Genomic DNA, 55,327 nt, shown 5'->3' with positions numbered 1-55,327 from the left:
GAGTTTCCCTTGCTCCAGGCCGTCTTCCCGCAGCCACGTGAGCAGCGCTCCCTCGACCACCACGGTCCAGCAGCGGAGCGTGGTGAGCAGCATCGGTGACGGGTCGGTGATCCCCGCGTCGGCGAGGATCACCCCCACCGCGGCCTCCCTGACCTCGTCGACGATGGCATTGGTCTCCGAGGTCGCGATCGCGGAACCGCTGCGCACGAGCGCGACGTAGCCCGCTCGGTGCTCGGCGGCCACCTCGGCGAGCGCGCGCACGGCGGCACGCAGCCGATCGTACGGCGTGCCCTCCGCGCGCGCGGCGAGCCGGGCGAGCAGCCCGTCCACCACCGACCGCAACGCGGCGACCCGCAGCTCGCGCACGCTCGCGAAGTACCGGTAGAACAGCGCCCGCGACACGTCGGCGCGCGCCGTGACGTCCTCGACGGAGACGTCCTCGGGGGCGCGGGTGCTGAACAGCTCCAGTGCCGCGGCGATGAGGTCGTCCCTGCGCGCCGCGCGGGTCATGCGGCGCGGCTTGCGCTCGGTCACCGCGCGATCGCCCGCAACAGGCCAGGGGTGAGCCGGGACAGGGTCAGCGTCACCGAGGCCTCCGGAGTGGACGGTGCGAGCGCCACGTCCCGCTCGACGGCGCGCAGGATGTCGGCGGCCACGCGCTCGGGCCCGAACCCCCTCCTGGCGAACAGCTTGGCGCCGTTGCGCCTGCGCCGCGCCTGTTCTTGCTCGCTCGCCCCGGCGAACACGGTGCGTTCGGCGATCGGGGTGCGCACGATGCCGGGGCACACCGCGGTGACGCCGACGCGGTGGCTCGCGAGCTCCGCGCGCAGGCACTCGCTCAGCATCAGCACCGCGGCCTTCGTCGTGGAGTAGGCGGGCAACACCTTGTTCGGCAGGTACGCCGCCATCGACGCGAGGTTGACGATATGCCCGCCCTCGGCCCGCTCGGTGAGCATCGGCACGAACGCCCGGCAGCCGTGGATCACGCCCCACAGGTTCACGTCGATCACGCGCTCCCAGTCGCCGACGCCGGTGTCGGCGAAGGAGCCCGCCACACCGATTCCGGCGTTGTTCACGACGATGTCGGGCACCCCGTGCTCGGCCCGCACGGCGGCGGCGAACGCGTCGACCCGCGCACCGTCGCTGACGTCCACTGTGTACTCGGCGGCGGCCGAGCCCGTTGCCCTCACCAGCTCGGCCGTGCGGGCGGCGGCCTGGCCGTCGATGTCGGCGACCACCACGTCCGCGCCCTCTTCGGCGAACGCGAGCGCCGTGGCCTGCCCGATGCCGCTGCCGCCACCTGTCACCACCACAAGCCTGCCGGGGAACCGCCGGGGTGAGGGCGGGTTCACGCGCGCGCGGCGCAGGCCCCTCGCCTCCGGCCCGCCCTCGACGTGGTCCACGAGCTCGGCGACGGCGTCGGCGACGACGCCGGGACGCTGCCTCGGCAGCCAGTGCCTGCCCGCGACGTGCCGGACGCGCAGGTCGGGCACCCAGTCGAGCTCGGTCTGCAGCGGCGCCGTGACGTAGGCGTCGCCGGTCGGCGCGAGCACCTGCACCGGCACGTCGGCGTGCGGGCGGGCCGGCCTGCCGAGCCGGGTGAGCATGTTGGCGCGGTACAGCTCGAGGCCGTACCGGCCGTCGGACGAGTTCGGCCTGCCGACGCCGGGTTCGAGCCTGCGCAGGGCCCACGGCAGCAGGCCGGTGCGCCAGACCAGTTCGGGTACGCGGGGCAGCTGGAAGAACGCGATGTAGGTGGAGTGCAGCAGCTGACGCAGCGCGTTGCGCAGGCGGCGCGGCGTGGGCTTGCGCAACTGTGCGCGCAGCCAGCGGGCCGCGTGGTCGAGGCTCGGCCCGGAGATCGAGGTGTACGACGCGATGCGCCCGTCCAGCCATCCGCCGGTGACGGCGTGCCAGGTCTGGATGGAGCCCCAGTCGTGGGCGAGCAGGTGAACCTTGCCCTCTGGCCGCACCGCGCCAACGACGGCCGCGAGGTCGGCGGCGAGCCGGTCGAGCCGGTAGGCGGCGCGCTCGGCCGGTTTGTCCGAGGCGCCCGCTCCCCGCACGTCGTAGGTGACCACGCGGAAGCGCTCGCCGAGGCGCGCCGCGACGTCGTCCCAGAGCGCCGAGTCGTCGGGGTAGCCGTGCACGCAGACGAGCGTGGGCCCGTCCGCCCTGCCGCTGCTGCGCACGGAGAGGCGGACACCGTCATCGGCCGTCACCCACTGATGAGACATCTCGTCATGGTAGACAATTTGTCAATAGCGGCGTCGCCTCCACAGCACGCTGCCCCAGGTCCACACGGTGTCGACCACGAAGACGTAGCACCAGATCCGGCTCACATCCCGCAGCCAGTGCCCGGTGGAGTTCACGAACCAGCCGGGGTCGTGCGGGCCGCCGAACACCGCCTCGATCGGCCAGCCGTAGCCGAGCACCGCGAACACCGTCTGCGCGAGCACGAACACGCCGGCGTGCACGTACCAGTTGCGCAGACCGGACCCCTCGGACTCCCTGGGTTCCTTCGGTTTCCCGGGCTCCGGTTCCGGTTCGGGCTCGGGTTCCGGCTCGGGCGAGGGCTCCGCCGGGTACTCCGCCACGCCGAGCGCGCGCACCGCGGGCCGCACGAGCACCGCACCCGCCAGCAGCAGCGCCCCCGCACCGAGACACGCGGCCTGCCACCCGTTGCCGGCCGAGTAGAGCAGCCCGGCCGCGAACGTGCCGACGGTCGCACCCAGCAGCGTCGCGCTCTCGTAGATGCCCATCCCCCGGCCCAGGCTCACCCCCGCCGCCTCGGCCACGATCGACTGCTGCACCGGGATCGCCGCCGCGAACGCCACCGCCGAGAGCACCCATATCCCCGCGAGCACGAACGGGTTCGGCGCGAACGACAGGCCCGCCGCGAACCCCGCGCTGCACACCAGCGCCGCCGACAGCACCAGCGTCCTGCCCATCCGGCGCACGATGCGGTGCAGGTAGTCCGGCAGCGTGCTGTAGACGATGAACCCCGGCAGGAACACCGCCGCGATCTCGCTCAGCTCCAGTTCGTGCCCGCGTTGCAGGTGCAGCAGCAACAGCAACGCGACGCCCGCCTCGGCCAGCGCCGTCAGCGCCACGAGCCCGAGCACCGGCCGCATGCGCCTGCCGAGGTCGGCCAGCTTCGGCGCCTGCTCCGCGGTGACCGCGCGCTGCCCCGACGGCACCAGCAGCACCGCGGCCGCCATCCCGCACGCGGCCGCGCCGAGCCAGAACACACCCCGGTAGTCGATGCGCGACACGAGCGTCATCGCGACGACGAACGCGATCCACGTCCCCGCGCCCTCCGCGGCGAACAGTTTGCTGAACACGCCGCTGTCATCGGCGAGGCCCTCGCCGACCCGCGCCCGCAGCGCGACCCAGAACAGCGCCCCGCCCGCACCGCCGAGCACGGCCGCCCCGAAAGCCGGCCCGATCCCCGGCGTCACCGCGTACCCGGCGAACGACAGTCCATAGAGGACGGCGCCGAGCGCGGCGAGCCTGCCCCGGTCGAACCGGTCGGCCAGCACCCCCGACACCGGCCGCACCAGCAGCGACACGAGCGTCTCCAGCGCGGTCAGCGCACCGACCTGCGCGGGCGTGGCCCCGAGCGCGCTACCCGCCCACAGCGGCAGGAAGAAGTCGAGCACCTCCACCGGCCCGCGTGCGAGCGCCGCCGCGAGCTCGTTCCGTTCCCTGCGCCGCTTCGCGGCTCCTGTCGCCACCATCGGACCCCCGTTTCCCCGACAGCGAGCGTAGGAAGGGCCACGGCGCGAGACGTCATCCTTTCGACGGACACCCGGTTCCACCCACCCGACCGCAGTGAAGGCCACCTTCACTGCGTTGAACGCAGTGAAGGTGGCCTTCACTGCGGGCTGGCTAACATGGCCGCCATGCTCCCTACCACCGAACTCGTCCTCCTCCGCCGGATCGCCACCGAGCAGGTGAGCGGTCGCGCACCGTCGCTGGCCGCCGCGGTGGTGCGCGACGGCGAGATCGTGTGGTCGGGAGCGCGGGGCACCGTCGACGGCACCCCTCCCGACAACGCCACGCAGTACCGCATCGGCTCGATCACCAAGTCGCTCGTCGCCACCGTGGTGCTGCGGCTGCGCGACGAGGGCAGGCTCGACCTCGCCGACCCGCTCGACAAGCACGTGCCCGGCACGAGCTTCGGCGGCTCCACGATCGCGCAGCTGCTGTCCCACACCAGCGGGCTGACGTCCGAGTCGCCCGGCGCGTGGTGGGAGCGCTCGCCCGGCGGCACGTGGACCGACCTGAGCGCGAGCCTCACCGCTGACGAGGTCAAGCACCGCCCCGGCCGCCGGTTCCACTACTCCAACGTCGGGTACGGCACGCTCGGCGAGCTGGTCGCCCGGGTGCGCGGCACGAGCTGGCTCGACGCGCTGCGCGCCGAGGTGCTCGAACCGCTCGGGATGACCAACACGACCGCGGCACCCGAGGGCAGGCACGCGCGGGGCTGCGCGGTGCACCCCTTCGCCGACGTGGTGCTGCCCGAGCCCGCGTACGACGCCGGGGCGATGGCACCGGCCGGGCAGCTCTGGTCGTGCCTCGACGACCTCGCGAGGTTCACGGCGTTCGTCGGCGGGCGCACCGGCGACGTGCTGAGCCAGGACACCGTGGCTGAGATGCGCGAGGTGGCCACGGTCGACGACGGCGACGTGTGGAACGCGGGCTACGGACTCGGCCTGCAGCTCATCCGCGTCAACGGCAAGCGGCTGGCCGGGCACACCGGGTCGATGCCCGGCTTCCTCGCGTGCACGCTGATCGACCCGGCGACCCAGACCGGCGCGGTCGCCTTCGCCAACACCACCTCGGGCGTCGGAATCCTCTCGCTCGTCACCGACCTCATCTCGATCGCCGACGACTACGAGCCGCCGCTGCCCGCCGAGTGGACGCCCGCCGACATCGACCGCTCGCTGCTCCCGCTCACCGGACTCTGGCACTGGGGCCCGACGCCGTACCACCTGCGGGTGCTAGGCAACGGCTGGCTCGACCTCGTCCCGGCGACCGGCGCGGGCCGCGCCTCGCGGTTCCGCCCGCTCGGCGACGACCGCTGGCTCGGGCTCGACGGCTACTACGCGGGCGAGACCCTCGTGGTCGGCAGGGCCTCCGACGGCACGCCGACCCACCTCGACCTGGCGACGTTCGTGTTCACGCGCACCCCATACGACCCAGCCGCACCGGTGCCCGGCGGCGTGGACGAGGCCGGCTGGCGGGCGTGACAGACTACGGGCATGACCGAAGCCGCTGAGTTGACCCTTCCCGCAGAGCTCAAGCCCTCCGACGGCCGGTTCGGGTGCGGACCGTCCAAGGTCCGCCAGGAGCAGCTCGCCAACCTCGCCAAAGAGGGCGCGAACGTCCTCGGCACGTCCCATCGGCAGAAGCCGGTCAAGTCCCTCGTCGGCAGAGTGCGCGCCGGCCTGACGGACCTGTTCGGCCTGCCCGAGGGCTACGAGGTGGTGCTCGGCAACGGCGGCACGACGGCGTTCTGGGACGCGGCCGCCTTCGGTCTCGTGCGTGAGCGTGCGCAGCACTTCACCTACGGCGAGTTCTCCTCGAAGTTCGCGACCGTGACGAACAAGGCGCCGTTCCTCGGCGAGTCGATCGTCGTGAAGGGCGAGCCCGGCAGCGCGCCCGAGATCGCCTACCAGCAGGGCGCGGACCTCGTCGGCTGGGCGCACAACGAGACCTCGACCGGTGTGGCCGTTCCGGTGCGGCGGCCCGAGGGGAGCGAGGGCGCGCTCGTCGCCATCGACGCGACGTCGGGTGCTGGCGGCCTGCCGGTGAAGGCCGAGGACTTCGACGTCTACTACTTCGCGCCGCAGAAGTCGTTCGCCTCGGACGGCGGGCTGTGGATCGCGCTCATGTCGCCTGCCGCGATCGAGCGCGTCGGCGAGATCGGCTCGTCCGACCGCTGGGTGCCGGAGTTCCTCTCACTCCCCACCGCCCTGGACAACTCGCGCAAGGACCAGACATACAACACGCCGGCCGTCGCGACGCTGTTCCTCCTCGTCGACCAGATCGAGTGGATGCTGGCGAACGGCGGGCTCGACTGGACCACCTCGCGCACAAGGGAATCGTCCAGCCGACTGTACGAGTGGGCCGAGAAGACGAGCTACACCACGCCGTTCGTGACCGACCCCTCGCTGCGCTCGCAGGTCGTCGGCACCGTCGACTTCTCTGACGACATCGACGCGGCCGCCGTGGCGAAGACGTTGCGCGCCAACGGGATCGTCGACGTGGAGCCGTACCGCAAGCTGGGCCGCAACCAGCTGCGCGTCGGCATGTTCCCCGCCATCGAGCCGGACGACATCACCGCGTTGACCAAGTGCGTCGACTGGGTCGTGGAGCACCTCGCCAAGTAGGCGATTCCCTTGCAGTGAAGGCCACCATGCCTGCGCCCAAACGGAGACGCTGCGCGCCGCTGTGTTGATTCAACGCAGTGAAGGTGGCCTTCACTGCGTCTGTGGGGCGCTTGTGGCGGCGAGAATCACTGAGATGGATGTGCTCGGGACTCGGCGCGCCTCGCCGGTCAAGGCGACGCGCCGTTCTACCGTGGACACCTATCACGGTGAACGCGCTATGGGAGGCGGGAATGCGAACGCTACGGGTGGTGGGGCTGCACGAGGACGGTAAGTCCATCGTGTGCGAAGACCCGGCCCGCCGCGAGCGTTTCCTCCTGCCTGCGGACGAACGGCTGCGCGCGGCCGCCCGCGGCGACATCACCCGCCTCGGCCAGATCGAGATCGAGCTGGAGAGCCACATGCGACCACGCGAAATTCAGGCCCGGATCAGGGCAGGCGAGTCGGTGGAGCAGGTCGCCAATGCCGCCGGAGTGCCGCTCCAGCGCGTCGAGCGCTTCGCCTACCCGGTGCTGCTGGAGCGGTCCCGCACCGCCGAACTCGCCCAGCAGGCACACCCGGTGCGCGAGGACGGCCCCGACGTGCAGACGCTCGGCGAGGTCGTCGCGTACTCGTTCGGCGTGCGCGGGCAGGACTACTCGCAGTCGACGTGGGACTCGTGGCGCGGCGAGGACGGCCGCTGGATCGTCGGCCTGCACTGGATGGCGGGCCGGTCGGAGAACCGTGCGCACTGGGCGTTCTCGCCCGGCGCGCACGGCGGCACGGTGACCGCGATCGACGAGCTCGCCGAGGCACTGCTGGACCCGAACTCCTACCGCGTGCCGAGGGCCGTGGAGCGCCCCGACGACGAGCAGCCCATGTTCGACTACCGCGAGGACACCGGGGCGAAGGTCATCGAGGCGCCGATTCCGGAGCCCAGCGACGACGACACCACGGAGATGCCGAGGGTTCAGGCCGGGGAAGAGCCGGACGCGCTGCTGCCGGAGCCCGCGCCCCAGGCCCGCCAAAAGCCCAAGCGGAAAAAGAATCACCCCGCGGTGCCGGCCTGGGAGGACGTCCTGCTGGGCGTCCGCAGCCAGCGGGGATAACGACGCCAGAAACACCCAAGGCCACCTTTGTTGCGTTGAACGCGACAAAGGTGGCCTTGGGGAGCGTCAGGCGATCAGCTGTTCTTCGGGCTGGCCCACTTGACCTTGGGCAGCATGTTCTCCATGTTCACCCGGTGCTTGTTCTCCTCGACGATGGGGAACAGCGACTCGATGAGGGTGTCGGAGAGCAGGTGCGGCTTGAGGCCCAGCTCGATCAGACCGGTGTGCTTGACGTTGTAGTAGTGCTCCGCCAGCTCCCAGCGCGGGTTCTCCAGGTAGTCGATCTGGACCGGACCGGGGAAGGTCTCGGCCACCAGCTCGGCCACGCCCTTGACCGAGAAGCTCTCCGTCATCTGGTTGAACACGCGGAACTCACCGCGGTCGGCCGGGTTCTCCACCGCGAGGCGCAGGCACTCGACCGTGTCGCGGATGTCCAGCATGCCGCGAGTCTGACCGCCCTTGCCGTACACGGTGAGCGGCTGGCCGAGCACGGCCTGAATCACGAAGCGGTTCAGCACGGTGCCGAACACGGCGTCGTAGTCGAGGCGGGTCGCCAGGCGCGGGTCGCGCAGCGTCTGCTCGGTCTGCTGCCCGTACACCACACCCTGGTTCAGGTCGGTGGCGCGCATGCCCCAGATCCGGCAGCCGAACTCGATGTTGTGCGAGTCGTGAACCTTGGACAGGTGGTAGAACGAGCCCGGCTTCTTCGGGTAGAGCATCCGGTCCTTGCGACCGTTGTGCTCGATCTCGATCCAACCCTCTTCAATGTCGATGTTCGGCGTGCCGTACTCACCCATCGTCCCGAGCTTCACCAGGTGAATCTCGGGGTTGATCTCGGCGATGGCGTACATGACGTTGAGGTTGCCGACAACGTTGTTGTACTGCGTGTAGACCGCGTGCTCACGGTCGATCATCGAGTACGGTGCCGCCCGCTGCTCGGCAAAGTGGACGATCGCGTCCGGCTGGAACTCGCGGACCATCTGGTACACGAAGTCCGCGTCGACAAGGTCACCCACGTACATGGGCATCTCCTTGCCGGAAACTTCCTTCCACGCCGCCACGCGGACGCTCAGGTCCTCGATGGCGACCAGGCTCTGGGAGCCCAGCTCTTCGTCATACTTCCTGCGGGCGAAGTTATCGGCCACAGCAACCTCATGGCCACGGTCCGAGAGGTGAAGCGCCGTCGGCCACCCCAGATATCCGTCACCACCGAGAACGAGGACTCGCACGACTCGACTTCCTCCAGATCGTTACCTGACCGTGTACCGGATTTGATCTCCGGCACCCCCGGCCTCTTGTCCGGTCCACCTTGTCTTAATAACGGGCTGACATCAACCCGCCGTAAGAATAAGGACGCTGTTGCGACCACCCGAAAGGCGGTTGGCACAATGGGGTGTGTGAGCACCGTAACCGCAACCGCGCCCAAGCCGCCGCAGCCGCACGCTGGCCAGCCGCGGTTCATCGCTCGCCTGGTCAGAGCAGGTGCCAGCTCCGTGCTGGCCACCGCAGCCAGCCAGGTCACCCTGATCGGACTGCTGTGGTGGGGCGCGAGTCCCACGGCCGCCAGCGCGGTCGCCTTCGTGGCGGGCGCTATCCCCAACTGGTTCGTCGCCCGGCGCTGGGCCTGGGGTCGCAAGGGCAAGCCCGACGTCAAGCGGGAACTGATGCCCTACCTGGTCGTCATCGGCCTCGGTGCGGCGGCCTCGGTCGGTCTCACCACCCTCGCCGGCATGATCACCGAGCCGCTTGAGATCTCCGGCTTCACGCGCATCGTGGTGCTCGACGTCGCCTACCTCAGCAGCTACGCGATCGTCTTCGCGTTCAAGTTCGCGCTGCTCGACCGGCTCGTCTACCGCGGCGGCAACGTCCAGGTGGCCGCGTCCCGCTAAGAAAACCCGCTGCAAAAAAAAGCAGCCTCAGTTCTACGAGAACGGCCCCAGACTCCATTCGGGAGTCTGGGGCCGTTCTCGTCGTTACGGCTGCGAGCGGGACGCTCAGGCCGTTTCGCGTGCGTCCGTGGGTGTCCGCACCGGCTGGGGCAGCGCGGCCCGCCGCTTGCCGCCCCTCAGCACGTACTCGCGCAGCCAGGTACCGGTCATGACCCTGGCGTAGTTGGCGCCGTACTTGAGGCTGCGGCCCTTCTTGCTCTGGCCGTTGTTGCGCAGGTGCATGGTCATCGGCACCTCGAGCACGCGCGCGCCCCTGGCCATCACGCCGAGCAGCAGCTCGGACGACTGGTACTGCGGTTCCCGCAAGGTCACCGACCTGGCAAGCTCCGCGCTCATCGCGCGGAACCCGAAAGAAGTGTCCGTTATCTTCCGCATTGTCAGAATCGAGGCGAGCACAGCGAACACGCGAACACCGAGCCAGCGGACCTTGCTGTCGTACTGGCCCGTGCCGAGCCTGCGGGAGCCCGTCACGAAGTCGGCGGTGCCGTCGAGCAGCGGCTTGACGAGCATCGGCATCTCGGCGTTGTCGTACTGACCGTCTGCGTCGGTGGTGACGATGTACTTGGCGCCGTACTCGGCCGCGAGGTGGTAACCGAGCCGCAGCGCGCCACCCTGGCCGCGGTTGCGCGGGGCGACGCACACGTACGCGCCGTTGTCCTCGGCCACCTCGGCGGTGTTGTCGGTCGCGCCGTCCACCACGACCAGCGTGGAGACCGGCAGGTCGCCGCAGTGGGTCGGCATGTTCCGCAGCACCGGGCCGATGCCCTTGGCCTCGTTGTAGGCCGCGATCACCACGACGAGCGGGGTCAGCGGCGCGTCGCCGTAACGGGCCCGGAAGTCGGCGACGGCACCGTCGTCGACCTCGTCGGGGTAGTCGGCCATCTTCGGCCTGCGGCCCCCGGTGCCCGGATCACGCTTGGCGAGCCCGAACATCGCGGCGAGGCCGAGCACACCGCCGAGGGGCAGCAGCACCAGCGCGGGCAGCTGGTAGCGCCACGAGAACTCGAACGCGGCGGAGCCGAGCAGGATGATGAGCCCGCTGCCCGTGGCGAGGAAGGCCGCGGCGCGCAGGCCCGACCTGCGGGCCTTGCCGACGCCGAGCGCGCCGAGCAGACCCAGCACCCCGGCGAGAGCCAGGACGGGACCCCACGTGTAACCGCCGCCCAGCTGGTACTCGCGCAGGAACGAGGCCAGCTCGACGTTCACACTCGGCAGCACTCCGTCGTAGGCAAGCGTCGTCGCGTTGTAGATTTGCACGCTTTCTGCCCCAATGTCGTGATACGGGTAGATTGTCTGAAATTGCCAGCGTTCGACTGGCACATCATTCGGGGCCGTCGTCTTGACCGGCGCGAAGTTCTTCGAGAAGTCATGAAGGATAGCCGTCACGAAATCGACCGGTTGATTCCGGATGACCGTCCACGCGAACTCGTCGGCCAGCTCCTGTTTGGTGCGGTCGTCGGGCAGCGGCACGTAGGGCCAGTTCGGGTCCCCGTACCGGAAGTGCGTGTAGTAGTCGATGCTGAGCCGCTCGTCCAGCGGCTCAGGGGGACAGAAGATCAGCAGGCCAGCGTCGCCGGCAGGCAGCTGGCTGCAGTCGGCGATCGCGGCGGTGCGCCCGTAGAGGACGTTGCCCTGCGCGCCGGTCAGCCCCCACCGGCCCGCCTGCGAGTGGAAGTACGCGGCGTAGGCGACGAGCGGGATCACGAACCCGAGCGCCCCGGCGAGGATCCGCACGCCGATGCGCTTCCAGCCCGCGCGAGTGCGCCAGGCACCGCCCGCCAGCACCAGGTACACCGCCATCGGCAGCACGACCGTGATGCCGATGGTCCGCGTGAGCACCGCGGCCGCGACCAGCACGGCTGCCAGCGCCACCCGCCACCACTTCGGCTCACCGCGCGACAGCAACAGCCAGAGAGCACCGACGAGGAGGGCCTGGAACCAGACCTCCGACATGACGTTCTCTTCGATCTGGAGCTGGTAGGCGTCCAGCAGCACGGGCGCGGCCACGATCGCGGCGAGCCAGGTGCGGGAGGTGTAGCGAAGGGTGAGCGAGTACAGCGTCAGCGCGATCAGCACGCCGACGACGTGCTGCACGGCCGCGACGAACCCGAACCCGCCGAGCGAAAGGAGTCCCTTGAGGACGACCGTGTAGCCGAGCGGGTTCAGGTCGGTCGGGCGCAGCGCCTCGAGGTTGTCGAGGTAGCGGAACGTGTCGATGTAGAGCAGCGCGGGCTGGTACGCGAGCCACGTCAGCACACGGAGGGTGATGCCGCCCGCGAGCAGGAGGAGCAGGAGCCAGTGGCGGCGCAGGAACCCGGTCACTCAGCGCACTTTCTGCCTGTCGTGGTCGAGGAAGTACTGCCAGGTGGCAGCCAGGCCGGCCTTGAGGTCGTAGGCGGGCGCGTAGCCGATGGTGTCGGCGCTGCGCGAGATGTCGACGACCACGGCGGGCATCTCCCCGCCCGGTGCCGGGATGTGCTCGACCGGGATCGGGCAGCCGGTGACCTCACGAACCGTCTCGATCAGGTCGAGCACGGACACGGACCGGCCCGCGCCGACGATCGCCCTGCCGACGTGGCCCGAGTCGAACGCGAGCAGGATGCCGCGCACGACGTCGTCGAGGAACACCAGGTCGCGGCGCTGCTCACCGGTGCCGTAGACCTTCACGCCCGAGTCGGTCAGCGCTGCGCGCATGAGGCGCGGCACGAAGCTGTCCTTGTGGGACATCCCGGGCCCGTAGACGTTGGTGAAGCGCAGCGCGCACGTGGTCATGCCGTAGGCGCCCGCGTAGCCGGACATGAGCATCTCGCAGGCCGCCTTGGTGGCGCCGTACGGCGTGAGCGGGGCCAGCGCGAGGTCCTCGGTGATCGTGTTCGTGCCCACGTCGCCGACCACGGCGTTGGTGGAGGCGAGGATGAACTTCGGGACGCCGTGCATCCGCGCGAGCTCGAGCAGCTCGTGGGTGATCGCGACGTTCTCCGAGTAGGTCTTGGCCGGCATCTCCCTCGACTTCAGCACCGAGGTGATGGCCGCGAGGTGGACGATGCCGTCCGTGCCGGGCAGGATGGCCCGCTCCCGGATCGCCGGATCTGCGAGGTCGCCCTGGATGTGCGTGACGCCCTCGTCCTCCACGGTCCCCGGTTCGCGGTCGACAACGGTGACGCGGGCACCGCGCTGGCGAAACGCCGCCACCAGAGCACGCCCGATGAAGCCGCTACCGCCCGTAACCACGACATTGCACACGTCTGGTGTGATCGACGAAGCCATGGCCGCCAAACTACCTGTCGCCCGAATGGAGCCTTTCAGGGTGTTCCATATTACGTTGCCGACCTGGAGAAACCCGCTATTGCTCCAACTGGGCCACTAACCCTTCGGAGCAACTTGGCGGTAGGCGTCGGTAACCAGTTCGGTGATCTCGGTCCAGTCGACGGTCACGTCCAGCCACACCCCGAGCCAGCCCCGGTGGCCGACGTAGGGCGGCCGGAAGAACCGGCCGGGATCGTGCGCGACGAGCGCCTCCTGCGTGCCCGGCTGCGCGGCACACCAGAAGGCCACGCGGTCGTCGTGGTGGTGGTCGGCGTACATGACGAACGTCTTGCGGTCCCGCACGAACCACGTCGGCTCGCCGTGACTGAGCCGCTCCGTGGTCTCCGGGAGCGAGAGGCAGATCGCCCGCAGCCGTTCCAACGGATCCGTCATGTCCGGATTGTGCCCGTCAGAACACGATGATCAGTACCCCGATCCAGGACAGCGCGACACCGGACGCGACGCCGAGCACCACCCAGCGCAGGATCGGCAGCTTGCGCGCCAGCCACAGCGACGGGGCGAGGCCCGCGCTGACCACGAGCGCGGCCACCAGCCCGACCCACTCCGTGGTCTCCGTGGCGAGCGTGCTCACCAGCGCGAGCATCGCCACGATCACGAAGACACCGAGGAACAGCGCCACGACGAGACCGGTGCCCCACGGGGTCCGCTCGTCGATGCCCGGCCGCGAGCCGATCAGCCGCGTCAGCCGGGACGCCTGTGGCGGCCCCGGCTCGCGCTCGGGGGCGGGCACCACGAGCGTCCGGCCGGTCACCGGGTCCCGGTAGCTCACCGAGACGCCCAGCGACTCCGCGACGCGGCCGGCGAGCTGCCTGCCCCGGCGAGCCACCACGTCGCCGCCCTCGCCGCTGCCCGTCCTGCGCACGGCGGAGGCCACGCGTGCCCATTCGTGCAGCGCGTCGGCGAGTTCGGCGTCGAGCGCGAGCGAACGCGGGTCCACCTCGAGCTCGTTGTCGCCGCCTGCCAGCATCGCCCGGTCGCCCCGCACCCGGAGCTCCACCTCGGCGCCCCCCGCCACCTCAACCCCGCCCTGTCACCTCGTAGAACGCCACGGCCGCCGCGGTGGCGATGTTGAGCGAGTCCACTCCGCCCGCCATCGGGATCCGCACTGCCAGGTCGGCCGAGGCGAGCGCCTGCTCCGAGAGCCCGTGCCCCTCGGAACCCAGCATGAGCGCCACCCGCTCGCCCGCGACCGACGGCAGTTTAGTGAGTTCGACGGCGCCGGGCCTCGGGGTCAGCGCCGCGATCGGGAAACCGTGCTCCCGCACGACCTCGAGCGCCCCCGGCCAGTCGTCGAGCCTGGTGAACGGCACTCGCAGCACGTGTCCCATCGACACGCGCACGCTGCGCCGGTACAGCGGATCGGCGCAGCCGGGGCCGAGCAGCACGCCGTCGACGCCCAGCGCGGCGGCGTTGCGGAAGAGCGAGCCGAGGTTCTCGTGGTCACCGACGCCCTCCAACACCGCGAGCACGCGCGCCCCGGCGAGGACCTCCGTGAGCGGCGGCTGCGGCACGCGGTCGGCGACGGCGAGCACGCCGCGGTTGAGGTGGAAGCCTACGACCTCGGCCATCGTGTCGGCCGAGGTCACGTAGGCGGGCGCGGTGACGTCCGCGAGGTCGTCGGCGAGTTCGGCGAAACGCCGTTCGACACCGAGGAGGGCCCGTACCCGGTACCGGGACTCGAGAAGCCTGCGGACGACGACGGTGCCCTCGGCGATCACGAGACCACGGCCGCCCGGCCGGTCGGGCCTGCGGTCGGCGGTCGTGAGATCACGGAACTCGTCGAGCCGCCCGTCGGCGGGATCATCGAGATAGATCAACGGCGCCACCTGCCGAGTCTCCCATCCGCCGCACGCCGGGGCGTCGGTGCTCCGAATGCTGGGTACTTCTTTGGTGCGAACAGGTGTTGCTTGCGCTCCGTTAGCAGGAGGTGACGGACGGCACTAGTTTGGCCGCTAGCTCCGGCCCCCCTCATATGCCAACGTTTTCGCCTGGCAGGGACAACGCCGGGGCGTTTCGGGGAGCCGTGGCCGGAGTGGAAAAAAGGGATACGCCATGGGCAAGGACGTGTCACCGGACTCCTTCAACCCACGGGACAGGGGGCGATACCGCCGCAAGATGCAGCGCTGTCTCGACACCCTGGCACGGATGCTCGCGGAGGGCAGTTTCTCCTTTCCCCGCAAGCACATCGGACTCGAGGTGGAGCTGAACCTGGTCGACGCGGCGATGCGCCCTTCGATGTCGAACGCCGCCGTGCTCGAAGCGCTGGACGACCCGTCGTTCACCACGGAGCTCTCGCAGCACAACCTGGAACTGAACGTGCCGCCGCGGCCGCTCGACGGCGACTCGGCGTTGCAGCTGGAGGACGACCTGCACGCCTACCTCGGCATGGCCGGCGCCAAGGCCGAGGAGACCGGGGCACACCTGGCCGTGATCGGCATCCTGCCGACGCTGAGCAACGAGCACTTCGACCAGAAATGGCTCACCAACAGCGCCCGCTACTCACTGCTGAACGACCGGATCCTCGCCGCGCGCGGCGAGCACACTCTGCTCTCGCTGGAGGGCACCGGACTGCCGGGGCAGCAACCGGAGCGACTGCGCAGCTACGCCGAGTCGATCCTGCCCGAGGCGGCGTGCACGTCGGTCCAGCTGCACCTGCAGGTGGCGCCCGAGGAGTTCGCCGCGCACTGGAACGCCGCGCAGTGCCTGGCGGGCGTGCAGGTGGCGCTCGGCGCCAACTCCCCGTTCCTGCTCGGCAAGGCGCTGTGGCAGGAGACCCGCATCCCGCTGTTCCTCCAGGCCACCGACACACGCCCGGAGGAGCTGAAGAACCAGGGCGTGCGCCCGAGGGTGTGGTTCGGCGAACGCTGGATCACGTCCATCTTCGACCTGTTCGAGGAGAATGTCCGCTACTTCCCCGGGCTGCTGCCGGAGACCGACGACGAGGAGCCGATGGAGGCGCTGGAGTCGGGGCTCGCGCCGAAGCTCTCCGAGCTGCGCCTGCACAACGGCACCGTGTGGCGATGGAACCGGCCGGTGTACGACGTCGTGGACGGCAAGCCGCACCTGCGCGTCGAGAACCGTGTCCTGCCCGCGGGGCCGACGGTGCTCGACATGATGGCCAACGCGGCGTTCTTCTACGGCGCGCAGCGCGCGCTCGCCGAACAGGAACGGCCCGTGTGGACGCAGATGTCGTTCCAGGCCGCCGAGGAGAACCTGTACGCGGGCGCGCGCAACGGCTTCGACGCCCAGCTGTACTGGCCCGGCATCGGCTGGCTGCCGCCGGACGAGCTGGCGCTGCGCGTGCTGCTCCCGCTCGCCAGGGAGGGGCTGCGCAACTCGGACGTCTCCGACGCCGCGGCCGACCGCTACCTCGGGGTGATCGAGCGCCGCTGCGTCACCAAGCGCACGGGCGCGGCGTGGCAGCGCGAGACCGTGGCGAACGCGCAGTCCAGGGGGATGGACCGCGACACGGCGCTGGCCATGATGCTCGAGAGGTACCTCGAGCTGGCGAAAGCGGGCGAGCCCGTGCACGCGTGGCCGGTAACCTGACCTCTCACGGGAGGTGCGCGGATGCCCAAGATCATCGGTGGCTCGCTGCACGAGCATCGCGAGCAGGTCCGCACGAGGGTGTTCGACGCGCTGCGCAACCAGCTGTACGACCGCGGGTTCGACGCGATCACGCTGGCCGGGGTCGCCGCGGAGGCGGGCGTCGGGCGCACGGCGATCTACAACCACTTCCCCGACAAGGAGCACCTGCTCGTCGCGTTCGTGGAGCAGGAGGCCGCGCAGTACGTGACGCGGCTCGCCGAGGCCGTGGCCGCCGCGCCGGATCCGGTGGAGAAGCTGGCGACGTTCGTGCGGCTCCAGCTGCGCTCGCTCGCCGACCACCATCTGCCGCCGGGCAGCACACTGGCGTCGGCGCTCGCGCCGTCGTCGTACCGCCGGATCGCGGCGCACGCCGACCCGATCACCGACGAGCTGCGCGGCATCCTGGCCGAGGGCGTCGCGAGCGGGGTGTTCCCCGAGCAGGACCCCGCGATCGTCGTCCCCATGATCACCGGGGCGCTGGGCGCGCGGCAGGTGGTGGACGTGCCCGCGGACGAGCTCGGGGGCGCGATCGACACCGCGGTGGCGTTCATCCTGCGCGCGGTCGGAGTAAAACCCGCTGGTAACCAGAAATAAGGGTAGCCTAACCACCAGGTTTCGCCTACGCTCTTTCTGACAGGGTGTCAGAACGAGGAGGGCGTAATGACGGTGACGGCGTTCTCGCAGACGTTGCGCGAGTCCACCAAGCAGGTGCATGACCGCGCACACGGCTCGGTCTACATGGGCGCCCTGCTCGACGGCGGGCTGAGCCTGGAGGGCTACACCCGCCTCGCCGCCCAGTACTACTTCATCTACTCGACCCTCGAAGCGGCGTCCGACGCGATGGCGGGCGACCCGGTCGGCGCGCCCTTCGTGATCGACGAACTGCGCCGCACGCCCGCGCTGGTGGCCGACCTGGAGTTCCTGGCCGGGCCGAACTGGCGGGCCGAGATCGAGCCCGTGCCCGCCACCGAGGAGTACGTGCGCAGGCTGCGCTCGGTCGCGTTCGACTGGGCGGGCGGCTACGTCGCGCACCACTACACGCGTTACCTCGGCGACCTGGCGGGCGGGCAGGTGGTGGGCTCACTGCTCAAGCGCACCTACGGCGTCACCGGCCCCGGCGCACTGTTCTACGACTTCGGCACCCTCGGCAGCCCATCGGCGTTCCGCAAGCGCTACCGCGCGCTGCTCGACGAGGCGCCCTGGGACGAGGCCGAGCGACAGCGCGTCGTCGACGAGACGCTGACGGCGTTCGAGCTCAACATCGCCGTGCTGGCCGACCTCGCCCGTACGATCGAGGACCACCGGGCCGCGTGAGCGTCGTAACACCCTCTTGACCTCCAGTTAGCTCGACATAGCAAGGTCAACAGGGAGCGGCCCGGTTAGCCAGCGCATCGGCAGGCTACTAGGTTTGCAACCTGAAGGACTTGTGTCGAAAGCACGGAAGAAGGAGGGCTAATGCCCACGTACGAGCTCCCCGATCTCGACTACGACTACGGCGCCCTCGAGCCGCACATCTCGGGTGAGATCAACGAGCTGCACCACAGCAAGCACCACCAGACGTACGTGAACGGCGCGAACCAGACCCTCGAGAAGCTCGCCGCCGCGCGGGACGCCAACGACTTCGGCTCGATCGTCGGCCTCGAGACCACGCTCGCGTTCAACCTCGCCGGTCACGCCAACCACGTCGTGTGGTGGAAGATCCTCTCCCCGAACGGTGGTGACAAGCCGACGGGCGAGCTGGCCGCGGCGATCGACGACGCGTTCGGCTCCTTCGACAAGTTCAAGGCGCAGTTCACCGCCGTCTGCACCACGATCCAGGGCAACGGCTGGGGTGCGCTGTCGTGGGACCCGATCGGCAAGACGCTGATCACGCAGCAGCTGCGCGACCACCACAACAACCTCATCCTGCCGACCACGCCGATCCTGCTGGTCGACGTGTGGGAGCACGCGTTCTACCTGCAGTACAAGAACGTGAAGCCGGACTACGTCAACGCCCTGTGGAACATCTTCGACTGGGCTGAGATCGGCAAGCGCTTCGAGGACGCCAAGGCCGGCCGCAACGGCCTGCTCCTCCCCTGACGCAGAGGACCTGACGCTCCCCAAGGCCACCTTTGTTGCGTTGAGCGCAACAAAGGTGGCCTTGGGGGCAGTTTGAATACAGGTGCAGACGGGAACGGGGCCCCGGGTCGGTGTCGCCGACCCGGGGCCCCGTCCGTTCCCGAACTGACTGCCGCTCCCACCACGAAGCGGACATGTATGAGGTTAGCCTAACCTCATCCCGCTCCGCAAGGGGGTCCGCCGCGCACGGTAGAGGACCACCGCGCACACCACCACCGCGAGCGCCGCGATCGCCCCGCCGAGGTAGAACGGCGAGCGCCCGCCGAACGTCTCCGCCATCCACCCCGTCATCGGCCCGCCGGCGGGGTTGCCGCCCATTAGCACCAGCACGTACAGGCCCATCACGCGGCCCCGCATCTGCGGGCTGACCGACGTCTGCACGAGCGCGTTGGCCGTGTTGAGGAACGTGATCGTCGCGAACCCCAGCGGCACCAGCGCGAGCCCGAACGCCAGGTACGTGGGCATGAACGCCGTCCCGAACTCGATCGCCCCGAGCGCGAACGCCGACAGCAGCAGCACGCGCACGCTCGGCTTGCGCCTGCTTCCCCTGCGGGCCGAGGCCAGCGCACCCGTGAAGGTGCCCACCGCGAGCAGGGTGGAGAGCATGCCGTAGCCGTCGGCCTCGGTCCCGAAGACGTTGCCCGCCACGATCGCGAGCGACGTGAAGAACGTGATGCCGAACGTGCTCACGAAGAACACGAGCACCATCACCGTCATCAGGTCCGAGCGTCCGCGCACGTAGCGAAGGCCCTCGCGCAACTGCCCCTTCCCGCGTGCGACGGCAGGACCGCGGAAGAGCTGGTCGCCCTTCATCAGCGCGAGCCCGGCGATCACGGCCAGGGTGCTCACCGCGTTGGCGAGGAACAACCAGCCGGTGCCGACGGCGACGATCGCGAACCCGGCGATGGCGGGCCCGACGATCCTGGCCATGTTGAAGATCGACGAGTTGAGCGCGACGGCGTTGGCCACCTGGTTCTTGCCGACCATCTCGGCGACGAACGACTGCCGCGTCGGCACCTCCAGCGCCGAGAGGATGCCGAGCACGAAACAGAGCAGGTACACGTGCCACAGCACGGCTACGTCGGTGAGCACCAGCACGCCGAGCATGACGGCCTGCACGAGCGTGCCCGTCTGGATGGCGATGAGCAGCTTGCGCTTGTCGACGCGGTCGGCGAGCACCCCGGCCCACAGCGAGAGCAGCAGGGTGGGCGTGAACTGCAGCGCGACCGCGATGCCGAGCGCGACCGGGTCGTTGCCGCTCAGCGTGAACACGAGCCAGTCCTGCGCGATGCGCTGCATCCACGTGCCGACGTTGGAGATGATCTGGCCGGAGAAGAACAGCCGGTAGTTGCGCACGCGCAGGGACGCGAACATGCCATTGCGCGGTTTGTCCGGTGGGGCGGTTACGGCAGGTGGGGTAACGGGTTCTGGAACAGGTGTCTGAGCTGTGCTACCCGTGATGCTCACGCCGTGTTGTCGCCTCCCGCGACGAGGGTGGGGGCGTCAGCCGTGGCCCGCCATCCTGTCGATGATCTCGGCGGCTCTGGAGAGCACCTCGCGCTCCTCGCCGCTCAGTTCCGCCAATTTTCCGTCCAGCCAGGCCTCACGCGCGGAAATCGTCGCGTGCACGTACTCGAGCCCCTTGTCGGTGATCGCCACGATCGCCTGGCGGCCATCGGTGGGGTGCGGGGTGCGCTCCACGTAGGTCAGTTCCTCGAGCGCCGCGATCACCCGCGTCATCGACGGGGGCTGCACGCCTTCCTTCGCGGCCAGCTGACCCGGGGTCATCGCGCCGCACTTGTGCAAAGTGGACAGCGCGGAGATCTGGGTCAGCGAGAGGTCCTCGCTGGTTCGTTGTGCCCGTAGCCTGCGGTTCAACCGCACGACCGCGAGCCGCAGGTGGCTCGCCAGCGACCGGTCGTGAGCAGGGTCGGACACATCCTTAGCATACCTTACGATCTCGCCGGACCTGCGCCGATGGTGAGCAAGGCAACCACTATCACCCGATCAGCCGCTGTACGTCGGCGTACGAGAGCACCTCGCGGGGCGGAGCACCGCCGTCGCGGATCGCCACGGCCGCGTCCACCGTCGCCTGCAGGGCCGTACGAAACAGCAGCGAGCCGGTGCTGATCCGCCGCACGCCCAGCGCGCCCAGCTCCGCCACCGAGGGACCGCCGGGCAGGTAGAGCACGTTGAGCGGAAGGTCCACGCCCTCGGCCACGGCCGCCACGTCCGGCAACCGCCCCGGCACGAAGATCCCGTCGGCCCCGGCACCGGCGTACCGCCGGGCGCGGTCGAGCGTGGGCGCGAGCGAGCCGGTGTCGACGCCGAGCCAGTGGGTGTCCACGCGGGCGTTGACGAACAGCGAGGGCACGCGCTCCTTGATGGCCGCGATCAGTTCGGCCTGCGTGTCCGGCTCGGCGAGCGAGCCCTGACCCCGTCCGTCCTCGATGTTGACGCCCACGACGCCCGCGTCGGCCAGCTCCTGCGCCAGGTCGGCGACCTCGCCGGGGTCGTCGCTGAACCCGCCCTCGATGTCCACCGTGAGCAGGCACGGCAACGGGGCGAGCAGCCGCGCCAGCGCCACCGTCTGCTCGCGGGTACGGCCCTCGCCGTCGGGAAGCCCGTGCGTGGCGGCGACGCCGAGGCTCGTCGTGCCGATGGCGGGAAAACCGGCCGCGACCAGCGCGGCGGCGCCCGCGTGGTCCCAGGCGTTGGGCAGCAGCAGCGGCTCGGCGCGATGGTGCAGGTAGTGGAAGGCCGTGGTGCTCATGCCCTCACGGTAGGAGCGGGACTCTTCGGTGCGAGCCGAACCGTCGGCGGCGCAGAATCGTGGTCATGTCCCGCTCGTCCGACCTCGCCGCGCTGGCCCGGCTACTCGCCGACGACACGCGTGCCCGGTTCTGCCTCGCGCTGCTCGACGGGCGCGCGTGGACCGCCGGTGAGCTGGCCGCGCTCGCGGGCGTCAGCGCGTCGACGGCGAGCGAGCATCTCGGCAAGCTGGTCGGCGGCGGGCTGCTCGTCGAGCGCAGGCAGGGCAGGCACCGCTACGTCCAGCTGGCAGGCCCGAGGGTCGCCGAGCTGCTCGAGGGGCTCGTCGCCCACCCGGAGCCGGTAAGGGAGCGCCCGGTCTCACTGCGCATGTCGCGGGTGTCGGCCGCGCTCGCGCGAGGCCGAACCTGCTACGACCACCTCGCCGGGAGACTGGGCGTCGCGATCACCGACGCGCTCGCCGGCCGCGGCCTGCTCGACACGAGCGCCGGGTTCGCGCTGACCGGCGAGGGCGTGGACTGGCTGACGGGCCCGCTCGGCGTCCCGCCCGAGGACCTGCGGAGCAGCCGCAGGCCACTCGCGAAGGCGTGTCTCGACTGGACGGAGCGCCGCTCGCACCTGGCCGGCCTCGCGGGCGCCCGCATCTGCGACCGCCTGCTGGCGAACGGCTGGGTCAAGCGCGTCGGCACCCACCGCGCGGTCGCCGTCACCCCGGCGGGCACCGAAGCCCTGCGAACCCTCCTCGCCCTGGACGTCACCCGACTGCAGTGAAGGCCACCATGCCTGCGTTCAACGCAGTGAAGGTGGCCTTCACTGCAGTCGGGCCACGGCCTCAGCTGAGCGCGGCCTGGATCGGACCGATCGCGAAGTAGACGACGAACGCGACCGAGACGACCCACATGAGCGGGTGGACCGTGCGCGCGCGGCCCGTCGCGGCCTGCAGCACCACGTAGCTCACGAACCCGGCGCCGATGCCGTTGGCGATCGAGTACGTGAACGGCATGACCACGATCGTCAGGAACGCGGGCAGTGCGACGGTGAAGTCCCGGAAGTCGATCTCGGTGATCTGCCGGATCATCAGCGCACCCACCACCACGAGCGCGGGCGCCGCCGCCTCGATGGGCACCACCTCGTAGAGCGGCGTGAAGAACATCGCGGCGATGAACAGCAGGCCGGTCACCACGTTCGCGAGGCCCGTCCGCGCCCCCTCGGCGATCCCCGAGGCCGACTCGACGTAGACAGTGTTCGAGCTCGCCGAGGCCGCCCCACCGGCGACGGCGCCGAGCGAGTCGATGAACAGGCCCTTGCCGACGTTGGGCAGCTGGCCGTCCTTGTCGGCCAGGCCCGCCTCGCGGCCGAGGCCGGTCATGGTGCCGATCGTGTCGAAGAAGTCGGTGAGCACGAGGCTGAACACGAGCAGCGCCGCGGTGATCGCGGGAACCTGCACCCAGGCGTCGAAGTTGACCTCGCCGAGCAGCGAGAGGTCGGGGATGCCGAAGACGTCGTCGGGCAGCGCAGGGTAGCCGAGGTTCCAGCCCGTGGCGATCTCGCCGTTCGAGGGTCCCGCGTTGACGATCGCCTCGACGACGATCGCCAGCACCGTGCCGAAGAGCACGCCCAGCAGGATCGCGCCCTTGACGCCCCGCGCCACCAGGATCGCCATGACCACGAGCGTCACCACGAACACGGCCGTGGGCCACGACGCGATGGACCCGTTGATGCCGAGCTGCACCGGCGTGCCCGAGCCCGGCGTGACGAACCCTGCGTCCACGAGGCCGATCAGGGCGATGAAGAGCCCGATGCCGACGGCGATGCCGACCTTGAGCGGTGGCGGAACCGCGTTGAACACCATCTTGCGCACGCCGGTGACCACGAGCAGCAGCACGACGAGACCGTTGACGAGCACGAGGCCCATCGCGGCGGCCCACGTCATCTGCGGCGCGATCGTGTACGCGACGAGCGCGTTGATGCCGAGCCCCGCGGCCAGCGCGAACGGGAAGTTCGCGACCACGCCCATCAGGATCGTCAGCACCCCGGCGACGAGCGCCGTCACAGCCGCGACCTGCGGGACGCCGAGAATGGCCCCGGTCGCGTCGGTCTTCGCGCCCGGCCCCTCGGCGCTGAAGCTGCCGAGGATCAGCGGGTTGAGCACGATGATGTAGGCCATGGTCACGAACGTGACCAGCCCGCCGCGCACCTCCCTGCCGACCGTCGAGCCGCGCTCACTGATCTTGAAGAAGCTGTCGAGCGGCTTCGCCGTCGGCTTCTCGGTGCTCGTCCGTGCCATCGTCACCTGCCTCCAGTCGTACCGGCAGCGGTAGCCTGTCCCACGTGGACGAAGCCAGCAACTCCCCGGGTGTTACGGGTCAGTTTCGCCCGCCGCCGGACCTGCCGAAGGTGCTGGTGGGTCTCTGGGCGCCCGTGATCACAGGGACAGTGATCTGGCTCATCGCGTTCGTGGCCATGCTGGTCGCCGGCGTCGACGGCGACTGGCTGTGGACCGCGCTGGCGGGCGCGGGCCTCGGCTGCGTCGGCTTCGTCATCATCGCCTGGCAGTCCGCGGCCTCCCGCCGCGGCTCCCGCGGAGCCCAGCGCGACCTCTGACCGACCGCAGTGAAGGCCACCATGCCTGCGTGGAATCGGCACAGCGGCGCGCAGCGTCTCCGTTTGGGTGGTGGTGGGAGACGGGCGCCCGCAGTGAAGGTGGCCTTCACTGCGGGCGAGTGGGCGGGTGGGCGCTAGGTGAGGAGGGTGCGCGGGTCGGGGTCGTCGAGCAGGGCCTCGATCGTGCGGCGCTGAGCCCAGCGGTCCGCGGCCCACGCGAACGCTTTCGCGAGCCCCGCCGCGGTGTCCGCGGCGTGCAGTGCGCCGTCGAACCACCACGGCACCGCACTGGCGCCCACGGTCAGCTTCTCGTGCACGAACACACCGCCGTTCGGCGGCTCGGCGCCGAGCAGGTCGGCGACCTCGCCGATCGCGGTCAGGTCCCGCCACGCGGCGAACTCGCCCTCGCTCGTCACCTCGGCCGTCGTGACGTCACCGGCCAGCGGCAGGTCGAACAGCTCGGCCAGCGCGGGGGCCTCGGCGTAGCCGGGCAGCGCGACGAGCCGGTTCGGCTGCCACGCAGCCGCCAGCCACGGCGCGTCGAGCACGGCCACGTCCGCCGCGTCGGCGACGGAGCCGTCGAGCACCCGCACGCGTGCGGGCGGATCGAGCTCCTCGGCGTACTCCGGCGGCACGCCCGCCAGCGCCGCGTGCGCCCTGAGCACGAGCCCCGGCGACAGCACGCGGTCCGGGTCGGCGAGCCGCGCGCACAGGTCCTCCGCGTCCTCGGCTCCGCGCGGCGTCAGGTCGCGGCGCACGCCGAGCGCCTCCAGCAAATCGACGGGCAGCCCGACGTCGGGCACCGGCTCGTACAACCCCGCCAGGTGCGCGGCCTCGGGTAGCCGCCACTCGCCGGGCGCGCGGTCGGCGAGCAGCGCCGCGCGCGCGAGCCACCATCGCGTGTGCCCCTCGGGCTCGCTCAGCGCGCGCCACGTCTCCGGCCTCGCGGCAAGCAACCGCACCGTGGCGGGCCACGCGTCGTCGGCGACCAGGTCGAGGTCACGCACGGCGAGCACGCGCGAGGGCGGCGTGTCGCGAGAGTCCCACCACTCGTCCTCGTCGGGCAGGTCGTGGTCGGGTCCGGCGGGCTCCTCGTCGTCGACGACCGGGAACGTGTCGAGCACGCCGACGCCCGTCAGCACGTCCTGCGGCCAGCGCCGGGCGAATCCGGTGTCCAGCACGTCGAGCGGCGCGTCCTCGCCGAGCGCCTCGGGATCGAGCACCTCCAGCAGCGGCGACTCCGGCAGCACCAGCTCGTCGGCCCGCCGCCAGCCGTCCCTCGCGGGCAGCGCGAGGGCGCCGAGGTCCTCGCCGGAGGTCCCGCCCGCCAGGCGCAGCACGGTCTCCACGAGCGGCAGAACGTCCACTCCGGACAGTGCGTCCTCGACGCTGCGCTCCACGGCGTCCCGCAGCGCGGGCGCGGCCAGCAGGTCGCCGGGCCCGGCACGCGTGGCGCCGAGCCGCTGCAGCAGCGGGTGCACGGCCTCGGGATGGACGATGTGCAGGCCGACGATGTCGGCGTCGGCGAGTGGCTCGGGGTCGTCCACCAGCAGCGCGCCCCTCGGCCCCGGCACCGTGCGGCCGTCGGCGAGCGGCACGGGCAGCGCGCCCAGCTCGCCGGGGGCGATCGCGTGCCGCTCGACTGCGTCGAACAGCGCGGCGTAGAGCGCGTGCCACCACGACGGTTCACGCGTGCTGCCGGTGACCGCCTCGACCAGCTCGGCGACGCCCACGGTGCTCGCACCCACGCTCGCGAGGATCTTCGCGGCCTCGGGTCCGCACAGTGGCGCGGCGACGAGGCCGGGCAGCACGTCGGCGAGCAGGTCGGCCAGCCGGGGCTCGTCGGTGCCGAGCACGCGAGCCCGCTCGCCGGGCAGCTCGGCGCCCGATGCGGCGGGCAGCCAGGATTCCCCCGCGAGCCTTCGCGTCACCAGCTCCCTCAGCTCGGTGTCCACTTCGGACAGCGGGAACCCTGCTCGTGGAACGAGGGCGAGCCGGTGCGCGGGCGCCACGCTCCGGACGAGCCCGGGGTACGCCCGTGCCGCGGCGGCGAGCGCATCCCGGGTGGCGGCGCCGGCGAGCACCCGGCGGCGCGACGGCTCCACCGGCACCGAGGCCAGCAGGCGGGCGGGCAGCGAAAGACGCTCGTCGGTGGGCGTCGGCGTGTGCAGCACGTCCTGCTCGACCGGCCGCGGCGCCCCGTCGGTGTCCACCGGAACCGCCCACACGCAGCCGTCTCCTGCGTGCGTCAGCCAGCGCGTGTGCCGCCCGTCCGGCGCGGTCAGCTCCACGACGCCGCCCTCGGCGGACCGCCGCCACACCTCGCCGTCGACGTCGACCTCCGCGAGCCACGGCAACGCCAGCAGCAGATCCGGCACCTCGGCACGGATGCGGTCGAGGAGGTCGGCGGGGCCCGCACCAAGGGCACTGCGCAACGGCAGGCGCACCTCGGTGTCGAAACCGGACGGCGGCGGGGGTTCGTCGGCCGACACCGGCCACGGCAACCGCAGGATCGGCACGGTGCCCTCGCGCCCTGACTCCGCGCGCGTGCGTTCCTCGGAGAAGGCGACCCCGCCGGTCCGCGACACCACGCGCGGCGCCGGCGTCACCGCGAGCACCGCGGCGAACCCGACCCCGAACCGGCCGACCGCGCCCTCGCGCTTGCCCGACGCCCGCAGCGACGCGAGCGCGGCGACGCCCTCGGCGTCCAGCGGAGCACCGGTGTTCGCGACGCGCAGCTCACCGTCCACAACGGAGACCCGGACCCGCCCCGGTTCGCCGGAGGCGGCGGCCGCGTCGGCGGCGTTCTGGGCCAGCTCGACGAACAGGCGATCGCGGTAGCCGCCCGCCCTCAGGTCCTGCTCGGCGTTGGTGTCCTCGGTGAACCTCGTCGGCGAGTCCCGCCAGGCCCGCAGGACCGACGAACGCAGCGCGCCCGTCGCGAAGGGGTCAGGACTCGGCTGGCTCACCGGCCGCCGGTTCCATGTCGAGCAGGGAGTCGTCGTAGACGAGCTCGGCGACCGGCACCGACGACGTCACCTCCACCTCGACCTCGGAATGCGCGCCGCAGCCGTACTCGGCGTGCACCACGTGCCCGTCGGCCGGCGAGATCTCGTTGCCGCACACGCCGAAGGCCGCGCGCAGCGAGCCGCCAAGCTGGAGGTAGAAGCCGCACGTGCCGCACACGTCGGGGGCGCTGCGCGCCATGTCGGAGCGCGGCCCGAACTCGCTCCGGTGCCACCGGGTCGCCGCCTCCTCGCGGCCGTAGCGCGACAGCACCCGCACCCGGCCGAGACCCAGCTCGTGCGCCGTCTCCTCCACCTCGGGGTCGTCGGAGTCGAGGTAGGCGGGCGCGAGCCGCAGGTCGTCGGCGTCGGTCGGGAAGATGTCGCCGACCCCGAGGTCACCGGGACGCACGCGGTGCTCCCACGGCACCCACCGGGGGGCCACCAGCGCATCAGGGCCCGGCCGCAGCACGACCTCGCTGACCGTCACCGGCTCGTCGACCCCGGCCGTGGCCACGGTCACCGACCAGCGCCAGCCCCGGTACCCGGCGAGCTTGGAGTCGAACAGGTGGGTCGCCGACACGGCGTCCTCGTGCTCGACGGCGACGTGCTCGCCGACGTGCTCCGCTCCCGCGTCGAGCACGGCGGCCTCACGCGCCAGCTCGACCGCATCGACCAGCTTCTGGCGAATCGCGCCGTCGTCGAGGGTGAGCAGCAGGGTCATAAGCACCAATTGTGCAGCACGTAACCCAGCGCGTTCGTGTCAGGCTGGTGACGTGAAGCGCGTCATGACCATCCTCGCCGTCGTCGCGGTCGTCGGAGCCTGTGGAGCCGCCGCCGAGGACCCCGCTCCCGGGCCCGCCTCCGCCGAGCGACTGCGGGTCGAGGTGGTCGGGGAACTGCCCCACGACCCGCAGGCGTTCACCCAGGGCCTCGAGTTCTCCGGCGACACCCTCTACGAGGGCACCGGGCTCGTCGGCCGTTCGTCACTGCGCGCCGGCCCCGCCGGTGCCGAGCCGACGCGCCAGGTCGCGCTGCCCGAGCCGCTATTCGGCGAGGGCATCACCGTGGTCGACGACACGGTGTGGCAGCTGACCTGGCAGAACGGCGTCGCCATCGAGCGCGACGCGCGGACGCTCGCCGAGCGGCGCCGCGTCGGGTACTCCGGAGAGGGCTGGGGCATCTGCCACCAGCCGGGGCGCGATCGGCTCGTGATGAGCGACGGCACGTCCACGCTCACGTTCCGCGACCCCCGGACCTTCGCCGAGACGGGCTCGGTGACGGTCGCCGATGCCGGTCAGCGGATCGAGGCGCTCAACGAGCTGGAGTGCGTCGGCGACGACGTGTACGCCAACGTCTGGCAGACCGACGAGATCGTGCGGATCGACTCCCGCACCGGCGCCGTGACCGCCCGGATCGACGCCTCCGGCCTGCTCGAACCCGGCGAGGAGGAGGGCGCCGACGTGCTCAACGGCATCGCCGCGTATCCGGGGACGGACCAGTTCCTGATCACTGGGAAGCTGTGGCCGAAGATGTTCAGGGTGAATCTCGTCCCGGTGTCCTGATCGCGCAGCGCAGGACGCCCTGAGTACGGCAGGATTGGGTACATGCGTTCGAGCAGGAGGGGCAAGCGGAAATGGACGCCCGAACCCGGGGCGAACCAGCCGCCTGCCGAGCGCACCCGCGTCACCCCGCCGCCGAGGCCGACCAGGGCCTACCGCCCCGAGCCCGCACCGCAGCCGACCGCCGACGAGGCACCGACCGGAGCCGTGCCGGTGCAGACCCCGCCGGTGTCGTCGCAGCCGCCACCACAGCAGCCGCCGCCGGGTCCGCACCGGGGTGCCCGCCCGTACCCGCCGCCTCCACCGAGGCCGTGGAACCAGCCGCCTCCGCCGCCGCAGCCGCCCCGGGACTACGAGCGCTACGACACCGGCGGCTACGCGCCCGGCCAGCCGAGGGACACCGACAACCCGGGCAGGCAGGCGCAGGACGACGACAGGGCGCGCGCCGAGCACCGCTTCGACGGCGCCGACAACAGCCTGCCGAAGCTGCCGAAGAAGCTCACGGTCACGCGGGTGGCCGCGCTGCGCAGCCGCCAGCTGTCGGGCCAGGCCGTCGACGCCTTCCGCAGGGCCACCAAGGCCGACGGCGCGGAGAAGTCCGGGCTCACGTCGCTGACCTACGCGGTGATGCTCAACTACGCCAGCGACGCCGCGATGGCCGTCGCGCTGGCGAACACGCTCTTCTTCGCGGCCAGCAGCGGTGAGAGCCGGGGCAAGGTCGCGCTGTATCTGCTGATCACCATCGCGCCGTTCGCGCTCGTTGCCCCGGTGATCGGTCCCGCGCTCGACAAGATCCAGCGGGGCCGCAGGCTCGCGATGTGCGTGGCGTCGGCGGGTCAGGCGCTCATGTGCGTGCTGATGGCGCTGAACTTCGACTCGTGGGTCCTCTACCCCGCCGCGCTCGGGAAGATGGTGCTCTCGAAGTCGTTCATGGTGCTCAAGGCGGCCGTGACGCCACGCGTGCTGCCACCGGAGATCACGCTGTCGAAGACCAACGCGCGGCTCGCCGTGTTCGGGCTCGCCGCGGGCGGCGCGTTCGGCGCCGTGGCCGCCGGTATCAACTCCGTCATCGGCTCGGCGGGCGCGCTCTGGTTCACCGCCGCCATCTGCGTGGTCGGCGCGGTGCAGGCGATGCGGATCCCGTCGTGGGTCGAGGTCACCGAGGGCGAGGTGCCCGCGTCGCTCAGCCAGCGCATGCCGGTGCGGAAGAAACGGCAGCCGATGGGCAGGCACATCGTGGTCGCGCTGTGGGGCAACGGCACCATCCGCGTGCTCACCGGCTTCCTGATGATGTTCGCCGCGTTCGCGGTGAAGGCGCAGACCGAGGAGGGCGACTACAGCCCGTTCATGCAGCTGCTGCTGCTCGGCATCATCGGCGCCGCGGCCGGTGCGGGCGGCTTCCTCGGCAACGCGCTGGGCTCGCGCATGCACTTCGGCAAGTCCGACCAGGTGGTGCTCGGCTGCGTCGCCGCGACGCTCGCGTCGACGATCCTCGCGGCACTGCTGGCCGGGCTCGCCACCGCGGCCGTGGTGGGCCTCGTCGGCGCCACCGCGAGCGCGCTCGCCAAGAACAGCCTCGACGCGGTGATCCAGGACGACCTGCCCGAGGAGTCCCGCGCGTCGGCGTTCGGCCGTTCGGAGACGGTGCTGCAGCTGGCATGGGTGTTCGGCGGCGCGGTGGGCCTGCTGCTGCCGCCGACGTACTGGATCGGCTTCCTCGTGGTGTCGGTCCTGCTCGCGCTCGGGCTCACGCAGACCTACCTCGTGCGCAAGGGTTCCTCGCTCGTCCCCGGACTCGGCGGCGACCGCCCACTGCGCCCCGATCCCGCCGGCGCGAGGCGGGGACCGTAATCTTCGGGTCATGCGACGTGCGGTAGTAGCGGTCCTCGGTGCCGCGGCGGTGGTTCTGGCCGGCTGCTCTGGTACCCATTTCCCGGAGGTCACGTTCTACGCCGACGGCGAGTCGGTGGTCGCCGAGCCGTACGACGTCTACTGCGACGGGATGCTGAAGGAGTGCGAGCCGGCGGGCCAGCGCGTGTCGCTGAAGGTGCGCCCCGGCAAGTCCGTGCAGGTGTCGCTGCCCTCGGAGATCACCGACACCGTGTGGACGCTGTACGCGGAGTACCGCGACGCCTCCGGCGCCGTGAAGCTGCTGCCGCCGCGCACGTTCACCGACCGCGACGACCCGCAGACCGCCGTCACGGTCACCCCGGAGAAGCCGACCGATCAGCTGCTGACGGTGGAGATCCAGCAGCTCGGCGGCGCCTACGCCGCCGACCAGCAGGGCAACCCGATCCTCGACGAGAACGGCAATCCCCAGCTGCTCGCGCGCGGCGTGTGGTCGCTGAAGATCGACCCGGCGTAACCCCTGCCGACCCGGCTGGCCCGACCGAGCCCGACCGCAGTGAAGGCCACCATGCCTGCGTTGAACGCAGGCATGGTGGCCTTCACTGCAGTTTGGGGACCGCTGGGTGCGCTTAGGGGTCGAGGTCCCTGGCGACGGCGCGCATCACCTCGGCGATCCGCTTGATGTTCTTGCGATCCGGGTAGCGGCCACGGCGCAGGTCCGGCTGGACCCGCATCTCCAACAGCTTGATCATGTCCTCGATCAGGCCGTGCAGCTCCTCGGCGGGGCGCCTGCGCGCCTCGGCGACCGAGGGCGGGGGGTCGAGCAGCCGAACGGAGAGAGCCTGTGGTCCACGCCTGCCATCGGCGACGCCGAACTCCAGCCGCTGCCCGGCTTTGAGGGCCTCCACCCCCTGCGGTAGCGCGGACTTCCGGATGTAGACGTCTTCGCCGCCATCCTGCGTGACGAAGCCGAATCCCTTGTCCGCGTCGTACCACTTGACCTTGCCGGTCGGCACTGCCCTCACCCGTTCCTTCGCTACTCCTGCAACGCGCCCGGCCGCCGTGGCCGGCCCCGCACGACGAACGCGCCCCAGGTGCGTACCCAGGACGCGTATCCATCAAGCCTATCTCGCCACACACCGTACGGAGAAGGACATAGTGCGCCCTAAGATGGCGACATGGAGACCGCCGTCCGCGACACCGCCGCGAACCCCGCCCGTAAGTCCTGGTTGATGAGGCTCGGCATCGCGCTGTTCGCCCTCGGCATGCTGGCCGTCGTCGTCGTGTTCGTCCTCTTCGCCGCCGGGCTGGAGGACCTGCCCGTGTGGCTGTCGGCGGCCGCGGGCGTGATCACGCCGCTCGGCCTTGGCCTCGGCCTCATCGCGCTGGTCCGCGAGCACCGCCAGCGCTAGCCGCCAGCCAGTCCGGGAACTCGGCGAGCGAGTCGAGCACCACGTCCGCGCCCGCCGCCAGCAGTTGCTCGCGCGTGCACGGTCCCGTGGCGACGCCGAGCGCGATCGCTCCCGCGGCCCTCGCGCCCTCCATGTCACCGGTGTAGTCGCCGACGTAGGCCACCGCGCCGTGCTCGGTGAGCGCCGCCGCCTTCCCGGTCGCCCACAGGTCGCCCACGAGGGTGTCGACGTCGAACGCCAGCGCCTTCACGTGCAGTGCCGCGTTGGGCTCGTACTTGCCCGTCACGACCAGCGTCGTGCCACCGAGCCCGTGCACGGCCTCCAGCGACTCGGCGGCGCCGGGCAGCGCGACCGTGCGCGACACCACCACGTCCGGGTAGATCTCGCGGAACCGGGTGACGAGTTCGGGAATCCGCTCCTCCGGGGTCTCGAAGCCGCGCAGCACGTGGTCGAGCGGCGGGCCGAGGTTGGCCGCGAAGTACTCGCCGTCGAGCGGATAGCCGCTCTCCTCCGCGAGTTGCCCCATCGCCGCGATCATGCCCGGCCGAGGGTCGATCAACGTCATGTCCAGGTCGAAGCCGACACACCCCACACGTATCCCCACCAGGCCACCGTATCGGGTCGCCGGAGTTTACATCCGAACGGAGGATGTCGAGCTTCTTGACACAAAACGCAGCTATGTCAAGCTGGGCACGTGTCGCAGGTCACCTCATTCACCGAACGCACGAAGGCGTCGCTGCGGGAGCAGCTGCTCGACGCCGCCACCGACCTGCTGCCCGCACGCGGGTACGCGGGGCTGCGGATGGCCGACGTCGCGGCCAGGGTGGGCGTCAGCAGGCAGACCGTCTACAACGAGTTCGGCGGCAAGGCCGCGCTCGTGCAAGCGGTGGCGCTGCGCACGATGGCCGAGTTCGCCGAGGGCATCCAGCGGCGCCTCGACGCCGCGGCCGACGTGCTCACCGGCGTGCACGACGCGACGGTGTTCACCATCGAGCACGCACGGCGCAACCGGCTGGTCGCCGCGGCCCTCGGCACCGAGGCGGGCGAGGACCTGCTGCCCTACCTCACCACCCGCGGTGAGCCAATTCTCCGCGCCGCGGGCGAGGTGGCCGTGGCGTACCTGCGCGAACGGCTGCCCGGACTGTCCGATCCGGACTTCGTCGCCGAGACCCAGATCCGGCTCACGCTGAGCTATCTCGTGCTGCCGACGCACACGGCGCAGGAGGCGGCGGAAGGCGTCCGCGCCGTCCTCGCGGCACTGATCCATTCGTCCACAACGGAGTGAAACGGAAGGGATGACCATGACCGGCACCATCGCACCGCACCGGGAAGGCTTTCAGTCACTGCGCCGCGGAGGGCTCAACTGGGAGTCGTTCCCGCTGCGCCTTTTCGTCAAGGGCAACAAGAAGTTCTGGAACCCCGCCGACATCGACTTCAGCGCCGACCGTGCCGACTGGGAGGCACTGAACGACGAGGAGCGCCGCTCGGCGACGTACCTGTGCGCCCAGTTCATCGCGGGCGAGGAGGCGGTGACCGAGGACATCCAGCCGTTCATGCAGGCGATGGCCTCCGAGGGCAGGCTCGCCGACGAGATGTACCTGACGCAGTTCTGCTTCGAGGAGGCCAAGCACACCGAGGTGTTCCGGCGCTGGATGGACGCCGTCGGCCTCACCGAGGACCTCCACCCCTACGTCGCGGAGAACCCCCACTACCGCAAGCTCTTCTACGAGGAGCTGCCCGAGTCGCTGCACGTGCTGGCGAGCGATCCCAGCCCCGCCAACCAGATTCGCGCGAGCGTCACCTACAACCACGTGATCGAGGGCAGCCTCGCGCTCACCGGGTACTACGCGTGGCAGAAGGTCTGCACCGTGCGCGGGATCCTGCCCGGGATGCAGGAGCTGGTGCGCCGCATCGGCGACGACGAGCGCAGGCACATGGCGTGGGGCACGTTCACGTGCCGCAGGCACATCGCGGCCGACGACTCGCTGTGGGAGGTCGTCCAGCAGCGCATGGGCGAGCTGCTCCCGCACGCGCTCGGCATGATCGAGTGGGTCAACGCCCAGTTCGAGGAGCCGCCGTTCGGCATCGACAACCAGGAGTTCGTCCAGTACGCGGCCGACCGTGCCCAGCGCAGGCTCGGTGCGATCGAGTCGGCAAGGGGTGCCGACCTCGCCGCCATCGACGTGGACTACTCACCGGAGCAGCTGGAGGAGACCTTCGGTAACGAGGACGCCAAGGCCTTCGCCGAAGTCGCCTCGGGGAGTTGATCGTCGGCTAGGCTTCGCCGAAAAGGGGGCGAGAACTCCGGGAGAAGCGTGCCGTTCCTGCTGTCGCGACTGCTCGCGAGAATCAGCGTGCTCACGAGCTGGGCCACTCCCTTCGTGGTGATCCTGTTCGTCTTCGCGACGAGCTGGCCGCTCATGGCGCTGGCCGAGCCCAACGGCAGCGAGCTGGTGCGGCCCGGCAACTACTGGTGGTACTTCGTGGTCACCACGTCCACCGTCGGCTACGGCGACTTCTTCCCGGAGACGGTGCCCGGCCGAGTGGTGGGCGCCTACGTGGTCGTCGGCGGCATCACCGCGCTCACCACGGTGTTCACCAAGATCGCGTCCGTGCTCGAACGGCGAAGGGGACGGCGAATGCAGGGTTCCGGGACCGTCGACGCGTCGGGTCACGTCGTGCTCATCGGCTACACGCCGGGCCGCACCGAGCGCATCGCGGCCGAGCTGCTGGCCGACGCCACGGCGAGCAAGCTCGTGCTGTGCGCGTGGGACGACGTGGGCCCGCATCCGATGGCCGACCAGCCCGTCGACTACGTGCGAGGCGACGTGACCGACGACGACGTGCTGCGCCGGGCCGGCGTGCACCGCGCGGCCGGGGTGCTCGTGGACGCCCGCGACGACAACGAGGCGCTCGCGATCGCGCTCGCCGTCGACCACCTCACCAGCGACGTGCACACCGTCGTGACCCTGCGGGACCTCGCGCGCTCCTCGCTGCTGGGCTACGTCGGCGAGCGGATCCGCTGCGTCCAGTGGCACACGCCCCGGATGATCACCGAGGAGCTGCAGTCCCCGGGCATCGCCGAGGTGTACGCGGAGCTGATGACCCACGGCGGCGCCAACACCTACTCGGTGACCCTGCCCGAGTCGGCGGGGCCGGTGCGGGCGGGAGACTGCCGCACCGCACTGGACCGCCGCCACGGCGCGACACTGCTCGCCGCGCGCGCCGGCGACAGGCTCGTGGTCAACCCGGGCTGGGACGACGAGCTGTCGCCGGGCTCCGTGCTGTACTACGTCGGCTCGCGGCAGCTGGCACCCGAGGAGGTCGCGGGCGCACTGCGCGACCACGTCTAGGCGTGCTTGAGCCTCGCGATGTCCTCGAGTCCCAGCAGTTCCACCGACTTCGCCCGCATCTCGACCTTGCGGACCTTGCCGGTGACCGTCATCGGGAACTCCTCGACGACGTGGACGTAGCGCGGGATCTTGTAGTGCGCGAGCTTGCCGGAGCAGAACTCGCGCAGGCTCTCGGCGGTCAGCGCCTCGGCACCCTCACGCATCCGGACCCACGCCATCAGCTCCTCGCCGTACTTGGAGTCGGGCACGCCGATCACCTGCGCGTCGAGGATGTCCGGGTGCGTGTAGAGGAACTCCTCGATCTCCCGCGGGTAGATGTTCTCGCCGCCCCTGATCACCATGTCCTTGATGCGACCGGTGATGTTGACGTAGCCCTCGTCGTCCATCACCGCGAGGTCGCCGGTGTGCATCCAGCGCGCCGCGTCGATCGCCTCGGCCGTCTTGTCCGGCTGCTCCCAGTAGCCGAGCATCACCGAGTACCCGCGCGTGCACAGTTCGCCCGGCTCCCCGCGCGGCGCGGTGAGGCCCGTCTCCGGGTCGACGATCTTGACCTCCAGGTGCGGGCCGACGCGGCCGACCGTGGAGACGCGGCGCTCGATCGAGTCGTCGGCACGCGTCTGCGTGGACACCGGCGACGTCTCGGTCATGCCGTAGCAGATCGACACCTCCGCCATGCCCATCCGCTCGATGACCTGCTTCATGACCTCCACGGGGCACGGCGAGCCCGCCATGATGCCGGTGCGCAGCGACGACAGGTCGAACGACTCGAACGACGGATCGGACAGCTCGGCGATGAACATCGTCGGCACGCCGTACAGCGACGTGCAGCGCTCCGCCTGCACCGCCTCCAGCGTGGCCTTCGGCTCGAACGACGGCGCCGGGATCACCATGCACGCGCCGTGGCTCGTCGCCGCGAGGTTGCCCATCACCATGCCGAAGCAGTGGTAGAAGGGCACCGGGATGCAGATGCGGTCGGCCTCGGTGTAGCCGCACAGTTCGCCGACGAAGAAGCCGTTGTTGAGGATGTTGTGGTGGCTGAGCGTCGCACCCTTCGGGAAACCGGTGGTGCCCGACGTGTACTGGATGTTGATGGGGTCGTCGGCGCTGAGCGTGGCCTGCACGTCGGCGAGCCGCGCGCGGTCGGCCCGCCGACCGGCCTCCAGCAGCGCCGTCCAGTCGGCACCGCCGAGGAGCACGACGTCGGTCAGCGCCTCGCAGCGTGGCCTGACCTCGGCGATCATGCCCGCGTAGTCGGAGGTCTTGAACTTCTCCGCCGCCACCAGCATCCGGATCCCGGCCTGGTTCAGCACGTACTCCAGCTCGTGCGACCGGTAGGCGGGGTTGATGTTGACCAGGATCGCGCCGATCTTCGCGGTCGCGTACTGCGTGAAGGTCCACTCGGCACAGTTCGGCGCCCAGATGCCCACCCGGTCGCCCTTGCCGATCCCCTTCTCCAGCAGGCCGAGCGCGAGAGCGTCGACCTCGGCGGCCAGCTCACGGTAGGTCCAGCGCTGTCCCTTCGGCCGGTCGACGAGCGCGTCGCGGTCGCCGAAGCTCTGCACGGTGCGGTCGAAGTTGTCGCCGATCGTGTCTCCGAGCAAGGGCACGTCGGAGATACCGGATGAATAGCTGGGAACTGCGGGCGAGTACGACATGCTGCCCCTCCTCCACGTCGGCGTTGACGGCTCGGTCGCAGTCTAGGAACGCAAGGTGGAACCGGCCATCTGCAAATGGAGGGGATCGCACCACCCGATCCGCCTATTGTCGCGATATGCGGTTGTTTCTCGTGGATGCCTTCACCGACCGGCCCTTCTCGGGCAATCCCGCCGGCGTCGTGCTGCTCGACGAGCCCGCCGACGACGCGTGGATGCAGCACGTCGCGGCGGAGCTCAAGCACTCGGAGACGGCGTTCGTGGTGACGACGGAAGAGCCGAAGCCGCTGCGCTGGTTCACGCCCACCACCGAGGTCGATCTGTGCGGGCACGCCACGCTCGCCACCGCGCACGTGCTCGGCGGCGAGCAGGTGTTCAGCACCCGCTCCGGTGCGCTGCGCTGCACGGCGGAGAACGGGCGGGTCGCGATGGAGTTCCCCGCCGATCCGCCGAAACCGGCCGAGGTGGACGTGTCGGCGGGGCTGCCGGGGCTCACGCCGGAGCACGTCGCGCGGGGTGTGTCGGACGTGCTCGTGGTGGTGGCCGACGCCGGTTTGGTCCGCGGCGCCGAACCGGATCTCGATGCGCTCGCCACGGTGGACGCGCGCTGCGTGATCGTCACCGCGCGGGGCGACGAGCCCGGGATCGACTTCGTCAGCCGCGTCTTCGGCCCCGCGGTCGGCGTTCCGGAGGACCCGGTGACGGGCTCGGCGCACTGCACGCTGGCGCCGTACTGGGCGGAGCGGCTCGGCCGCGCCGAGCTGGTCGGCGAGCAGGCGTCGGAACGGGGCGGCATCGTGCGCACGGCTCTGCTGGGCGAGCGTGTCCGGCTCTCGGGCTCCGCCGTCACCGTCGCCGAGGGCGAGCTGCTGGTCTGATGCGCCTCTTCGTCGTCGACGCGTTCACCGACCGGGCCTTCGCGGGCAACCCGGCCGGCGTCGTGCTGCTGGACGAACCCGCCGACGCCGCGTGGATGCAGCACGTCGCCGCGGAGCTACGACACGCCGACACGGCGTTCGTGGTGCTCGGCGAGGAACCCAAGCCGCTGCGCTGGTTCACCCCGCTGGCCGAGGTGAACCTCTGCGGGCACGCGACGCTCGCCACGACGCACGTACTCAGGGGATCGCACGTCTTCACGACCCGCGCGGGCGAGCTGCGGTGCGAGTCACGCGACGGCTGGGTGCGCCTGGACCTGCCCGCCGACGTGCCGGTGCCCGCGAGCGACGATGTCTCGGCACTGCTACCCGGCGTGGAGATCGAGGACGTCACCCGCACCTCCGACGACATCCTCGTGCGGGCCGCGTCCGCCGCGCAGGTGCGGGCCGTCGAGCCGGACCTCGCCGGACTGGCCCTGCTCGACGTACCGTGCGGCGTGACGGTGACCGCGCCCGGCGACCGGCCTCGGCTCGACTTCGTGAGCCGCGTCTTCTCGCCCAAGGTCGGCATCCCCGAGGACCCGGTCACCGGCTCCGCGCACTGTGCGCTGGCGCCGTACTGGGCGGAGCGGCTCGGCCGCACCGAGCTGGTCGGCGAGCAGGCGTCGTCGCGCGGCGGCATCGTGCGCATGCGCCTGCGTGGCGACCGCGTCCACCTTTCGGGGCAGGCGGTGACGGTCTTCGCGGGCGAGCTGAACTGCTGAGCCGCCGCCGCGACCGGCCCAACGGGCACAATGGGCTCATGAGCCTGTTGCTGAACGTGATCTGGCTGGTGCTCGCGGGATTCTGGATGGCCGTCGGCTACGTGGTCGCCGGGATCATCTGCTGCGTCCTGATCATCACGATCCCGTTCGGGCTCGCCTCGTTCCGCATCGCCAACTACGCGCTCTGGCCGTTCGGCCGCACGCTCACCGACCGCCGCGACGCGGGCGCGTTCTCCCTGCTCGGCAACATCATCTGGATCGTCTTCGCGGGCTGGTGGCTCGCGCTGGGCCACCTGGTCACCGGCATCCTGCTGTGCATCACGATCATCGGCATCCCGCTCGGCATCGGGAACCTCAAGATGATTCCGGTGTCACTGGTGCCGCTGGGCCGCGAGATCGTTCCCGTGCGCGACTGACGCCGGCTCCGCCCTGGCCGCATCGTAGGCGGCCCGCGCGCCGAGCACCTCGGGCAGGCTCGACTCGACGAGCGTGATCAGCTCCACGAGCTTCTCGGCGGTCCGCCTGCCCAGCGGCGTGAGGCTGTACTCCACCCTCGGCGGGATGCTCGGCTGCGCGTCGCGGTGCACGAAGCCGTCGCGCTCGAGCGCCTGCAACGTCTGGGCCAGCATCTTCTCGCTCACGCCGTCGACACGGCGGCGCAGCGCGTTGAACCGGAACGACCCCTCGTGCAGCGCGGCGAGCGCGAGGATCCCCCACCTGCCCGCCACGTGCTCGACCACGGTGCGCGACTCGCACGCGCGCGCGAACACGTCCGGCACCAGCCGGTCCACGTCCTCCATGTCACAAAGATAGCACTAACTCTCGGGTTGCACTTTCCAAAAGTTAGTACAGACTGAAAGGTGAGCATTCAACAACCCGCGAGGAGTGAACCCACGTGATCGTCGTGACCGGTGCCAACGGGCACCTTGGCCGCCTGGTGATCGAGGCGCTGAAGCAGACCGTCCCCGCCGACCGGATCGTCGCCGCGGTGCGCAGCCCGGAGAAGGCGGCGGACCTCGGCGTCGAGGTCCGCGAGGCCGACTACGACCGGCCGGACACACTCAAGACGGCGTTCGACGGCGCCGAGAAGGTGCTGCTGATCTCGGGCAGCGAGGTCGGCAGGCGCGTGCCGCAGCACACCGCCGTCGTCGAGGCGGCCAAGGCCGCGGGGGTCTCGCTGCTGGCCTACACGAGCGCGCCAAAGGCCGGCACGAGCCCGCTGATCCTCGCGCCGGAACACAAGGCGACCGAGGAGGTCATCCGCGACTCGGGCGTGCCCTACGCGATCCTGCGCAACAACTGGTACATCGAGAACTACGAGCAGGGCGTGCGCCAGGCCGCCGAGACCGGCACCTACGTCGGCAGCGCGGGCGAGGGCCGCGTCGCGGGCGCGACGAGGGCCGACTACGCGGCCGGCGCCGCAGCCGTCCTCGCGGGCGACGGTCACGAGAACAAGGTGTACGAGCTCTCCGGCGACACGGCGTTCACCTACGCCGACATCGCGGCCGCGGTCGCCGACGTGACCGGCAAGGACGTCACCTACCAGGACCTGAGCCCCGAGGACCACAAGGGCGCGCTGCTCTCGGCCGGCCTGCCCGAGGAGACGGCCGGGTTCGTCGTCGCGCTCGACGGCAACACCCGCGACGGCCTGCTCTCCGAGGCCACGGGCGAGCTCGCGCGCCTCATCGGCCGCCCCACCACACCCCTGCGCGAAGCGGTGGCGAAGCTGCTCGCATGACATGCCGCCGGCCGCGGTGCCCAACCGCAGTGAAGGCCACCATGCCTGCGTTGACTGCAGTCAGTCGTGGGGCTCCCAGGGGAGCTCCACGACCAGGCACGGCCCGCCCACGAAAAGGCCTCCGTCGATGCCCAGCGCCCTGCCGCCCGCGTAGAGGAACGGCGCCTCGATCTGCGTCGGGTGGATGCCGAGCTGGTCGGCGATGACACTGTGGCCGTGCACGATCCGCTCGCCGCCGAGCTGGTCGAGCAGGGTCTCCGCCGCCTCCTGCCCGTGCGGGCCGCGGAAGGCGTACCGGGTGGTCATGCGGCGCCAGACGTCCCACCACTGCGCGAGATCGTCACCGGCGAGCACCTCGCGGACCGCGTCGTTGATCTCCTCGGTCGTGTCGCCCCACTCCAGGTACTCCAGCGTGTCGGAATGCAACAGCAGGTGGTCGGCGGTGTTCGCGGCGACGGGCCGCTCGCTCAGCCAGCTCACGAGCTCCGGCGTGAGGTCGTCCTGGTCGGCGAGCTGCCCCCCGTTGATCTCCCAACTACGGGCGAAGCTGCGCGGGCCGAAGTCGGACGGCACGGCCGTGTCGCCGAAGTGGTACATGCCGAGCAGCAGGATCTCGTGGTTGCCGAGCAGCGTCTCCACGAAGCCGCCCGCCTCGGCGGCCTGCTCCTGCAGCTTCTTCACCAGCTCGATCCCGGCGACCCCGTCCGGTCCCCTGTCCACGAAGTCGCCGAGGAACCAGAGGCGGGCCTCGCCACCCGCCCAGTCGTCGGAGTCGTCGACGAGCCCGTGGTCTCGCAGGGCGTCGGCGAGCTCGTCGCGGTAGCCGTGGACATCGCCGACGACGAACGTGGGATGGTCCGTCACCTCTCCGACGATAAGGCCTGGCCGCCGGGCCGGAAGATCAGGCCGCCCCGAACGGGTCCTTCGTGCGTCCCACGAGGTCGGCGATCGAGTCCACCACGAGCGTCGGCCGGAACGGGTAGCGCTCGGCCGTCTCCCGCGTGGAGATGCCGGACAGCACGAGGATTGTCTGCAGCCCTGCCTCGATACCGGAGTGCACGTCCGTGTCCATCCGGTCACCGATCATCAGGGTGTGCTCGGAATGCGCGCCGAGCGCACGCAGAGCCGACCGCATCATGAGCGGGTTCGGCTTGCCGACGTAGTAAGGGGAACGACCCGTGGCGCGCTCGATGAGCGCCGCGATCGAACCCGTCGCGGGCAGGATGCCCTCGCGGCTGGGACCCGTCGGGTCCGGGTTGGTCGCGATGAAGCGCGCGCCCCGCTCGATCAGGCGGATCGCCCTGGTGATCGCGGTGAAGCTGTACGTGCGCGTCTCGCCGAGCACGACGTAGTCCGGGTCGCTGTCGGTGAGCACGTAGCCCACCTCGTGCAGCGCCGTGGTGAGCCCGGCCTCGCCGATCACGTACGCCGAGCCGTTCGGGCGCTGGGCCTGCAGGAACCTCGCCGTGGCGAGCGCGGAGGTCCAGATCGCCTCCTCGGGCACGTCCAGTCCCGTGCGCAGCAGCCGCGCCCGCAGGTCACGCGGCGTGTAGATGGAGTTGTTGGTCAGTACGAGGAACGCCGCGTCGTTGGCGCGCAGCTCGGCGAGGAACTCGTCGGCGCCCGGCACGAGGTGCTCCTCGTGCACCAGTACACCGTCCATGTCGGTCAGGTAGCTCCACCGCTGATCGCTCATGGCCCCAAGCCTATTTGCCGAACGCCGGCTGGATCGTCACCGCGGTCGCCTTCACCGCCAGCCGGATCGGCGTGCCGGGCTCGAGAGCCAGCTCCGCGACCGCCGCGGGAGTGAGGTCGGCGGAGAGGCCCTCGGCCCAGCCGTCCCCGTCGACGGTCCGCAGCCGCACCACCGGGCCGTGCGGCTCCAGCGCGCCCACCACAGCGGCGACGGTGTTGCGCGGGCTTCCCTCCGGGAGCTCACTCGCCGGGTACACCGCCACCGACCCTGGCGCGAACACTGCGACCGCGGGCTCCCCCGCCACCACGTCGGGAGAGGGGATGCCGCTGATCAGCCCGCCCCCTGCGAGGCGAAGGCCCTGCTCCTCCGCGGTGCCTGCGACGAGGTTGAGCCCGGCGATCCGCGCGGTGAAGGGGGTCCTCGGCGCGGAAAGGACCTCCCCTGTCGCCCCGCGTTCCACGACGCGCCCGCCGTCGAGCACCACGACGTGGTCGGCCAGGGCGAGCGCGTCGAGCGGGTCGTGGGTCACCAGCACCGTGGCCCTGCGGTTGCCCGGCGAGCGCAGCACCCTGCGCAGCAGGCCCCGGATTGCTGGCGCGGCGTCGACATCCAGCGCGGCGAGTGGCTCGTCGAGCAGCAGCAGGTCGGGCTCACCGGCGAGCGCGCGGGCGATGGCGACCCGCTGCGCCTGCCCGCCGGAGAGCTGCGCGGGCCTGCGGTCGGCCAGCCCTGCGGCATCCACTTCGGACAGCCAGCGCCGGGCGACGGCCCTCGACTCCGCTCTGGAGGCACCCCGCGAGCGGGGCGCGAAGGCCACGTTGTCCACGACGGACAGATGCGGGAACAGCAGCGCGTCCTGCGCGAGCAGCCCGACGCCGCGGTCGTGCGGCTGGACCTGCAGACGGGGACTGCGTGTCAGCGTCCGCTCCCCCAGCGTCACCACACCGTCGTCGGGCACGAGCAGGCCCGCGAGGCACCCGAGCAGCGTGGACTTGCCGGAGCCGTTGGGCCCGAGTACCGCGAGCACGGTGCCCTCTGGCACGTCGAGGGCCACGGACAGCGAGAAGGAACCCCTGCTGAGCTTCATCTCGGCACGCAGTGTCATGGCCTGCCCTCCAGCGCGCGCGGCCTCGCCACGGCGATCACCACCACCGCGACCACGATGAGCAGCAGTGCGAGCGCCACGGCACTGTCCACGTCGGCCTCGGCCTGGTTGTAGACCTCCAGCGGCAGCGTCCTGGTCACGCCCTCCAGGCTGCCCGCGAACGTGATGGTGGCGCCGAACTCGCCCAGCGCCCTCGCGAAGCTCAGCACCGCGCCCGAGCCGAGCGCGGGCAGCAGTAACGGGACGGTCACCCTGCGGAACACCGTCCACGGCCTCGCGCCCAGGGTCGCGGCCACGCGCTCGTAGCGGTCACCCGCGCCCCGAAGGGCGCCCTCCAGGCTCACCACGAGAAAAGGCATGGCCACGAACGTCTGCGCGATCACCACCGCCGTCGTCGTGAACGGGATGCGCACGCCGGCGGTGACGTCGAGCAGGTAGCCGAGAAATCCGTTGCGCCCCAGCAGGAACAGCAGCGCCAGGCCACCGACCACCGGGGGCAGCACGAGCGGCAGCAGCACCACCGCGCGCAATACCCGCACGCCCCGGCTCCGCGAGCGCGCGAGCACCACGGCGAGCGGAACGCCGAGCAGCACACACAGCACAGTGGACAGCACGGCGGTGACCAGCGAGAGCCGCAACGCGTTCAGCGACGCGCCAGAGGTCAGCAGCTCCGGCAACCGGGCGTAGTCCGTACGCGCGAGCAGGCCGACGACGGGCAGCACCACGAGCGCGAGCGCCAGCCCTGCCGGGATCCACAGCACCCACGGAACGGAGCGGTTACGGCGCGCCAAAGCCCACCCTGGTCAGTTCCTTCCGGCCCACCTCGCCGAGCACGAGGTCCCGGAACTGCCTGGCGAGCTCGGGCTCACCGGCCGAGGACAGCGCCGCGATCGGGTACTCGTTGATCGCCCGCTCCGACTCGGGGAAGTCCACCGAGTCCACCTTGTCTCCCGCCGACGTCACGTCGGTGACGTACACCAGGCCGGCGTCGGCCTCGCCGAGCCGCACCTTGTTGAGCACTGCCTTGACGTCCTGTTCCTCGCTGGCGGGTGCGAGGGTCACCCCGGTGGCCCGCTCGACCTCCTCGGTCGCCGCTCCGCACGGCACCTGCGCCGCGCACACCACCACGGTCAGGTCCTCGCGCGCAAGGTCGGCGAAGCCCTCGACGCCCTTCGGGTTTCCCGGTGCGACGGCGATCGTCAGCTGGTTGGTGGCGAACGTCTGGGGCCGCCCTTCGACGCCGCCCGCGTCCATCACCTTGTCCATGTTCTTCTCGTTGGCCGAGGCGAACACGTCGGCGGGGGCGCCCTCGTTGATCTGGCTGGCGAGCTGCGACGAACCGGCGAGGTTCAGCCGCACGTCGACGCCCTCGTGCTGGGCCTCGAACTGCTTCTCCAGCGCCCCGAACGCCTCGGTGAGCGAGGCGGCGGCGAAGACGTTGAGCGTCGTCGTGCCGTCTCCGGCAGACGTGCCGCAGGCGGAGGCGACGAGCACGCAGGCGAGCGCCGCGGGCAGGAGCTTCCTCATTGCTTACCTCCGGGGGTCTCCACGATGACCTGGGTGGCCTTGACGACGGCGACCGCGAGCACGCCGGGCCGCAACCCCAGCTCCTCGACGGCCTCCGAGCTCATGAGGGACACCACGCGGTGTGTCCCGCACTGCAGCTCGACCTGCGCCATCACCTTGTCCACCACGACGTCGGTGACGAGGCCGACGAAGTGGTTGCGGGCGGAGCGACCGACCCCGGTGGGGTCCGCCGATTCGGCGGCCTGCGCCCTGGCGAACCCGGCCAGCTCGGAACCTTCGATGACCTTGCGGCCCGAGGAGTCCTCCCCGGCGCGCAACTGCCCGGCCTTGACCCAGCGGCGGACTGTGTCGTCGCTGACACCCAGCAGCCGGGCGGCTTCTGAGAACCGAAAATGCGGCATGACGGAGAGATTATCTCCGCAGGTGCGTTTTCGGCCATGTCGCTGCCGATTCGGTATGCAAGCAAGCTCACAACCGCGGCGGATCCCGCATTAGGCTGGGGGCGATGACAGCGGTAGATCTCGGCACCCCCAGGGTGCCCGGCGCTCGCACGACGTCCGGTGCACCGCGCCCGGACGATCCCGCCCTGATCGACACGTTCGGCCGGGTAGCGACCGACCTGCGAGTCTCGCTGACCGACAAGTGCAACCTGCGTTGCACCTACTGCATGCCGGCGGAGGGTCTCGACTGGATGCCCGGCGAGCAGTTGCTCACCGACGACGAGCTGCTGCGGCTCATGGGCATCGCCGTGTCGCTGCTCGGAGTCACGGACATCCGGCTCACCGGAGGCGAACCGCTGCTGCGGCCCCGCCTGGAGCAGCTGGTCGCCCGGATCAAGGCCCTCGACCCCGCGCCGCGGCTTTCCATGACCACCAATGGCATCGGCCTCGCCAAGCGCGCGCAGGCGTTCGCCGACGCGGGCCTCGACCGGATCAACGTCTCGCTCGACTCGGTCGACCGCGAGACGTTCGAGCGGATCACCCGGCGCGACCGGCTGCGGCACGTGGTCGACGCACTGGCCGCCGCGAGGGACGCGGGACTGAACCCCGTGAAGATCAACGCGGTGCTGATGCGCGGCGTCAACGAGCACCAGGCGACCGCGCTGCTGCGCTTCGCGCTCGACAACGGCTACCACCTGCGGTTCATCGAGCAGATGCCGCTCGACGCCCAGCACGGCTGGAACCGCAAGGAGATGATCACGGCCGACGAGATCCTCGAGCTGCTGGGCGCAGAGTTCACGCTCACGCCGAGCCCGGCCGAACGCGGCGGTGCCCCCGCCGAGCGCTGGCTGGTCGACGGCGGACCCGCCGAGGTCGGCGTGATCCCCTCGGTCACCAGGCCGTTCTGCTCCGCGTGCGAGCGCACGCGCCTCACTGCGGACGGGGCGATCCGCTCGTGCCTGTTCAGCACCGAGGAGACCGACCTGCGGGCCCTGCTGCGCGGCGGGGCGAGCGACGACGACATCGCCGACACCTGGCGCGCCACGATGTGGGGCAAGCTCGCGGGCCACGAGATCAACGAGGCCGGTTTCGCCCAGCCGATCCGGCCGATGAGCGCCATCGGAGGCTGAGCAGTGGGATCGCCGTCGTCCGGGCAGGTCGCGGACACGCAGGGGGAACAGCACGCCACGACGGTGCTGGTGCGCTACTTCGCATCGGCCCGCGCGGCGAGCGGGGTCGAGGAGGAGGTGCTGCGGCTGCCCGCGGGCGCGTCGGTGAGCGAGGCCATCGACGAGCTGCGCAAGCTGCACCCGGCCGAACTGCCGCGAATCCTGGAGGCCGCGAGCTTCCTGCTCGACGGCATCGCCGTGCGCGACATCAGCAGGCAGCTGCCCGACGGCGCCGAGCTGGACGTGCTGCCGCCATTCGCGGGCGGCTGAGTCCTGGACTTCGCCTGCTCTTGACCGGCTGGTGCCGGTCCGTTCACCCCGTGGCCGCCGGGGCGGCAGAGGCTGGCCCGCATGCCGCTGTCGCGCCGCTCGTTCACGATCCTCACGGCTTCGGCCGCCACCGCGGGCCTGCTCGGCGCCCCCGCGCTCGCACAGGCCGGCCCCCGCTCCTGGGTCCGTCCACTGGCCAGGGCGCACGCGCACAACGACTACGAGCACGAGCGCCCGCTGTTCGACGCGCTCGCCGAGGGCTTCACGAGCGTCGAGGCCGACATCCACCTGGTGGAAGGCGAGCTGCTCGTCGGGCACGACCCCGAGGACCTGACCCCGTCTCGCACGCTGGAATCGCTGTACCTGGAGCCGCTGCGCGCGCGGGTGCTCGCCAACCACGGCGGGGTCTACCGGCGCCGGATGGACTTCCAGCTGCTCGTGGACATCAAGACCGAGGCGGAGAGCACGTACGCGGCGCTGGAGCGGCGACTGCGGCACCCGCGCTACGGGTTCCTCTTCTCCGCGTACGCGCGCGGGCGCGTGCGCGAGGGCGCTGTGACGGTCGTGCTGTCCGGGAACCGCCCGAGGACCGTGCTGAGCGAGCAGAGCCACCGGCTCGCGTTCTACGACGGCCGGATCGGCGATGCCACCGACCTCGGGCCGGGCTCCGACGCGCGACTGACGCCGCTGGTGTCAGACAACTGGACGAAATTGTTCACCTGGGCCGGTGAGGGCGCCTTCCCGGCCGCGGAGCGGAGCCTGCTCGAAGAGGTCGTGAACAAGGCGCATGCGGGGGGCCAGCGCGTGCGGTTCTGGGCGACGCCGGACACCCCCGGCCCGGCCCGCACGGCGGTCTGGAAGGCTCTCGTGGACGCCGGAGTGGACCACATCAACACGGATGATTTGCCGGGTTTGGCCGGCTTCCTCCGTGCCAAGTGGTAGTCACAAACGGAGTATTCGCGCCAAATCCACGTGACACAGACCTCACTTACCGTGAAATATCTCGAGAAGGAAACGGCCGGATAACGGCGCCCTGACCAGCGAGAACACTGGAATCGCTCGAGGTTGCGTGGTGTTACTGTGACCTAGGTCACAGGCTTGATAATTTCCGATCACGGGTGTCGTTACGTACCGTCGCTTCTCGGTTGGCCCCGACCGACCAGAGCAAGACCGGGACTCCCGTAGCGCCGAACCCAGTCCGGCGGGAGGCCCGGACCAAAACCCCGAGCGAAAGAGACTTCCGGACTGGGACGAGAGGGAACGGAGCCTGACGGCGATGTGAGCCGGCTTGGAGAGCCGGCCAGGTCCATGCGGCCTGCCTCGCTGCACGGAGGCGCGGAAGACGAGACCGAGTCGAAAATGGCTTATCGAGGCAAGCACCGTAAGACCTCCGCTGCTTCCCGCACCTTCGCCCGCGTCGCTGTCGCGGGGCTGGCCGTGGGTGCGCCGCTGGCGATCGCTGCGACCCCCGCGCAGGCCGACAGCGTCAACTGGGATGCCATCGCGCAGTGCGAGAGCGGCGGCGACTGGAGCATCAACACCGGCAACGGCTACTCCGGCGGTCTGCAGTTCTCCCCGAGCACGTGGCAGGCCTATGGCGGCACGGGCTCGGCCCACGAGGCTTCCCGCGAGGAGCAGATCGCGGTCGCCGAGCGCGTTCTTGAGGGCCAGGGCATCGGCGCGTGGCCGGTGTGCGGCGCTCAGGCCGGCTCCAGCGCGAGCTACTCGGGCAGCAACACCGAGGGCACCTCGGAGCAGACCACCTCCTACGAGAGCGCTCCTGTCGAGGAGTCGGCTCCGGCCCCGCAGGCCCCGCCGCTCACCGGTGTCGCGAAGTCCAACCCGAAGGGCGACTACACGGTCGTCGAGGGTGACACCCTCACCAAGATCGCCGAGAAGAAGAACGTTCAGGGCGGCTACACCAAGCTGGCCGAGCTGAACAAGGACTTCATCTCGAACCCCGACTACATCGTGGTCGGCCAGAAGATCGCCACCAAGTGACCCGCTGACGCGGACTCACTTGCCCCTGACGGCGCGGATGCCGGGTCCGCGGGCCTACCCGAAGGCTTGCGGACCCGGCACACAGGGCCCCACCGTGTCCCCCGGACGGTGGGGCCCTTGTGCTGTTCGCGAGTCGTGCGCTCAGGACCGCGAGTCGTGCGTTCCTGGCCGCGAGTCGTGCGTTCCGGTTCGCGAGTCGTGCGCTCCCGACCGCGAGTCGTGCACTATGGCGAGTTGACCCACTCGTCGGTGCCGTCCGTGAACTTCTGGTGCTTCCACACCGGGAGGCGGGCCTTGACCTCGTCCACCAGCTCCGCGCAGGCGGCGAAAGCCTCGGCCCGGTGGTCGGCGGCGACCGCGCACGCGAGCGCCACGTCGCCGATCTCCAGCGCGCCGAGCCGGTGGCTCACGGCGACGGCGCGCAGCCCGGCCCGGTGGGCGGCCACCTCGGAGACCACGCGCGCGAGCACGTCGCCCGCGCTCGGGTGCCCCTCGTAGTACAGGGAGGTCACCGAGCGGCCGTCGTCGTGGTCGCGCACCACGCCGCCGAACGTCACCACGGCACCCGCGCCCGCGTCACGCACCAGCTGGGCGTGCTCCTCGACGGACAACTCCGTCTCGGTCACCTGCGCCAGCGCCACGCGGGCGTGAGCTCCACCCTCCGCATCCTGGGCCGGCTCGGCGTGACCGGCGCCATGCCGGGGATGGTCGCCGCCCGCGATCTGGTCGACGGCGTGGTCGAGCACCGTGTCGAGCACGTCGAGGCCGTCGTTCACGCCGCCCCGCGAGCCGGGCAGGTTCACCACGAGCGTCCGGCCCGCGATCCCGGCAAGCCCGCGCGAGAGCATCGCCGTGGGCACCTTCTCCTGCCCCGCTGCCCTGACGGCGTCCGCGAGGCCGGGCAGCTCGATGTCCAGCAGCGGCGCCGTCGCCTCGGGCGTGCGGTCCGTCGGCGAAATCCCCGTTCCACCGGTGGTGATCACCACGTCAACGTCGTCGGTGAGGCAGCCCCGCAGTGCCTGCGCCACCGGCTCGCCGTCCTCGACGACGATCGGCTCCGGCACGTCGTAGGAGCGCTCGGTCAGCCACTTGGCGATGATCGGACCGGTCTGATCGGCGTAGACTCCGGTCGCGGCCCGGTTGGACGCCACAATCACCCTCGCCGTGCGTGTCATCGGTTCTCCTCCCGGCGCCAGCTGCCCGTCTTGCCGCCGTCCTTGGTCTCGAGCCGTACGCCGTCGAGCGTCGCGGCCGGGTCCACCGCCTTGATCATGTCGTGCAGCGTCAGCCCGGCGACGGCGACCGCGGTGAGCGCCTCCATCTCGACGCCGGTGCGGTCGCTCGTGCGCGCCATTGCCTCGATGCGCACGCTGTCGGTGCCGAGCTCGAAACTCACGTCCACCTTGGTCAGCGCGATCTGGTGGCACAGCGGGATCAGCTCGGAGGTGCGCTTGGCGCCCATGATGCCCGCGAGCCGCGCCGTGGCCAGCGCGTCGCCCTTGGGCAGCCCGCCCTCGGACAACAGGCCGATCACCTCGGCCGTGGTGCGGACGTGACCGCTCGCGACCGCAGTGCGCGCGGTGACGGCCTTGCCGGAGACGTCGACCATGCGGGCCGCGCCCGCCTCGTCGACGTGGCTCAGTTCACTCACGACGTCGAGGCTACTTCTTCCTTCCTGGCGGCCGCCTTCACGGCCTCGGCAACGGCGGGCGCGACAGCCGCGTCGAACACGCTGGGCACGATGAACGAGGCGTTGAGCCGGTCGTCCACCACGTCGGCGATCGCATTGGCCGCGGCCAGGAGCATCTCGTCGTCGATCTGGTGCGCCTGCGCGTCCAGCAGCCCGCGGAACACGCCGGGGAACGCGAGCACGTTGTTGATCTGGTTCGGGTAGTCGCTGCGGCCCGTGGCCACCACGGCGGCGTGCTTCTGCGCCTCCAGCGGGTCGATCTCCGGATCGGGGTTGGCGAGCGCGAACACCACGGCGTCGTCGGCCATCGTGGCGACCTGCTCGGCGCTGAAGAGGTTGGGTGCGGAGACACCGATGAACACGTCGGCACCGACGAGCGCGTCGTGCAGCGTGCCCGACACGTTGTCCTTGTTCGTGTGCTCGGCAACCCAGCGCAGGTTGTCGTCGAGGTTGTCGCGGCCGCTGTGGACGATGCCGTCGATGTCGGCGGCGACGATGTCGGCCGGGCCCTTGCGCCGCAGCAGGCGGATGATCGCCGAACCGGCCGCGCCGACGCCGCTGACCACGATCTTGCACTTCTCGATGGGCTTGCCCACCACGCGCAGCGCGTTGCGCAGCGCGGCGACCACCACGATCGCGGTGCCGTGCTGGTCGTCGTGGAAGACGGGGATGTCGAGCTGCTCGCGCAGGCGCCGCTCGATCTCGAAGCAGCGCGGCGCGGCGATGTCCTCGAGGTTGATGCCCGCGTAGACGGGGGCGAGCGCGCGCACGATCCGGATGATCTCCTCGGTGTCCTGGGTGTCCAGGCACACCGGCCACGCGTCGACGCCCGCGAACTTCTTGAACAGCGCCGCCTTGCCCTCCATCACCGGCAGCGCCGCCGACGGGCCGATGTTGCCGAGGCCCAGCACGGCCGAGCCGTCGGTGACCACGGCGACCGTGTTGCGCTTGATCGTCAGCCTGCGCGCGTCCTCCGGGTTGGCGGCGATCGCCTGGCAGACCCTCGCCACGCCGGGGGTGTAGGCGCGGGAGAGGTCGTCCCGGTTGCGGAGCGCGACCTTGGGGCTGACCTCGAGCTTGCCGCCGAGGTGCATGAGGAACGTGCGGTCGGAGACCTTCCGCACGTGCACGCCCGGCAGCGCGTTGAGGGCCTTGGTGAGATCCTCGGCGTGATCGGCCGAGGAGACGTTAGCCGTGATGTCGACGACGATGGCGTCGCTGTGCGACTCCACGACGTCGAACGCGGTGAGCACGCCCCCCACCTGGCCGACCGCGGTGGTCAGGTCACCGGCGGCGCTGGCCGAGGGCGGTGCCTCCAGCCGCACGGTGATCGAGTAACCAGGACCGGGAACGGGCATCGGATTACCCCCGCATCGAAAAATGACCTATACGGGTCAGAACACTAGCCCCGTGACCCCCGCCACCGGCGGCCAGGATCGGTGACCGGCGAGTAACAGACCCCGAGGTCCGGGGCCTCGTCAGCCGCGCTTGTTGATCTCGGTCTCGGGGTGCTCGTAGGGCACCGCCTCGAGCGGGAACGTCATTTCGCCGAACGGGGAGAGGGCACCCTGCCGGTCCGCTGCGAGCTCCGAGACGGGGTGCTCGCCCGCGGGCACCTCGGGCCACGTCGGATCGATCCGCTTGCTCTTCCGGCTGTCGGCCTTCGCCACGTCGTCCTCCACAACTCGACCAACGGTGCCCTCAGTGTGCCCGATGGGGAAAAGCAGGGGATATCGTGGTCAGCGATGGCCGCCCTCTCTCTCGCGGACTGGCTGCGCGCGGTGCCCGACGACGCTTTGGCCGACCTGCTGCGCGCCCGGCGCGATCTCGCGACGCCGCCCCCGGCCGACTCGTCGGTGCTCGCCACCCGCGCCGGCACGGTGGGGTCGATCGCGCGCGCCTGCGAGAACCTGGACACGGCCACGCTCGCGGTGCTGGAGACGCTGGTGGTGGCCGGTGCCGACTCAGAGCCGGTGAGCCGCGACGACGTGACCGCATTGCTCGGCACCGACGTGGGGCCCGCGCTGGACCGGCTCCGCGGCCTGGCCCTCGCGTGGGGCGACGACGACGCACTCGGCATCGCCCCCGCCACGCGGGAGGTGTTCGGTCCCTTCCCGGCCGGCCTCGGCGCGCCCGCCGGTTCGGTGCCCGACCTCGCCGTCGTGCTCGCCGAGGTGGGCGAGGACGAACACGCACTGCTGGCCAAGCTCTCGGCGGGCCCGCCGATCGGCCGCACCCGCGACGCCGCCGCCGACGTGAAACTGGCGGAGGCGCAGACGCCGGTGCAGCGGCTGCTCGCGCGTGGGCTGCTGATCCGACGTGACGACCAGACCGTGGAGCTGCCGCGCGAGGTGGGGCTGGCGCTGCGCGACGGCGTCGTCTACCCGAAGGAGTCGCTGAGCGAGCCCGAGCTGCCCACCAACCCGCACCAGCAGTCCACTGTGGATCAGGCTGCGGCCGGTGAGGCGACGGAGTTCCTGCGGAACCTCGAATCCCTGCTGCACCTGTGGTCGGCGCAGCCGTCACCGGTGCTCAAGTCCGGTGGGCTCGGGGTGCGCGAGCTGCGCCGCATCGCCAAGGAGCTCGACGTCGACGACACCAGGGCCACGCTGCTCGCCGAGCTGGCGTTCGGCGCGGGGCTGGCGGCGGCGAGCGACGACACCACGCCGGAATGGGTGCCGACGACGCTCACCGACTCGTGGCTGTCGTCGCCGCCCGCGCTGCGCTGGCTGGGGGTCGCGCAGGCGTGGCTGGACCTGCCGAGGTTGCCCGGCCTCGCCGGTCAGCGGGACGCGAAGGACAAGGCGCTCGCCCCGCTGTCGGAAGACCTGCGCCGTCCGCTGGCTCCGGGTGCGCGGCGCCGCGTACTGGGTGTGCTCGCCGCGCTACCCGGTGGCGCGGGCGTGAAGGGCGTCGACGAGCTCGTGGCGCTGCTGGCCTGGCGGGCGCCGCGCCGAGGCGGGCGGCTGCGGGACGACCTCGTCCGCTGGACGATGGCCGAGGCGTCGGCGATCGGCATGGTCGCGCTGGGAGCGCTCACGTCGGCGGCGGGCGCGCTGCTGGAGGGGGATCCGCACGGCGCCGCGAGCGCGATGGCCGACGCGCTGCCGAGGCCCGTCGATCACGTGCTCGTGCAGGCCGACCTGACGGTGGTCGCCCCCGGCCCGCTGGAGGCCGATCTCGCGGCGGCGATCACGGCCGTGGCCGACGTGGAGTCCGCCGGTCACGCGACGGTGTACCGGGTCACCGAGGCGTCGGTGCGGAGGGCGCTCGACAGCGGGCGCACCGCCGACGAACTGCACGAGCTGTTCCGCACGCGCTCGGCGACGCCGGTGCCCCAGTCGCTGACGTACCTGATCGACGATGTCGCCCGCAGGCACGGGCGGCTGCGCGGCGGTGCGGCGGCGTCGTTCCTGCGTTGCGACGACGAGGTGCTGCTGGCGGAGGTGCTCGGCACCCCGGCGGCGCAGGAGTTCGAGCTGCGCAAGATCGCGCCGACCGTGCTGGTGAGCCCCTATCCGCTCGCGGACATGCTCGACGGACTCCGTGCGGCGGGCTTCGCCCCTGCGGCGGAGGACGCGGCGGGCCGGATCCTCGACCTGCGCCCGAGCGGACGCCGGATCGCCGCTCGTGGCCGCCCGGTCCGCAGGACGGCGCCCCAGCAGAATCCGATCAGCCCCGAGCAGCTCAAGGCCGTGCTGGCGCACATCCGCGCCGGTGACCGGGCCGCGACGACGAAACGCGGCAAGACCGTGCGTCTCCCGGCGGGAGGCGGATCCGACACGTCGGCGACGCTGGCCCTGCTGGCACAGGCGACCCGCGAGCAACGCGAGGTGTGGATCGGCTTCGTCGACTCCCACGGCACGGCGAGCCAGCGCGTGGTGACGCCGGTCCGCGTCGGCGGGGGCATCCTGGAAAGCTCGGACAACGAGCGCTACCCACTGCACCGCATCACCTCGGCCGCCCTCGTCGAAGACTGACCCACTCCTGCCCCAGAAGGGAGCAAGGGAGCTTTACTCCCGTTTTCCGGGAGCAAAGGTCCCCTGCTCCCATACGGGACCGCACGTGTGGGTGGTGGTCAGAGTGCGCGGAGACCCTCGAGGATGCGGCTCATGAAGTCGCGCGACGAGCGGTCCGTCAGCAGCATGCCCGGCTGCTGGATCTCCACCGCACCGGCCGCGGCGAGGTCGTCGACGATCACCTTCGCCACGTTCAGCGGCAGGCGCGAGTACGCGGCGACCTCCGCCACCGAGCGCACCTCGACACACAGGTCGCAGATGAACCGCTGCACGGTGGTGGCCGCACCCAGGTAACGGCGGCCCCGCTCGCTCGTCGCCACCAGCGACTCCAGCTGCAGGTCCTGCCCGGGCCGCGTCCGGCCTCCGGTCCGCGCGTACGGCCGCACCAGCGAACGGTGCTCGAATCGCGCGGGCCCGCGCACCGGCTCCCTGCGCGTCAGCTTCGGCAGGCTCGTCAGATCGAACCGCTCGGGCGAGTCGAAGCCCTCACGGCCGGTCCCCTGATGCAAGGCGTCCCATGCGTCCACGCGGTTACCCACGCACCCCGCCCTGCAGCTGCGCCCGCAGCTCCGGTGTGAGCTGCTGACCGACCCGGTCCACGAGCAGCGTCATCTCGTACGCGACCGTGCCGATGTCGGACGTGGGCGCAGCGAGCACCGCCAGGCAGGAGCCGTCGCTGATCGACATCAGGAAGAGGTACCCGCGCTCCATCTCGACAACCGTCTGGTTCACGTTGCCCGCCTCGAAACAACGCGCGGCGCCCAGCGTCAGCGAGATCAGGCCGGAGGCGACGGCGGAGAGCTGGTCGGCCCGATCCCTCGGCAGGCCGTCCGACGCGGCCAGCAGCAACCCGTCAGCGGAGACGACAACGGCGTGCGCGGCACCCGGCACCCTGCGCACGAAGTCGGTGATGAGCCAGCCGAAGCTGCCCTGCTGGGCCGAAGCCGTCACTGTCCCTCCTCGCCTGCGCACACTGTTCCAGCGGCCAGACTATTAGCCAGGTCAAACCGGTCGCGGACAAGTCCCCCGTACGCGCGTGCTGTTCACGCGGGCGGCGGCACGACCCTGTGACCTGGCCCGGGGAGCTAACCCGCCTGCAGCGCGCTGTCGTGAGCGATGGCGTGCTGGACGACCGAGATCAGCACCTGCTTCGCCGACTCCCTGTCCCTCGCGTCGCACGCCATGATCGGCACCGACGGCGAGATCGTGAGCGCGTGGCGCACGTCCTCGATCTGGTGGTGGAGCAGCCGGTCGAAGCAGTTGATCGCCACGATGTACGGCAGCTTCCGGTTCTCGAAGAAGTCGATGGACGGGAACGCGTCGGCCAGCCGCCGCGTGTCCACGAGCACCACCGCGCCGA

General features: G+C 71.0%; 58 protein-coding genes (2 of these 58 running past the window's edge). 26 read left to right on the top strand and 32 right to left on the bottom strand.

Going from position 1 to position 55,327, the window contains the following annotated elements:
• The 3 genes in view from BA062_RS34365 to BA062_RS34355 are tightly spaced (at most 21 nt apart) and all read right to left on the bottom strand, a layout consistent with a single transcriptional unit that may run on beyond the window.
• On the bottom strand, nucleotides 1-510 hold the 5' portion of the coding sequence (locus BA062_RS34365) for a TetR/AcrR family transcriptional regulator (RefSeq protein WP_110343333.1). It extends 108 nt beyond the left edge of the window; only the first 510 of its 618 coding nucleotides appear in the window; its start codon is at nucleotides 508-510; its stop codon lies off the left edge, out of view.
• A gap of 20 nt (nucleotides 511-530) precedes the next feature.
• Nucleotides 531-2,237, bottom strand: a complete 1,707-nt coding sequence (locus BA062_RS34360) for an SDR family oxidoreductase (RefSeq protein ID WP_245960145.1) — start codon at nucleotides 2,235-2,237, stop codon at nucleotides 531-533.
• Between the two features lie 21 nt (nucleotides 2,238-2,258).
• Complete coding sequence (locus tag BA062_RS34355) at nucleotides 2,259-3,740, bottom strand: MFS transporter (RefSeq protein ID WP_110343301.1); 1,482 nt, start codon at nucleotides 3,738-3,740, stop codon at nucleotides 2,259-2,261.
• A 165-nt stretch (nucleotides 3,741-3,905) separates the two neighbouring features.
• Here BA062_RS34355 and BA062_RS34350 point away from each other — a divergent pair, with 165 nt between their 5' ends.
• The 3 genes from BA062_RS34350 (at nucleotide 3,906) to sepH (ending at nucleotide 7,483) form a co-directional block, all read left to right on the top strand.
• Nucleotides 3,906-5,255 (top strand): serine hydrolase domain-containing protein, encoded by a 1,350-nt coding sequence (locus BA062_RS34350; protein ID WP_110343332.1) that lies wholly within the window; start codon nucleotides 3,906-3,908, stop codon nucleotides 5,253-5,255.
• Nucleotides 5,256-5,267: 12 nt separating this feature from the next.
• Nucleotides 5,268-6,398 carry a phosphoserine transaminase gene (serC, locus tag BA062_RS34345; RefSeq protein WP_110343300.1) on the top strand — a complete coding sequence of 377 codons (1,131 nt, stop codon included), beginning with the start codon at nucleotides 5,268-5,270 and terminating at the stop codon, nucleotides 6,396-6,398.
• A 230-nt stretch (nucleotides 6,399-6,628) separates the two neighbouring features.
• Nucleotides 6,629-7,483: a septation protein SepH gene (gene sepH, locus BA062_RS34340; protein ID WP_110343299.1), complete on the top strand. Its 855-nt coding sequence runs from the start codon at nucleotides 6,629-6,631 to the stop codon at nucleotides 7,481-7,483.
• 74 nt (nucleotides 7,484-7,557) lie between these two features.
• On the opposite strand, the gene BA062_RS34335 is transcribed toward sepH, so the two are convergent.
• On the bottom strand, nucleotides 7,558-8,712 hold the full coding sequence (locus BA062_RS34335) for an NAD-dependent epimerase/dehydratase family protein (RefSeq protein WP_110343298.1): 1,155 nt from the start codon (nucleotides 8,710-8,712) through the stop codon (nucleotides 7,558-7,560).
• A 264-nt stretch (nucleotides 8,713-8,976) separates the two neighbouring features.
• Between BA062_RS34335 and BA062_RS34330 the strand changes: the two genes are divergently transcribed.
• The gene (locus tag BA062_RS34330; RefSeq protein ID WP_342768973.1) at nucleotides 8,977-9,372 is read left to right on the top strand and encodes a GtrA family protein; all 396 of its coding nucleotides are present in this window, start codon (nucleotides 8,977-8,979) and stop codon (nucleotides 9,370-9,372) included.
• Between the two features lie 105 nt (nucleotides 9,373-9,477).
• On the opposite strand, the gene BA062_RS34325 is transcribed toward BA062_RS34330, so the two are convergent.
• From BA062_RS34325 to BA062_RS34305, 5 genes are all read right to left on the bottom strand, one after another.
• Complete coding sequence (locus tag BA062_RS34325; RefSeq protein ID WP_110343296.1) at nucleotides 9,478-11,754, bottom strand: glycosyltransferase family 2 protein; 2,277 nt, start codon at nucleotides 11,752-11,754, stop codon at nucleotides 9,478-9,480.
• On the bottom strand, nucleotides 11,755-12,699 hold the full coding sequence (locus BA062_RS34320) for an NAD-dependent epimerase/dehydratase family protein (protein ID WP_110343295.1): 945 nt from the start codon (nucleotides 12,697-12,699) through the stop codon (nucleotides 11,755-11,757).
• A gap of 96 nt (nucleotides 12,700-12,795) precedes the next feature.
• Complete coding sequence (locus tag BA062_RS34315; RefSeq protein WP_110343294.1) at nucleotides 12,796-13,131, bottom strand: MmcQ/YjbR family DNA-binding protein; 336 nt, start codon at nucleotides 13,129-13,131, stop codon at nucleotides 12,796-12,798.
• Nucleotides 13,132-13,147: 16 nt separating this feature from the next.
• Complete coding sequence (locus BA062_RS34310; RefSeq protein ID WP_110343331.1) at nucleotides 13,148-13,756, bottom strand: DUF2537 domain-containing protein; 609 nt, start codon at nucleotides 13,754-13,756, stop codon at nucleotides 13,148-13,150.
• A gap of 19 nt (nucleotides 13,757-13,775) precedes the next feature.
• Complete coding sequence (locus BA062_RS34305) at nucleotides 13,776-14,585, bottom strand: TrmH family RNA methyltransferase (RefSeq protein WP_110343293.1); 810 nt, start codon at nucleotides 14,583-14,585, stop codon at nucleotides 13,776-13,778.
• 226 nt (nucleotides 14,586-14,811) lie between these two features.
• Between BA062_RS34305 and BA062_RS34300 the strand changes: the two genes are divergently transcribed.
• From BA062_RS34300 to BA062_RS34285, 4 genes are all read left to right on the top strand, one after another.
• Nucleotides 14,812-16,308, top strand: a complete 1,497-nt coding sequence (locus tag BA062_RS34300) for a glutamate-cysteine ligase family protein (protein WP_110343292.1) — start codon at nucleotides 14,812-14,814, stop codon at nucleotides 16,306-16,308.
• Between the two features lie 21 nt (nucleotides 16,309-16,329).
• Nucleotides 16,330-16,941, top strand: a complete 612-nt coding sequence (locus tag BA062_RS34295; RefSeq protein WP_110343291.1) for a TetR/AcrR family transcriptional regulator — start codon at nucleotides 16,330-16,332, stop codon at nucleotides 16,939-16,941.
• 66 nt (nucleotides 16,942-17,007) lie between these two features.
• Nucleotides 17,008-17,661: a biliverdin-producing heme oxygenase gene (locus BA062_RS34290; RefSeq protein WP_110343290.1), complete on the top strand. Its 654-nt coding sequence runs from the start codon at nucleotides 17,008-17,010 to the stop codon at nucleotides 17,659-17,661.
• Nucleotides 17,662-17,802: 141 nt separating this feature from the next.
• Nucleotides 17,803-18,426, top strand: a complete 624-nt coding sequence (locus BA062_RS34285) for a superoxide dismutase (RefSeq protein ID WP_110343289.1) — start codon at nucleotides 17,803-17,805, stop codon at nucleotides 18,424-18,426.
• A 183-nt stretch (nucleotides 18,427-18,609) separates the two neighbouring features.
• Here BA062_RS34285 and BA062_RS34280 read toward each other — a convergent pair whose 3' ends face one another.
• From BA062_RS34280 to BA062_RS34270, 3 genes are all read right to left on the bottom strand, one after another.
• Nucleotides 18,610-19,932, bottom strand: coding sequence for an MFS transporter (locus BA062_RS34280; RefSeq protein ID WP_245960144.1), 1,323 nt, complete (start codon nucleotides 19,930-19,932; stop codon nucleotides 18,610-18,612).
• Nucleotides 19,933-19,968: 36 nt separating this feature from the next.
• The gene (locus BA062_RS34275) at nucleotides 19,969-20,403 is read right to left on the bottom strand and encodes a MarR family winged helix-turn-helix transcriptional regulator (protein WP_110343287.1); all 435 of its coding nucleotides are present in this window, start codon (nucleotides 20,401-20,403) and stop codon (nucleotides 19,969-19,971) included.
• Nucleotides 20,404-20,464: 61 nt separating this feature from the next.
• Entirely contained in the window at nucleotides 20,465-21,238 is a 774-nt protein-coding gene (locus BA062_RS34270; protein WP_110343286.1) for an isocitrate lyase/PEP mutase family protein, read from the bottom strand.
• A gap of 65 nt (nucleotides 21,239-21,303) precedes the next feature.
• Here BA062_RS34270 and BA062_RS34265 point away from each other — a divergent pair, with 65 nt between their 5' ends.
• Nucleotides 21,304-22,008 (top strand): ArsR/SmtB family transcription factor, encoded by a 705-nt coding sequence (locus BA062_RS34265; RefSeq protein WP_110343285.1) that lies wholly within the window; start codon nucleotides 21,304-21,306, stop codon nucleotides 22,006-22,008.
• Between the two features lie 61 nt (nucleotides 22,009-22,069).
• Here BA062_RS34265 and BA062_RS34260 read toward each other — a convergent pair whose 3' ends face one another.
• Nucleotides 22,070-23,524 carry an NCS2 family permease gene (locus BA062_RS34260; RefSeq protein WP_110343330.1) on the bottom strand — a complete coding sequence of 485 codons (1,455 nt, stop codon included), beginning with the start codon at nucleotides 23,522-23,524 and terminating at the stop codon, nucleotides 22,070-22,072.
• A 44-nt stretch (nucleotides 23,525-23,568) separates the two neighbouring features.
• Here BA062_RS34260 and BA062_RS34255 point away from each other — a divergent pair, with 44 nt between their 5' ends.
• On the top strand, nucleotides 23,569-23,841 hold the full coding sequence (locus BA062_RS34255) for a DUF2530 domain-containing protein (protein WP_110343284.1): 273 nt from the start codon (nucleotides 23,569-23,571) through the stop codon (nucleotides 23,839-23,841).
• 134 nt (nucleotides 23,842-23,975) lie between these two features.
• On the opposite strand, the gene BA062_RS34250 is transcribed toward BA062_RS34255, so the two are convergent.
• Both BA062_RS34250 and BA062_RS34245 read right to left on the bottom strand, forming a co-directional pair.
• Nucleotides 23,976-26,810, bottom strand: coding sequence for a sacsin N-terminal ATP-binding-like domain-containing protein (locus BA062_RS34250; RefSeq protein WP_110343283.1), 2,835 nt, complete (start codon nucleotides 26,808-26,810; stop codon nucleotides 23,976-23,978).
• The gene (locus BA062_RS34245; protein ID WP_110343282.1) at nucleotides 26,791-27,570 is read right to left on the bottom strand and encodes a DUF3027 domain-containing protein; all 780 of its coding nucleotides are present in this window, start codon (nucleotides 27,568-27,570) and stop codon (nucleotides 26,791-26,793) included. Before BA062_RS34245 ends, BA062_RS34250 begins: the two co-directional genes overlap by 20 nt.
• A 64-nt stretch (nucleotides 27,571-27,634) precedes the next feature.
• On the opposite strand from BA062_RS34245, the gene BA062_RS34240 reads away from it, so the two are divergent.
• The 3 genes from BA062_RS34240 to BA062_RS34230 are packed head-to-tail and all read left to right on the top strand — an operon-like array spanning nucleotide 27,635 to nucleotide 30,773.
• Nucleotides 27,635-28,411 carry a glutaminyl-peptide cyclotransferase gene (locus BA062_RS34240; protein WP_110343281.1) on the top strand — a complete coding sequence of 259 codons (777 nt, stop codon included), beginning with the start codon at nucleotides 27,635-27,637 and terminating at the stop codon, nucleotides 28,409-28,411.
• 42 nt (nucleotides 28,412-28,453) lie between these two features.
• Nucleotides 28,454-30,259, top strand: coding sequence for an MFS transporter (locus tag BA062_RS34235; RefSeq protein ID WP_110343280.1), 1,806 nt, complete (start codon nucleotides 28,454-28,456; stop codon nucleotides 30,257-30,259).
• A gap of 10 nt (nucleotides 30,260-30,269) precedes the next feature.
• The gene (locus BA062_RS34230) at nucleotides 30,270-30,773 is read left to right on the top strand and encodes a DUF2771 family protein (protein ID WP_110343279.1); all 504 of its coding nucleotides are present in this window, start codon (nucleotides 30,270-30,272) and stop codon (nucleotides 30,771-30,773) included.
• 112 nt (nucleotides 30,774-30,885) lie between these two features.
• On the opposite strand, the gene BA062_RS34225 is transcribed toward BA062_RS34230, so the two are convergent.
• Nucleotides 30,886-31,272, bottom strand: a complete 387-nt coding sequence (locus BA062_RS34225) for a cold-shock protein (RefSeq protein ID WP_110343278.1) — start codon at nucleotides 31,270-31,272, stop codon at nucleotides 30,886-30,888.
• Between the two features lie 162 nt (nucleotides 31,273-31,434).
• Between BA062_RS34225 and BA062_RS34220 the strand changes: the two genes are divergently transcribed.
• Nucleotides 31,435-31,668 (top strand): hypothetical protein, encoded by a 234-nt coding sequence (locus BA062_RS34220; RefSeq protein WP_110343277.1) that lies wholly within the window; start codon nucleotides 31,435-31,437, stop codon nucleotides 31,666-31,668.
• Here the strand turns inward: BA062_RS34220 and BA062_RS34215 are convergent.
• Nucleotides 31,634-32,233, bottom strand: a complete 600-nt coding sequence (locus tag BA062_RS34215; protein WP_110343329.1) for an HAD family hydrolase — start codon at nucleotides 32,231-32,233, stop codon at nucleotides 31,634-31,636. The genes BA062_RS34220 and BA062_RS34215 overlap by 35 nt on opposite strands.
• A gap of 129 nt (nucleotides 32,234-32,362) precedes the next feature.
• Here BA062_RS34215 and BA062_RS34210 point away from each other — a divergent pair, with 129 nt between their 5' ends.
• From BA062_RS34210 to BA062_RS34200, 3 genes are read left to right on the top strand one after another with little or no spacing between them, the layout of a single operon-like run.
• A complete protein-coding gene (locus BA062_RS34210; protein WP_110343276.1) occupies nucleotides 32,363-32,953 on the top strand; it encodes a TetR/AcrR family transcriptional regulator in 591 nt (196 codons plus the stop codon).
• A 16-nt stretch (nucleotides 32,954-32,969) separates the two neighbouring features.
• Entirely contained in the window at nucleotides 32,970-33,935 is a 966-nt protein-coding gene (locus BA062_RS34205; protein ID WP_110343328.1) for a R2-like ligand-binding oxidase, read from the top strand.
• A gap of 48 nt (nucleotides 33,936-33,983) precedes the next feature.
• A complete protein-coding gene (locus tag BA062_RS34200) occupies nucleotides 33,984-35,021 on the top strand; it encodes an ion channel (RefSeq protein WP_110343275.1) in 1,038 nt (345 codons plus the stop codon).
• On the opposite strand, the gene BA062_RS34195 is transcribed toward BA062_RS34200, so the two are convergent.
• On the bottom strand, nucleotides 35,018-36,676 hold the full coding sequence (locus BA062_RS34195; protein ID WP_110343274.1) for an AMP-binding protein: 1,659 nt from the start codon (nucleotides 36,674-36,676) through the stop codon (nucleotides 35,018-35,020). The two genes, BA062_RS34200 and BA062_RS34195, sit on opposite strands and share 4 nt — an antisense overlap.
• Before the next feature lie 116 nt (nucleotides 36,677-36,792).
• Between BA062_RS34195 and BA062_RS34190 the strand changes: the two genes are divergently transcribed.
• Genes BA062_RS34190 through BA062_RS34180 form a run of 3 tightly spaced genes read left to right on the top strand, consistent with a single transcriptional unit; the run spans nucleotide 36,793 to nucleotide 38,728 of the window.
• Entirely contained in the window at nucleotides 36,793-37,551 is a 759-nt protein-coding gene (locus BA062_RS34190) for a PhzF family phenazine biosynthesis protein (RefSeq protein WP_110343273.1), read from the top strand.
• Entirely contained in the window at nucleotides 37,551-38,312 is a 762-nt protein-coding gene (locus tag BA062_RS34185; RefSeq protein ID WP_110343272.1) for a PhzF family phenazine biosynthesis protein, read from the top strand. The genes BA062_RS34190 and BA062_RS34185 overlap by 1 nt, the downstream gene beginning before the upstream one ends.
• Nucleotides 38,313-38,350: 38 nt before the next feature.
• Nucleotides 38,351-38,728: a YccF domain-containing protein gene (locus tag BA062_RS34180; RefSeq protein WP_110343271.1), complete on the top strand. Its 378-nt coding sequence runs from the start codon at nucleotides 38,351-38,353 to the stop codon at nucleotides 38,726-38,728.
• Here BA062_RS34180 and BA062_RS34175 read toward each other — a convergent pair.
• On the bottom strand, nucleotides 38,684-39,112 hold the full coding sequence (locus BA062_RS34175; RefSeq protein WP_110343270.1) for a winged helix-turn-helix transcriptional regulator: 429 nt from the start codon (nucleotides 39,110-39,112) through the stop codon (nucleotides 38,684-38,686). The two genes, BA062_RS34180 and BA062_RS34175, sit on opposite strands and share 45 nt — an antisense overlap.
• Nucleotides 39,113-39,207: 95 nt before the next feature.
• Between BA062_RS34175 and BA062_RS34170 the strand changes: the two genes are divergently transcribed.
• Entirely contained in the window at nucleotides 39,208-40,050 is an 843-nt protein-coding gene (locus BA062_RS34170) for an SDR family oxidoreductase (RefSeq protein ID WP_110343269.1), read from the top strand.
• Between the two features lie 60 nt (nucleotides 40,051-40,110).
• On the opposite strand, the gene BA062_RS34165 is transcribed toward BA062_RS34170, so the two are convergent.
• From BA062_RS34165 to BA062_RS34140, 6 genes are read right to left on the bottom strand one after another with little or no spacing between them, the layout of a single operon-like run.
• Complete coding sequence (locus BA062_RS34165) at nucleotides 40,111-40,914, bottom strand: metallophosphoesterase (protein ID WP_110343268.1); 804 nt, start codon at nucleotides 40,912-40,914, stop codon at nucleotides 40,111-40,113.
• A 37-nt stretch (nucleotides 40,915-40,951) separates the two neighbouring features.
• The gene (locus BA062_RS34160; RefSeq protein WP_110343267.1) at nucleotides 40,952-41,746 is read right to left on the bottom strand and encodes an HAD-IIA family hydrolase; all 795 of its coding nucleotides are present in this window, start codon (nucleotides 41,744-41,746) and stop codon (nucleotides 40,952-40,954) included.
• 10 nt (nucleotides 41,747-41,756) lie between these two features.
• Nucleotides 41,757-42,851 (bottom strand): sulfate/molybdate ABC transporter ATP-binding protein, encoded by a 1,095-nt coding sequence (locus BA062_RS34155; RefSeq protein WP_110343266.1) that lies wholly within the window; start codon nucleotides 42,849-42,851, stop codon nucleotides 41,757-41,759.
• Complete coding sequence (locus BA062_RS34150; protein ID WP_245960143.1) at nucleotides 42,848-43,612, bottom strand: ABC transporter permease; 765 nt, start codon at nucleotides 43,610-43,612, stop codon at nucleotides 42,848-42,850. The genes BA062_RS34155 and BA062_RS34150 overlap by 4 nt, the downstream gene beginning before the upstream one ends.
• Nucleotides 43,613-43,628: 16 nt before the next feature.
• A complete protein-coding gene (gene modA / locus BA062_RS34145; RefSeq protein ID WP_110343264.1) occupies nucleotides 43,629-44,378 on the bottom strand; it encodes a molybdate ABC transporter substrate-binding protein in 750 nt (249 codons plus the stop codon).
• Nucleotides 44,375-44,779, bottom strand: a complete 405-nt coding sequence (locus tag BA062_RS34140) for a TOBE domain-containing protein (protein ID WP_110343263.1) — start codon at nucleotides 44,777-44,779, stop codon at nucleotides 44,375-44,377. The genes modA and BA062_RS34140 overlap by 4 nt, the downstream gene beginning before the upstream one ends.
• Before the next feature lie 104 nt (nucleotides 44,780-44,883).
• Here BA062_RS34140 and moaA point away from each other — a divergent pair, with 104 nt between their 5' ends.
• From moaA to BA062_RS34120, 4 genes are all read left to right on the top strand, one after another.
• Nucleotides 44,884-45,948, top strand: a complete 1,065-nt coding sequence (gene moaA / locus BA062_RS34135; protein WP_110343262.1) for a GTP 3',8-cyclase MoaA — start codon at nucleotides 44,884-44,886, stop codon at nucleotides 45,946-45,948.
• Between the two features lie 3 nt (nucleotides 45,949-45,951).
• A complete protein-coding gene (locus tag BA062_RS34130; protein WP_110343261.1) occupies nucleotides 45,952-46,257 on the top strand; it encodes a MoaD/ThiS family protein in 306 nt (101 codons plus the stop codon).
• An 81-nt stretch (nucleotides 46,258-46,338) separates the two neighbouring features.
• Nucleotides 46,339-47,199 (top strand): phosphatidylinositol-specific phospholipase C/glycerophosphodiester phosphodiesterase family protein, encoded by an 861-nt coding sequence (locus BA062_RS34125; protein ID WP_110343260.1) that lies wholly within the window; start codon nucleotides 46,339-46,341, stop codon nucleotides 47,197-47,199.
• Nucleotides 47,200-47,616: 417 nt separating this feature from the next.
• Nucleotides 47,617-48,258 carry a LysM peptidoglycan-binding domain-containing protein gene (locus BA062_RS34120; RefSeq protein ID WP_110343259.1) on the top strand — a complete coding sequence of 214 codons (642 nt, stop codon included), beginning with the start codon at nucleotides 47,617-47,619 and terminating at the stop codon, nucleotides 48,256-48,258.
• Between the two features lie 224 nt (nucleotides 48,259-48,482).
• On the opposite strand, the gene BA062_RS34115 is transcribed toward BA062_RS34120, so the two are convergent.
• The 4 genes from BA062_RS34115 to BA062_RS34100 form a co-directional block, all read right to left on the bottom strand.
• The gene (locus tag BA062_RS34115; RefSeq protein ID WP_110343258.1) at nucleotides 48,483-49,433 is read right to left on the bottom strand and encodes a molybdenum cofactor biosynthesis protein MoaE; all 951 of its coding nucleotides are present in this window, start codon (nucleotides 49,431-49,433) and stop codon (nucleotides 48,483-48,485) included.
• On the bottom strand, nucleotides 49,430-49,909 hold the full coding sequence (gene moaC / locus BA062_RS34110) for a cyclic pyranopterin monophosphate synthase MoaC (protein ID WP_110343257.1): 480 nt from the start codon (nucleotides 49,907-49,909) through the stop codon (nucleotides 49,430-49,432). Before moaC ends, BA062_RS34115 begins: the two co-directional genes overlap by 4 nt.
• On the bottom strand, nucleotides 49,906-51,306 hold the full coding sequence (locus tag BA062_RS34105; protein ID WP_110343256.1) for an NAD-dependent malic enzyme: 1,401 nt from the start codon (nucleotides 51,304-51,306) through the stop codon (nucleotides 49,906-49,908). The genes moaC and BA062_RS34105 overlap by 4 nt, the downstream gene beginning before the upstream one ends.
• Nucleotides 51,307-51,426: 120 nt before the next feature.
• A complete protein-coding gene (locus BA062_RS34100; RefSeq protein WP_110343327.1) occupies nucleotides 51,427-51,618 on the bottom strand; it encodes a hypothetical protein in 192 nt (63 codons plus the stop codon).
• 75 nt (nucleotides 51,619-51,693) lie between these two features.
• Here BA062_RS34100 and BA062_RS34095 point away from each other — a divergent pair, with 75 nt between their 5' ends.
• Nucleotides 51,694-53,928 carry a helicase-associated domain-containing protein gene (locus BA062_RS34095; RefSeq protein WP_110343255.1) on the top strand — a complete coding sequence of 745 codons (2,235 nt, stop codon included), beginning with the start codon at nucleotides 51,694-51,696 and terminating at the stop codon, nucleotides 53,926-53,928.
• Between the two features lie 98 nt (nucleotides 53,929-54,026).
• Here the strand turns inward: BA062_RS34095 and BA062_RS34090 are convergent, their stop codons facing one another.
• The 3 genes from BA062_RS34090 to BA062_RS34080 form a co-directional block, all read right to left on the bottom strand.
• Nucleotides 54,027-54,506: a DUF742 domain-containing protein gene (locus BA062_RS34090; RefSeq protein WP_110343254.1), complete on the bottom strand. Its 480-nt coding sequence runs from the start codon at nucleotides 54,504-54,506 to the stop codon at nucleotides 54,027-54,029.
• Nucleotides 54,499-54,918, bottom strand: a complete 420-nt coding sequence (locus BA062_RS34085; protein ID WP_110343253.1) for a roadblock/LC7 domain-containing protein — start codon at nucleotides 54,916-54,918, stop codon at nucleotides 54,499-54,501. Before BA062_RS34085 ends, BA062_RS34090 begins: the two co-directional genes overlap by 8 nt.
• Before the next feature lie 134 nt (nucleotides 54,919-55,052).
• Nucleotides 55,053-55,327 carry the final stretch of a GTP-binding protein gene (locus BA062_RS34080; RefSeq protein WP_110343252.1) on the bottom strand. Its footprint extends 334 nt past the window's final position, so the window shows 275 of its 609 coding nt (coding positions 335-609); its start codon lies beyond the right edge, outside the window; the stop codon is at nucleotides 55,053-55,055.

Origin of the sequence: Prauserella flavalba (genome assembly GCF_003202235.1) — a bacterium.
Lineage (GTDB): Bacteria > Actinomycetota > Actinomycetes > Mycobacteriales > Pseudonocardiaceae > Prauserella_A > Prauserella_A flavalba.
Note: the sequence above shows the minus strand (reverse complement) of the source record. Positions and strands in the feature narration are given on the sequence as shown.

Coding starts and splice junctions, on each gene's coding strand:
- BA062_RS34185 (WP_110343272.1), top strand. CDS start 37,551: ATGCGCCTCTTCGTCGTCGACGCGTTCACCGACCGGGCCTTCGCGGGC.
- serC (WP_110343300.1), top strand. CDS start 5,268: ATGACCGAAGCCGCTGAGTTGACCCTTCCCGCAGAGCTCAAGCCCTCC.
- BA062_RS34120 (WP_110343259.1), top strand. CDS start 47,617: ATGGCTTATCGAGGCAAGCACCGTAAGACCTCCGCTGCTTCCCGCACC.
- BA062_RS34260 (WP_110343330.1), bottom strand. CDS start 23,524: ATGGCACGGACGAGCACCGAGAAGCCGACGGCGAAGCCGCTCGACAGC.
- BA062_RS34115 (WP_110343258.1), bottom strand. CDS start 49,433: ATGACACGCACGGCGAGGGTGATTGTGGCGTCCAACCGGGCCGCGACC.
- BA062_RS34300 (WP_110343292.1), top strand. CDS start 14,812: ATGGGCAAGGACGTGTCACCGGACTCCTTCAACCCACGGGACAGGGGG.
- BA062_RS34195 (WP_110343274.1), bottom strand. CDS start 36,676: ATGTCGTACTCGCCCGCAGTTCCCAGCTATTCATCCGGTATCTCCGAC.
- BA062_RS34105 (WP_110343256.1), bottom strand. CDS start 51,306: ATGCCCGTTCCCGGTCCTGGTTACTCGATCACCGTGCGGCTGGAGGCA.
- modA (WP_110343264.1), bottom strand. CDS start 44,378: ATGAGGAAGCTCCTGCCCGCGGCGCTCGCCTGCGTGCTCGTCGCCTCC.
- BA062_RS34240 (WP_110343281.1), top strand. CDS start 27,635: ATGACCATCCTCGCCGTCGTCGCGGTCGTCGGAGCCTGTGGAGCCGCC.
- BA062_RS34235 (WP_110343280.1), top strand. CDS start 28,454: ATGCGTTCGAGCAGGAGGGGCAAGCGGAAATGGACGCCCGAACCCGGG.
- BA062_RS34215 (WP_110343329.1), bottom strand. CDS start 32,233: ATGACGTTGATCGACCCTCGGCCGGGCATGATCGCGGCGATGGGGCAA.
- BA062_RS34095 (WP_110343255.1), top strand. CDS start 51,694: ATGGCCGCCCTCTCTCTCGCGGACTGGCTGCGCGCGGTGCCCGACGAC.
- BA062_RS34360 (WP_245960145.1), bottom strand. CDS start 2,237: ATGTCTCATCAGTGGGTGACGGCCGATGACGGTGTCCGCCTCTCCGTG.
- BA062_RS34290 (WP_110343290.1), top strand. CDS start 17,008: ATGACGGTGACGGCGTTCTCGCAGACGTTGCGCGAGTCCACCAAGCAG.
- BA062_RS34350 (WP_110343332.1), top strand. CDS start 3,906: ATGCTCCCTACCACCGAACTCGTCCTCCTCCGCCGGATCGCCACCGAG.
- moaA (WP_110343262.1), top strand. CDS start 44,884: ATGACAGCGGTAGATCTCGGCACCCCCAGGGTGCCCGGCGCTCGCACG.
- BA062_RS34355 (WP_110343301.1), bottom strand. CDS start 3,740: ATGGTGGCGACAGGAGCCGCGAAGCGGCGCAGGGAACGGAACGAGCTC.
- BA062_RS34160 (WP_110343267.1), bottom strand. CDS start 41,746: ATGAGCGATCAGCGGTGGAGCTACCTGACCGACATGGACGGTGTACTG.
- BA062_RS34265 (WP_110343285.1), top strand. CDS start 21,304: ATGTCCCGCTCGTCCGACCTCGCCGCGCTGGCCCGGCTACTCGCCGAC.
- BA062_RS34315 (WP_110343294.1), bottom strand. CDS start 13,131: ATGACGGATCCGTTGGAACGGCTGCGGGCGATCTGCCTCTCGCTCCCG.
- BA062_RS34245 (WP_110343282.1), bottom strand. CDS start 27,570: ATGACCCTGCTGCTCACCCTCGACGACGGCGCGATTCGCCAGAAGCTG.
- BA062_RS34175 (WP_110343270.1), bottom strand. CDS start 39,112: ATGGAGGACGTGGACCGGCTGGTGCCGGACGTGTTCGCGCGCGCGTGC.
- BA062_RS34220 (WP_110343277.1), top strand. CDS start 31,435: ATGGAGACCGCCGTCCGCGACACCGCCGCGAACCCCGCCCGTAAGTCC.
- BA062_RS34320 (WP_110343295.1), bottom strand. CDS start 12,699: ATGGCTTCGTCGATCACACCAGACGTGTGCAATGTCGTGGTTACGGGC.
- BA062_RS34190 (WP_110343273.1), top strand. CDS start 36,793: ATGCGGTTGTTTCTCGTGGATGCCTTCACCGACCGGCCCTTCTCGGGC.
- BA062_RS34295 (WP_110343291.1), top strand. CDS start 16,330: ATGCCCAAGATCATCGGTGGCTCGCTGCACGAGCATCGCGAGCAGGTC.
- BA062_RS34155 (WP_110343266.1), bottom strand. CDS start 42,851: ATGACACTGCGTGCCGAGATGAAGCTCAGCAGGGGTTCCTTCTCGCTG.
- BA062_RS34125 (WP_110343260.1), top strand. CDS start 46,339: ATGCCGCTGTCGCGCCGCTCGTTCACGATCCTCACGGCTTCGGCCGCC.
- BA062_RS34230 (WP_110343279.1), top strand. CDS start 30,270: ATGCGACGTGCGGTAGTAGCGGTCCTCGGTGCCGCGGCGGTGGTTCTG.
- BA062_RS34205 (WP_110343328.1), top strand. CDS start 32,970: ATGACCGGCACCATCGCACCGCACCGGGAAGGCTTTCAGTCACTGCGC.
- sepH (WP_110343299.1), top strand. CDS start 6,629: ATGCGAACGCTACGGGTGGTGGGGCTGCACGAGGACGGTAAGTCCATC.
- BA062_RS34270 (WP_110343286.1), bottom strand. CDS start 21,238: ATGAGCACCACGGCCTTCCACTACCTGCACCATCGCGCCGAGCCGCTG.
- BA062_RS34180 (WP_110343271.1), top strand. CDS start 38,351: ATGAGCCTGTTGCTGAACGTGATCTGGCTGGTGCTCGCGGGATTCTGG.
- BA062_RS34140 (WP_110343263.1), bottom strand. CDS start 44,779: ATGCCGCATTTTCGGTTCTCAGAAGCCGCCCGGCTGCTGGGTGTCAGC.
- BA062_RS34285 (WP_110343289.1), top strand. CDS start 17,803: ATGCCCACGTACGAGCTCCCCGATCTCGACTACGACTACGGCGCCCTC.